Source organism: Shinella sp. BE166 (assembly GCF_051201095.1).
GTDB classification, from domain to species: domain Bacteria; phylum Pseudomonadota; class Alphaproteobacteria; order Rhizobiales; family Rhizobiaceae; genus Shinella; species Shinella lacus.
Window position 1 is genome coordinate 109,056 of sequence record NZ_JBPEHL010000006.1, and the last position, 55,623, is coordinate 164,678.

The 55,623-nt window shown below is 63.5% G+C and carries 54 protein-coding genes (2 of these 54 running past the window's edge); 37 read left to right on the forward strand and 17 right to left on the reverse strand.

Annotation, left to right across the window (positions count from 1 at the left end; all coding sequences use genetic code 11):
* Positions 1-587: the 5' portion of a helix-turn-helix domain-containing protein gene (locus J2Y63_RS16910; protein WP_435267032.1), read on the reverse strand. It extends 169 nt beyond the left edge of the window; the window shows 587 of its 756 coding nt (coding positions 1-587); the start codon lies at positions 585-587; the stop codon falls past the left edge of the window.
* A gap of 120 nt (positions 588-707) precedes the next feature.
* On the opposite strand from J2Y63_RS16910, the gene ccoG reads away from it, so the two are divergent.
* The 6 genes from ccoG to J2Y63_RS16940 all read left to right on the forward strand — a co-directional run bounded on the left by ccoG (position 708) and on the right by J2Y63_RS16940 (position 7,983).
* Positions 708-2,279 carry a cytochrome c oxidase accessory protein CcoG gene (gene ccoG / locus J2Y63_RS16915; RefSeq protein WP_435267033.1) on the forward strand — a complete coding sequence of 524 codons (1,572 nt, stop codon included), beginning with the start codon at positions 708-710 and terminating at the stop codon, positions 2,277-2,279.
* A complete protein-coding gene (locus tag J2Y63_RS16920) occupies positions 2,279-2,773 on the forward strand; it encodes a FixH family protein (protein WP_435267034.1) in 495 nt (164 codons plus the stop codon). The genes ccoG and J2Y63_RS16920 overlap by 1 nt, the downstream gene beginning before the upstream one ends.
* A complete protein-coding gene (locus J2Y63_RS16925; RefSeq protein ID WP_435267035.1) occupies positions 2,770-5,058 on the forward strand; it encodes a cation-translocating P-type ATPase in 2,289 nt (762 codons plus the stop codon). The genes J2Y63_RS16920 and J2Y63_RS16925 overlap by 4 nt, the downstream gene beginning before the upstream one ends.
* On the forward strand, positions 5,055-5,210 hold the full coding sequence (ccoS, locus tag J2Y63_RS16930) for a cbb3-type cytochrome oxidase assembly protein CcoS (protein ID WP_256115522.1): 156 nt from the start codon (positions 5,055-5,057) through the stop codon (positions 5,208-5,210). The genes J2Y63_RS16925 and ccoS overlap by 4 nt, the downstream gene beginning before the upstream one ends.
* A gap of 168 nt (positions 5,211-5,378) precedes the next feature.
* Positions 5,379-6,809: an NADP-dependent phosphogluconate dehydrogenase gene (gene gndA / locus J2Y63_RS16935; RefSeq protein ID WP_435267036.1), complete on the forward strand. Its 1,431-nt coding sequence runs from the start codon at positions 5,379-5,381 to the stop codon at positions 6,807-6,809.
* Between the two features lie 187 nt (positions 6,810-6,996).
* The gene (locus J2Y63_RS16940) at positions 6,997-7,983 is read left to right on the forward strand and encodes a class I SAM-dependent methyltransferase (RefSeq protein ID WP_435267204.1); all 987 of its coding nucleotides are present in this window, start codon (positions 6,997-6,999) and stop codon (positions 7,981-7,983) included.
* Positions 7,984-7,993: 10 nt separating this feature from the next.
* Here the strand turns inward: J2Y63_RS16940 and J2Y63_RS16945 are convergent, their stop codons facing one another.
* The gene (locus tag J2Y63_RS16945) at positions 7,994-9,019 is read right to left on the reverse strand and encodes a LacI family transcriptional regulator (protein ID WP_435267037.1); all 1,026 of its coding nucleotides are present in this window, start codon (positions 9,017-9,019) and stop codon (positions 7,994-7,996) included.
* A gap of 436 nt (positions 9,020-9,455) precedes the next feature.
* Here J2Y63_RS16945 and J2Y63_RS16950 point away from each other — a divergent pair, with 436 nt between their 5' ends.
* The 8 genes from J2Y63_RS16950 (at position 9,456) to mgrA (ending at position 19,500) form a co-directional block, all read left to right on the forward strand.
* Complete coding sequence (locus tag J2Y63_RS16950; RefSeq protein WP_435267038.1) at positions 9,456-10,691, forward strand: ABC transporter substrate-binding protein; 1,236 nt, start codon at positions 9,456-9,458, stop codon at positions 10,689-10,691.
* A gap of 77 nt (positions 10,692-10,768) precedes the next feature.
* On the forward strand, positions 10,769-11,671 hold the full coding sequence (locus tag J2Y63_RS16955) for a carbohydrate ABC transporter permease (protein WP_435267039.1): 903 nt from the start codon (positions 10,769-10,771) through the stop codon (positions 11,669-11,671).
* 52 nt (positions 11,672-11,723) lie between these two features.
* On the forward strand, positions 11,724-12,602 hold the full coding sequence (locus J2Y63_RS16960; protein WP_435267205.1) for a carbohydrate ABC transporter permease: 879 nt from the start codon (positions 11,724-11,726) through the stop codon (positions 12,600-12,602).
* 3 nt (positions 12,603-12,605) lie between these two features.
* On the forward strand, positions 12,606-13,694 hold the full coding sequence (locus tag J2Y63_RS16965; RefSeq protein ID WP_435267040.1) for an ABC transporter ATP-binding protein: 1,089 nt from the start codon (positions 12,606-12,608) through the stop codon (positions 13,692-13,694).
* 114 nt (positions 13,695-13,808) lie between these two features.
* Positions 13,809-16,268, forward strand: a complete 2,460-nt coding sequence (locus J2Y63_RS16970; RefSeq protein WP_435267041.1) for a beta-mannosidase — start codon at positions 13,809-13,811, stop codon at positions 16,266-16,268.
* A gap of 15 nt (positions 16,269-16,283) precedes the next feature.
* Positions 16,284-17,045 carry a sugar phosphate isomerase/epimerase family protein gene (locus J2Y63_RS16975; RefSeq protein WP_435267042.1) on the forward strand — a complete coding sequence of 254 codons (762 nt, stop codon included), beginning with the start codon at positions 16,284-16,286 and terminating at the stop codon, positions 17,043-17,045.
* Between the two features lie 11 nt (positions 17,046-17,056).
* On the forward strand, positions 17,057-18,190 hold the full coding sequence (locus tag J2Y63_RS16980) for a Gfo/Idh/MocA family protein (RefSeq protein WP_435267043.1): 1,134 nt from the start codon (positions 17,057-17,059) through the stop codon (positions 18,188-18,190).
* A 278-nt stretch (positions 18,191-18,468) separates the two neighbouring features.
* Positions 18,469-19,500 (forward strand): L-glyceraldehyde 3-phosphate reductase, encoded by a 1,032-nt coding sequence (mgrA, locus tag J2Y63_RS16985; RefSeq protein WP_435267044.1) that lies wholly within the window; start codon positions 18,469-18,471, stop codon positions 19,498-19,500.
* A 14-nt stretch (positions 19,501-19,514) separates the two neighbouring features.
* Here the strand turns inward: mgrA and zigA are convergent, their stop codons facing one another.
* Positions 19,515-20,720 (reverse strand): zinc metallochaperone GTPase ZigA, encoded by a 1,206-nt coding sequence (gene zigA / locus J2Y63_RS16990; protein ID WP_435267045.1) that lies wholly within the window; start codon positions 20,718-20,720, stop codon positions 19,515-19,517.
* A 296-nt stretch (positions 20,721-21,016) separates the two neighbouring features.
* Positions 21,017-22,033, reverse strand: coding sequence for a zinc ABC transporter substrate-binding protein ZnuA (gene znuA, locus J2Y63_RS16995; protein WP_435267046.1), 1,017 nt, complete (start codon positions 22,031-22,033; stop codon positions 21,017-21,019).
* 101 nt (positions 22,034-22,134) lie between these two features.
* Here znuA and J2Y63_RS17000 point away from each other — a divergent pair, with 101 nt between their 5' ends.
* Genes J2Y63_RS17000 through J2Y63_RS17010 form a run of 3 tightly spaced genes read left to right on the forward strand, consistent with a single transcriptional unit; the run spans position 22,135 to position 24,297 of the window.
* A complete protein-coding gene (locus J2Y63_RS17000; protein ID WP_435267047.1) occupies positions 22,135-23,067 on the forward strand; it encodes an ATP-binding cassette domain-containing protein in 933 nt (310 codons plus the stop codon).
* On the forward strand, positions 23,060-23,890 hold the full coding sequence (locus tag J2Y63_RS17005) for a metal ABC transporter permease (RefSeq protein WP_256115537.1): 831 nt from the start codon (positions 23,060-23,062) through the stop codon (positions 23,888-23,890). Before J2Y63_RS17000 ends, J2Y63_RS17005 begins: the two co-directional genes overlap by 8 nt.
* An 11-nt stretch (positions 23,891-23,901) precedes the next feature.
* A complete protein-coding gene (locus J2Y63_RS17010; protein WP_305110887.1) occupies positions 23,902-24,297 on the forward strand; it encodes a Fur family transcriptional regulator in 396 nt (131 codons plus the stop codon).
* Positions 24,298-24,306: 9 nt separating this feature from the next.
* Here J2Y63_RS17010 and mltG read toward each other — a convergent pair whose 3' ends face one another.
* Together mltG and J2Y63_RS17020 are read right to left on the reverse strand one after the other, a co-directional pair.
* The gene (gene mltG, locus J2Y63_RS17015) at positions 24,307-25,929 is read right to left on the reverse strand and encodes an endolytic transglycosylase MltG (RefSeq protein WP_435267048.1); all 1,623 of its coding nucleotides are present in this window, start codon (positions 25,927-25,929) and stop codon (positions 24,307-24,309) included.
* 68 nt (positions 25,930-25,997) lie between these two features.
* A complete protein-coding gene (locus J2Y63_RS17020) occupies positions 25,998-26,528 on the reverse strand; it encodes a gamma carbonic anhydrase family protein (protein ID WP_435267049.1) in 531 nt (176 codons plus the stop codon).
* Between the two features lie 106 nt (positions 26,529-26,634).
* On the opposite strand from J2Y63_RS17020, the gene dusA reads away from it, so the two are divergent.
* The 7 genes from dusA to J2Y63_RS17055 all read left to right on the forward strand — a co-directional run bounded on the left by dusA (position 26,635) and on the right by J2Y63_RS17055 (position 31,857).
* Positions 26,635-27,726 (forward strand): tRNA dihydrouridine(20/20a) synthase DusA, encoded by a 1,092-nt coding sequence (dusA, locus tag J2Y63_RS17025; protein ID WP_435267050.1) that lies wholly within the window; start codon positions 26,635-26,637, stop codon positions 27,724-27,726.
* A gap of 156 nt (positions 27,727-27,882) precedes the next feature.
* Positions 27,883-28,458, forward strand: coding sequence for a J domain-containing protein (locus J2Y63_RS17030; RefSeq protein WP_435267206.1), 576 nt, complete (start codon positions 27,883-27,885; stop codon positions 28,456-28,458).
* 293 nt (positions 28,459-28,751) lie between these two features.
* Positions 28,752-28,961, forward strand: coding sequence for a cold-shock protein (locus J2Y63_RS17035; RefSeq protein WP_256115546.1), 210 nt, complete (start codon positions 28,752-28,754; stop codon positions 28,959-28,961).
* Positions 28,962-29,092: 131 nt separating this feature from the next.
* Positions 29,093-29,380, forward strand: coding sequence for a cold-shock protein (locus J2Y63_RS17040; protein ID WP_256115547.1), 288 nt, complete (start codon positions 29,093-29,095; stop codon positions 29,378-29,380).
* Between the two features lie 45 nt (positions 29,381-29,425).
* Positions 29,426-29,680, forward strand: coding sequence for a 30S ribosomal protein S21 (gene rpsU / locus J2Y63_RS17045; RefSeq protein WP_256115548.1), 255 nt, complete (start codon positions 29,426-29,428; stop codon positions 29,678-29,680).
* Positions 29,681-29,717: 37 nt separating this feature from the next.
* Positions 29,718-29,921 (forward strand): hypothetical protein, encoded by a 204-nt coding sequence (locus J2Y63_RS17050; RefSeq protein ID WP_256115549.1) that lies wholly within the window; start codon positions 29,718-29,720, stop codon positions 29,919-29,921.
* Between the two features lie 475 nt (positions 29,922-30,396).
* Positions 30,397-31,857 carry a hypothetical protein gene (locus tag J2Y63_RS17055; protein ID WP_435267051.1) on the forward strand — a complete coding sequence of 487 codons (1,461 nt, stop codon included), beginning with the start codon at positions 30,397-30,399 and terminating at the stop codon, positions 31,855-31,857.
* 49 nt (positions 31,858-31,906) lie between these two features.
* Here J2Y63_RS17055 and uvrB read toward each other — a convergent pair whose 3' ends face one another.
* A complete protein-coding gene (uvrB, locus tag J2Y63_RS17060; RefSeq protein WP_435267052.1) occupies positions 31,907-34,894 on the reverse strand; it encodes an excinuclease ABC subunit UvrB in 2,988 nt (995 codons plus the stop codon).
* A gap of 112 nt (positions 34,895-35,006) precedes the next feature.
* Here uvrB and J2Y63_RS17065 point away from each other — a divergent pair, with 112 nt between their 5' ends.
* Entirely contained in the window at positions 35,007-35,951 is a 945-nt protein-coding gene (locus J2Y63_RS17065; RefSeq protein WP_435267053.1) for a DUF3137 domain-containing protein, read from the forward strand.
* Between the two features lie 52 nt (positions 35,952-36,003).
* On the opposite strand, the gene J2Y63_RS17070 is transcribed toward J2Y63_RS17065, so the two are convergent.
* Positions 36,004-36,636, reverse strand: a complete 633-nt coding sequence (locus J2Y63_RS17070) for a hypothetical protein (protein ID WP_435267054.1) — start codon at positions 36,634-36,636, stop codon at positions 36,004-36,006.
* A gap of 204 nt (positions 36,637-36,840) precedes the next feature.
* Between J2Y63_RS17070 and J2Y63_RS17075 the strand changes: the two genes are divergently transcribed.
* A complete protein-coding gene (locus J2Y63_RS17075; protein ID WP_435267055.1) occupies positions 36,841-37,932 on the forward strand; it encodes a sensor histidine kinase in 1,092 nt (363 codons plus the stop codon).
* Positions 37,929-38,705, forward strand: a complete 777-nt coding sequence (locus J2Y63_RS17080) for a LytR/AlgR family response regulator transcription factor (protein ID WP_435267056.1) — start codon at positions 37,929-37,931, stop codon at positions 38,703-38,705. Before J2Y63_RS17075 ends, J2Y63_RS17080 begins: the two co-directional genes overlap by 4 nt.
* 9 nt (positions 38,706-38,714) lie before the next feature.
* Here the strand turns inward: J2Y63_RS17080 and J2Y63_RS17085 are convergent, their stop codons facing one another.
* Positions 38,715-39,620, reverse strand: coding sequence for a LysR family transcriptional regulator (locus J2Y63_RS17085; RefSeq protein WP_435267057.1), 906 nt, complete (start codon positions 39,618-39,620; stop codon positions 38,715-38,717).
* Positions 39,621-39,707: 87 nt separating this feature from the next.
* Here J2Y63_RS17085 and J2Y63_RS17090 point away from each other — a divergent pair, with 87 nt between their 5' ends.
* Positions 39,708-40,295, forward strand: a complete 588-nt coding sequence (locus J2Y63_RS17090) for an NAD(P)H-dependent oxidoreductase (protein ID WP_435267058.1) — start codon at positions 39,708-39,710, stop codon at positions 40,293-40,295.
* A gap of 3 nt (positions 40,296-40,298) precedes the next feature.
* Entirely contained in the window at positions 40,299-40,712 is a 414-nt protein-coding gene (locus J2Y63_RS17095; protein ID WP_435267059.1) for a DUF6220 domain-containing protein, read from the forward strand.
* A 4-nt stretch (positions 40,713-40,716) separates the two neighbouring features.
* Here J2Y63_RS17095 and J2Y63_RS17100 read toward each other — a convergent pair whose 3' ends face one another.
* A complete protein-coding gene (locus tag J2Y63_RS17100; RefSeq protein WP_435267060.1) occupies positions 40,717-42,714 on the reverse strand; it encodes a putative bifunctional diguanylate cyclase/phosphodiesterase in 1,998 nt (665 codons plus the stop codon).
* 275 nt (positions 42,715-42,989) lie between these two features.
* On the opposite strand from J2Y63_RS17100, the gene J2Y63_RS17105 reads away from it, so the two are divergent.
* The 3 genes from J2Y63_RS17105 (at position 42,990) to J2Y63_RS17115 (ending at position 46,064) form a co-directional block, all read left to right on the forward strand.
* A complete protein-coding gene (locus J2Y63_RS17105) occupies positions 42,990-43,343 on the forward strand; it encodes a DMT family protein (RefSeq protein WP_435267061.1) in 354 nt (117 codons plus the stop codon).
* A 65-nt stretch (positions 43,344-43,408) separates the two neighbouring features.
* Positions 43,409-44,881, forward strand: a complete 1,473-nt coding sequence (locus J2Y63_RS17110) for a DUF1800 domain-containing protein (RefSeq protein ID WP_435267062.1) — start codon at positions 43,409-43,411, stop codon at positions 44,879-44,881.
* 10 nt (positions 44,882-44,891) lie between these two features.
* Positions 44,892-46,064 carry a DUF1501 domain-containing protein gene (locus J2Y63_RS17115; RefSeq protein WP_435267063.1) on the forward strand — a complete coding sequence of 391 codons (1,173 nt, stop codon included), beginning with the start codon at positions 44,892-44,894 and terminating at the stop codon, positions 46,062-46,064.
* A gap of 1 nt (position 46,065) precedes the next feature.
* Here the strand turns inward: J2Y63_RS17115 and J2Y63_RS17120 are convergent, their stop codons facing one another.
* Positions 46,066-46,656 (reverse strand): hypothetical protein, encoded by a 591-nt coding sequence (locus J2Y63_RS17120; protein ID WP_435267064.1) that lies wholly within the window; start codon positions 46,654-46,656, stop codon positions 46,066-46,068.
* A gap of 20 nt (positions 46,657-46,676) precedes the next feature.
* Positions 46,677-47,057 (reverse strand): acyl-CoA thioesterase, encoded by a 381-nt coding sequence (locus tag J2Y63_RS17125; RefSeq protein WP_256115568.1) that lies wholly within the window; start codon positions 47,055-47,057, stop codon positions 46,677-46,679.
* A gap of 203 nt (positions 47,058-47,260) precedes the next feature.
* Here J2Y63_RS17125 and J2Y63_RS17130 point away from each other — a divergent pair, with 203 nt between their 5' ends.
* Positions 47,261-49,081 carry a methyl-accepting chemotaxis protein gene (locus J2Y63_RS17130; protein ID WP_435267065.1) on the forward strand — a complete coding sequence of 607 codons (1,821 nt, stop codon included), beginning with the start codon at positions 47,261-47,263 and terminating at the stop codon, positions 49,079-49,081.
* Between the two features lie 277 nt (positions 49,082-49,358).
* Entirely contained in the window at positions 49,359-50,582 is a 1,224-nt protein-coding gene (locus tag J2Y63_RS17135) for an extensin-like domain-containing protein (protein ID WP_435267207.1), read from the forward strand.
* On the opposite strand, the gene J2Y63_RS17140 is transcribed toward J2Y63_RS17135, so the two are convergent.
* The gene (locus J2Y63_RS17140) at positions 50,541-50,930 is read right to left on the reverse strand and encodes a VOC family protein (protein ID WP_435267066.1); all 390 of its coding nucleotides are present in this window, start codon (positions 50,928-50,930) and stop codon (positions 50,541-50,543) included. The genes J2Y63_RS17135 and J2Y63_RS17140 overlap by 42 nt on opposite strands.
* Positions 50,931-51,546: 616 nt before the next feature.
* Between J2Y63_RS17140 and J2Y63_RS17145 the strand changes: the two genes are divergently transcribed.
* From J2Y63_RS17145 to J2Y63_RS17155, 3 genes are read left to right on the forward strand one after another with little or no spacing between them, the layout of a single operon-like run.
* Positions 51,547-52,473, forward strand: coding sequence for an ABC transporter ATP-binding protein (locus J2Y63_RS17145; protein ID WP_435267067.1), 927 nt, complete (start codon positions 51,547-51,549; stop codon positions 52,471-52,473).
* Complete coding sequence (locus J2Y63_RS17150; RefSeq protein WP_435267068.1) at positions 52,470-53,231, forward strand: ABC transporter permease; 762 nt, start codon at positions 52,470-52,472, stop codon at positions 53,229-53,231. Before J2Y63_RS17145 ends, J2Y63_RS17150 begins: the two co-directional genes overlap by 4 nt.
* 16 nt (positions 53,232-53,247) lie before the next feature.
* Positions 53,248-53,631, forward strand: a complete 384-nt coding sequence (locus J2Y63_RS17155; RefSeq protein ID WP_435267069.1) for an ACT domain-containing protein — start codon at positions 53,248-53,250, stop codon at positions 53,629-53,631.
* 43 nt (positions 53,632-53,674) lie between these two features.
* Here J2Y63_RS17155 and J2Y63_RS17160 read toward each other — a convergent pair whose 3' ends face one another.
* The 4 genes in view from J2Y63_RS17160 to J2Y63_RS17175 are tightly spaced (at most 37 nt apart) and all read right to left on the reverse strand, a layout consistent with a single transcriptional unit that may run on beyond the window.
* Entirely contained in the window at positions 53,675-54,154 is a 480-nt protein-coding gene (locus J2Y63_RS17160) for an SRPBCC family protein (RefSeq protein ID WP_435267070.1), read from the reverse strand.
* A 21-nt stretch (positions 54,155-54,175) separates the two neighbouring features.
* The gene (locus tag J2Y63_RS17165) at positions 54,176-54,874 is read right to left on the reverse strand and encodes a TIGR02281 family clan AA aspartic protease (RefSeq protein ID WP_435267071.1); all 699 of its coding nucleotides are present in this window, start codon (positions 54,872-54,874) and stop codon (positions 54,176-54,178) included.
* Positions 54,871-55,092 (reverse strand): DUF1289 domain-containing protein, encoded by a 222-nt coding sequence (locus J2Y63_RS17170; protein ID WP_256115577.1) that lies wholly within the window; start codon positions 55,090-55,092, stop codon positions 54,871-54,873. Before J2Y63_RS17170 ends, J2Y63_RS17165 begins: the two co-directional genes overlap by 4 nt.
* A gap of 37 nt (positions 55,093-55,129) precedes the next feature.
* Positions 55,130-55,623, reverse strand: partial view of an adenosylcobinamide-GDP ribazoletransferase gene (locus J2Y63_RS17175; RefSeq protein WP_435267072.1) — the 3' portion only. The gene runs 289 nt beyond the window's last position; 494 of the gene's 783 nt are visible here — the last part of the coding sequence; the start codon falls outside the window, past its right edge; the stop codon is at positions 55,130-55,132.

Consider the following 55,623-nt stretch of genomic DNA (forward strand, 5'->3'; position numbering starts at 1 on the left):
GCGAGCGTCTTCGGGCCATAGCCGAATTCCGCCACGCTCAGCCGCCGCAAGGTGCGTTCCGTCACGCCGATTTCGGCGGCGATCGATTCTGCCGGCAATCGCGTGCTCAGCGCGTGAAGCGCCGCGGCATCGGGCCGCATGGCGGGCAGGTCCCGCATCTCCGAGGCGAAAACCGCTTGCAGCAGGCGGAGCCTTTTCAGCGGCTCGCCGGCCGCGAGCAGTCGTTCATGATGCTCGCTCAATCCGCCCGGGCGGATATCGTCGAAGGGCACGACCTGGCCGGTCAGGGCATCGAGATCGCAGCGCAGGAGGTGGCGCGCAATGCCCGGCCGGAAGCGCAGGCCCAGGATCGTTTCACCCGACCGCAGCCTTGGAAAGGCGGCTGTCCGGTCCGGCCCAGCGATGAGGAAGCTGTGTTCCGTCCACAGCAGATCGACGCAGCCATCCGGCACGACGGCGACGCGCGGGGCCGGTTTTCCCTCCGGCGCCCGGTGCATCCAGGCGCAACGAAGCACGGCCGAAAGCGCGCCCGCGGCGGCATATTCGCGGTAGTCGCCGTAGCGTTTCGCCAGGATCGTGTCCGTCATCGCGTCCTTTCTGTGCGGCAACCCGCCACGCCATGCCACGCCGCAAACTTGACTTACATCAACGATGGCGGCGGTTGTTGGCGTCATTGTGGTGGCACAACGACAGGTGCCGCAGAAGCCATGCAACAGAATACCACCACGATCTACAATTCCGTCGAGCGCCACGACGCGGAACCCGTCAATTCGGCGAAGGTGCGCAAGCCGCTTTACGAAAAGCGCAAGAAGATCTTCCCGAAGCGCGCGGAGGGGCGCTTCCGGCAGTTCAAATGGCTGGTCATGCTGGTGACGCTCGGCATTTACTACTTGACGCCGTGGATCCGCTGGGACCGCGGCCCGCATGCGCCGGACCAGGCCGTGCTCGTCGATCTCGCCGGCCGGCGCTTCTACGTTTTCTTCATCGAGATCTGGCCGCAGGAATTCTTCTTCGTGGCGGGGCTGCTCGTCATGGCGGGCTTCGGGCTCTTCCTCGTCACCTCCGCCGTCGGGCGGGCCTGGTGCGGTTATGCCTGTCCGCAGACCGTCTGGGTCGATCTCTTCCTCGTCGTGGAACGGGCAATCGAAGGGGACCGCAATGCGCGCATCAAGCTCGATGCCGGGCCGTGGACACTGGACAAGGTCTGGAAGCGCCTCAGCAAACATGCCATCTGGCTGGTCATCGCGGTCGCGACGGGCGGCGCGTGGATCTTCTATTTCGCCGATGCGCCGACCCTGCTCGTCAATTTCGCGACGCTTCAGGCGCCGCCCGTCGCCTACATGACCGTCGCCATCCTGGCGGCCACCACCTACATTTTCGGCGGGCTGATGCGCGAGCAGGTCTGCACTTACATGTGTCCCTGGCCGCGCATCCAGGCGGCGATGCTCGATGAAAGCTCGCTGGTCGTCACCTACAACGACTGGCGCGGCGAGCCGCGCACGCGCCATGCCAAGAAGGCGATCGCGGCCGGCGAGAGCGTCGGCGACTGCGTCGATTGCAACGCCTGCGTCGTCGTCTGTCCCATGGGCATCGACATCCGCGACGGCCAGCAGATGGAGTGCATCACCTGCGCGCTCTGCATCGATGCCTGCGACAACGTGATGGACAAGCTCGGCCGGGAACGCGGCCTGATCGCCTATGCCACGCTGTCGGACTATTCGAGCAACATGGCGCTCGCCACCGCGGGCGGCACGACGGCGATCGATCCCAGGCGGGTACGCGACGCCAAAGGGCGGTTCAGCGACAAGATCCGCCATTTCGACTGGCGCATCATCTTTCGCCCCCGCACGCTGCTCTATTTCGGAATCTGGTCGCTCGCCGGCCTCGCGCTGGTCTTCGCGCTGCTGTCGCGCGACCGGCTGGATCTCAACGTCATCCACGACCGCAATCCGCAATTCGTGCTCGAATCGGACGGCTCGGTGCGCAACGGCTATGCCGTGAAACTGCTCAACATGATCCCCGAGCCGCGCGTCATCACCGTATCGATCGAGGGCATGCCGGGCGCCACCATGAAGGTCGCGGGCCATGACAGCGCCGATAGCAGGAGCGTCGATATCCCCGCCGATCCGGACAAGGTCACGGCCGTCCGGGTCTTCGTAACGCTGCCGAAGGATCGCCTCGCGGAGGCGGCCAATGGGTTCCGCATCATCGCCGAGGACCGGCAGGGCCACGAACGCGACGTCTATTCCGCCAATTTCAACACGCCGGGAGCGAAATGATGGCACCGCAACACAAGCAAGGTTTCGTCTTCACCGGCTGGCACATGCTCGGCGTCATGGTGCTGTTCTTCGGCACCATCATCACCGTCAACCTGATCATGGCCTGGAACGCCTCGCATAGCTGGAGTGGCCTCGTCGTGCCGAACACATATGTCGCCAGCCAGCAGTTCAATGGAAAGGTGGCGGAAGCCAAGGCGCTTGCGGCAAGCGGCATCGAGGGCAGCCTGGCGATCGAGGGCAACCGCATCACCTACAAGGTCCTCGATTCCAAGGGTGCGCCGATCGTCGCCGACGACGTCCTGGCCGTCTTCAAGCGGCCGGTCGATGAACGCAAGGACTTTTCGGTCGATCTTCAGCCGGGCGGGCAGGGGCTTTTCGTGGCGGAATATGCCGTGCCGGCCGGCCAATGGATCGTCGATATCAGCACGAAGCGGGACGGCGCGAAGGTCTTCCATCAGACGCTCCGCACTGTTGCCGGAGGGGGCGTGCAATGAGCTGCTGCGCACCCGGCACGGAAGGCGCCGTCGAGGCGGCGCGTGCGGCTTTGCCGTCCTCGGAGGAGTTGTTGCTCGCCAGCCGCCCGGTCGGCGAGGGGCTGCGCCAGAGCGATCTCAGCGTGCCCGGCGTGTTTTGCGGCGCCTGCATCACGACCATCGAGGGCGCGCTGAATGCGCTGCCGGAAGTGGAGCGCGCGCGCGTCAACCTGTCCACGCGCCGTGTTTCCGTGGTCTGGAAAGAGGAGGTCGAGGGGCGGCGGACCGATCCGCAAGCGATCGCCGCCGCGATCAAGGCTACCGGCTATGATGCGCATCTCTTCTCGCTTGCCGCCGAGGGCGATGACCACCTGCGCAACCAGCTGATCCGCGCCGTCGCCGTCGCCGGCTTCGCCGCGACGAACATCATGCTGCTCTCGGTCTCCGTCTGGTCGGGGGCGGAAGCCGCGACGCGCGATCTGTTCCACTGGATTTCCGCCTTCATCGCCGGCCCGACGCTGATCTATGCCGGCCGCTTCTTCTATCAGTCGGCGTGGAAGGCGCTGCGCCACGGCCGCACCAACATGGATGTGCCGATCGCGCTCGCCATCACGCTCTCCTACGTGGTCTCGCTGTGGGAAACGCTGCACAGCGCGGAACATGCCTGGTTCGATGCAACGGTGAGCCTGCTGTTCTTCCTGCTCATCGGCCGCACGCTCGACCATGTCATGCGCGACCGTGCGCGCTCGGCGATCACCGGGCTGGCGCGTCTCTCGCCGCGCGGTGCCATGGTTGTGCGGGCGGATGGCACACGCGACTATCGGCCGGTCGAGGAGATCGCCATCGGCAAACATCTTTCGATTGCCGCCGGCGAGCGCATCCCCGTCGATTGCCGCGTGCTGTCCGGTGCCAGCGATGTCGACCGCTCGATCGTCAACGGCGAGAGCGATCCGCTCGCCGCCACGCCCGGCACGCGGCTTGAAGCCGGCGCGATGAACCTCACGGGCTCGCTCACCGTCGAGGCGGTCGCCACGGCGCGCAATTCGTTCCTGTCGGAGGTCATCGGCCTCATGGAGGCCGCCGAAGGGGGCAGGGCGCGTTATCGCCGCATCGCGGATCGTGCGGCGCAGATCTATTCCCCGGCGGTGCATCTGCTCGCACTCACCGCCTTCCTTGGCTGGGGCCTTTACGATGGCGACTGGAAACACGCCATGCTCGTCGCCATTGCGGTGCTGATCATCACCTGCCCCTGCGCGCTTGGCCTTGCGGTGCCCGTCGTGCAGGTCGTCGCGGCGGGCCGGCTCTTTGCCGGTGGCGTCATGGTGAAGGACGGTTCGGCCATGGAGCGCCTCGCGGAAATCGACACCGCCGTCTTCGACAAGACCGGCACGCTGACGCTCGGCAAGCCGCGCCTCGTCGACCGTGACAAGGTCAACCGCAGCCATCTGGCGCTTGCCGCCGCGCTCGCCGCCCATTCACGCCATCCGCTTTCGATGGCGCTCGCGGGTGTCAATGCCGGCCCGATTCCCGTTATTGACGGGGTAACGGAGGTTGCCGGCGGCGGTCTGGAAGCCACGACACCACAGGGCCTGCTCCGCCTCGGCAACCGCGCCTTCGCCTGCGGCAAGGCGATGACGGGCGTGGAGGAACATGGACTATCCGAGGTCGTGCTGTCGCGCGACGGCGCGGAGCTCGAAACCTTCCTCTTCGAGGATGCCTTGCGCGCCGGTGCCGCCGAGACCATTCACGTCCTGAAGCGGGGCGGAATCGAGATGGCCATCCTCTCGGGCGACCGCACGCCCGCCGTCGCCCGCATTGCCGATGTGCTCGGCGTCGGCCGGTGGCGTGCCGCCCTTTCGCCGCGGGAAAAGACGCAAGCCGTGGCCGAACGCGCGGCCGATGGCCACCGCGTGCTGATGGTCGGCGACGGCATCAACGATGCGCCGGCGCTGGCTGCCGCCCACGTCTCCATGGCGCCCGCGACGGCGGCGGATGTCGGCCGGCAGGCGGCGGATTTCGTCTTCCTGCACGAAAGCCTTGAGGCCGTGCCTTTCGCCCTTGAAACTGCCCGCCGCGCCGGCCGTCTGATCCGGCAGAATTTCGCGCTCGCCATCGGTTACAATGTCATTGCCGTACCGGTCGCGATTCTTGGCCATGCCACGCCGCTGATCGCCGCCATCGCCATGTCCACGTCGTCGATCATCGTGGTGGTGAACTCGCTGCGGCTGCGCGGAAAGATGCCGGCCTTCGCGGCACGGGCGGCCGGCGAGGCGCGCCCGGCCGAGCCCATGGTGCAAGCCGCATGAACACGCTGGTCTTCCTCATTCCCATCGCGCTCTTCCTCGGCGGGCTCGGCCTTGCCGCCTTTCTCTGGTCGCTGAAGAGCGGGCAATACGATGACGTGGAGGGCGCCGCCTGGCGTGTTCTCGACGACGGCGACGACCGGCCTGCGGGCTAGTTTCAACTGGTTCTAAAAGCGTTGCTTCACCAAACATTTGCTTGTCGTAAATCGATTTGAATGCCAAAACACGTCGGCTGGAGCGGAGCTCCAAAATCTCTTTCTGCGCGGCGTTTCCGGCTGGGTCCGGACCAATCCCACGCCGCGCCATCCTACGGAGGTATGAACGTGGCACAGGCGGAAATCGGGCTTATCGGCCTCGGTGTGATGGGGTCGAACCTCGCGCTCAACATTGCCGAAAAGGGCAACAAGATCGCGGTTTTCAACCGCACGGTGGCGCGCACGAAGGAATTCTACGAGGAGGCCGGCGACCTCCAGGGCCAGATCGTGCCTTGCGACACGATCGAGGAATTTGTCGCCGCCATTCGCCCGCCGCGCCCGATCATCATCATGATCCAGGCGGGTGCCGCGGTCGACCAGCAGATGGAGCTGCTGCGCCCCTACCTCGAAAAGAACGACATCATGATCGATGCCGGCAACGCGAATTTTCGCGATACGATGCGCCGCTTCGATGCGCTGAAGGATTCTGGCCTCACCTTCATCGGCATGGGCGTTTCCGGCGGTGAAGAGGGCGCGCGCCACGGCCCGTCCATCATGGTCGGCGGCACGGAAGATTCGTGGAAGCGCGTCGAGAAGGTGCTGACCTCGATTGCCGCAAAGTACAACGACGACCCGTGCGTCGCCTGGCTCGGCGAAAACGGCGCCGGCCATTTCGTGAAGACCATCCACAACGGCATCGAATATGCCGACATGCAGATGATCGCTGAAATCTACGGCATCCTGCGCGACGGCCTGAAGATGAGTGCGCCCGAGATTGCCGACGTCTTTGCCGCGTGGAACAAGGGCCGCCTCGAATCCTACCTCATCGAGATTTCGGCAAAGGTGCTGGCCGCCAAGGACCCGATCAGCGGCAACCCGATCGTCGACATGATCCTCGACAAGGCCGGCCAGAAGGGCACCGGCAAGTGGTCCGCCATCGAGGCGCAGAACATGGGCGTGCCGGCAACCGGCATCGAGGCCGCCGTCGCCGCCCGCTCCATCTCCTCGTTCAAGACCGAGCGTGAAGCCGCCGAAAAAATCCTCGGCCTGCCGGATGTGCCTGCGCTCACCGTCGCCGACAAGGCCGCCTTCCTCAAGGACCTCGAAAGCGCGCTGCTCGCCGGCAAGATCGGCGCCTATGCGCAGGGTTTTGCGGTGATGTCCGCCGCCTCGAAGGAATATAGCTGGAACCTGCCGATGCCGACGATCGCCAAGATCTGGCGCGCCGGCTGCATCATCCGCTCGCAGTTCCTTGACGAGATCACCAGCGCCTTCACCAAGGCACCGGATGCCGCCAACCTCATCGTCACCCCGGCCTTCGCGACGATGGTCAAGGACACCGACGGCGCCCTGCGCCGCGTCGTCTCCGCCGCCGCTCTCCATGGCCTGCCGGCGCCCGCACTCGCCTCCGCCCTCGGCTACTTCGACAGCTACCGCCGGGGCCGCGGCACGGCAAACGTCATCCAAGCCCAGCGCGACTTCTTCGGCGCCCACGGCTTCGACCGCACCGACGGCGCGGACAGCCATCACGGCCCATGGGGCAGTGGCCTCAACGGCTGATTTCGAGCCTGTTCAAAGAACCGCCCGCGAAAGAACCTTCGCGGGCGGTTTTTCTTTGGCGGTTCAGAACGGTCGGTATTTGCCGTCTGTTTGAACTCGCCCTATCATCTCTATGCCTAGGAAGCTAAATGATTGCGCGACAAATACAGGTTGTGTAGAACGTGTAAAAATCAACTGAGTGACCTTCATGTTCCCAGAATTTCAGTCTTTTCTCGCCAACCGTCGTCAAGAGATTGCTCATAACGAGCAGGGGGAATTCAGAGAGACCTCGGAGCCGGATACCTCTCTGGCAAGCGCCAAGATCATGGAACAGCTTGGCATTGCCCGGCAACCCGGCATCACGGCGCATGATCAATTGAGCAAATGGCTGCTCGCAGCGAGTCAGGCAGAGCGCGAGGAGGCCGGTCTCGGTTTACCAATTCCAGCATCGCCGGTCCATTTCATACCGGGCCAATACAATATCTACTACGACTTCAAGAACACCGACATCGCGCTTGATGAATTGCAGAAGGCAGGAGTCGATATCAAGGGCACGTTGCTCGACTTTGGCTGTAGTTCCGGCCGCAATCTCGCGGTGCTTCAGAAAGCTTTTGGCGAGCAGTTGGAACTGTTCGGTGTCGATCCCGCCACGGCGTCCATCGAATGGGTCAACAAGCATATTCCCGGGGTCGTCGCGAAGGTAAGCCAGCAGGAGCCACCGCTACCCTTTGATGATGGCATGTTCGATCTCATCATTGCGAAGAGCATTTGGACGCACTTTTCGGAGGCGGCCGGCAAACGATGGTTTTCCGAAATGCGGCGCGTCATGAAGAAGGGCGGTCATTTTCTCTTCTCGGTGCACGGACCGCACGACATTGCATCCCGTATCATCAAGGACGTCCCGCTGCCGAAGTACGAGCGTTTCGCCGGTCATGAGAAGTGGACCCGGGACACATTCCTGCTAGATCTCGTGAAGACCTACGAGCGCGACGGCTTCTATTTTCAGCCATTCAAGCAGGTCGGCAACCAAGGCGATCTGAGATTGATCGAGGATGCCGTCACGGACGATTGGGGGCTCACGTTCATATCGCCCGAATATCTGCGTTCGATGTTGCCCGACGACATTTCGATCATACAGCGCTCGATCGGCCGCACCGGCAACCGGCATGATGTCTACGTCGTGAGGCGCGACTAGCCTCCCGTCATCATTCGGTCGGGATCGGATAGCTCAGCGTCTGGAGCTCGGCCGGTGGTTTGCCTTCGATGCGGGCGATCACGGCTTTTGCCAGTTCGCGGCCGGCGAGGCGGATGTCCTCGCGCATGGTCACGACCTCGGGCCGCAGCCATTGCAGCAGCATGTGCGATTCCTTGGAGACGAGGTCGATGTCGTGGCCGAGCTTGCGGCCGCTCGCCTCCAGCGCTGCGACCAGCGCCACCGCACCGGAGCCGCTGCCCGAGACGATGCCATCCGGCGCGTCCGGGCCGTCGAGCATCGTCTCGGCCGCTTTGCGGATGTCGACGAGGCTGGTGTCGAGGTTCACCTGGCTGAACGGCAGCGCAGTCGCGCCGAAATCGCGAATGCCCTTTTCGAAACCGGCGCGCATGTGGAGGTAGAAGGTCAGGTATGGCGGGGGTTGCAGCAGCACGAGCCGCTTGCGCCCGCGCTCCACGAGTTTTCGCACCGCCTCGTAGGCGAAGCGCTCATTGTCGAAGTCGTGGTAGGGGTGGGTCAGCCCCATTTCCGTGCGGCCATGGGTGGCGAAGGGAAAGTTGCGCTCCATCATCAGCGCGACGCGCGGGTCCTTCGGCTCGGTGCGCGAGATGATCACGCCATCCGCCGCACCCGTCTCCAGCACGTAGCGCACGGGATCCAGAGCATTGCCCTGCGCACGGTAGGGCGTCACCACGAGATGGTACTGCGTGGTCGCGAGGATTTCCGAGATGCCGATGACCATCGGGCTCGACAGGCCCATGATCTCCTCTTCCAGGCTGAGGATCAGGCTGATGACATTGGTCTTGCCGGTGCGAAGCCGCACGCCCGCGCGGTTCGGCTGATAGCCGATCTGGCGGGCGACGAGGCGCACACGCTCCTTCGTCTCGGCGCTGATATCGGGCGCATCCTTGAGCGCGCGTGACACGGTGGTGATGCCGAGGCCGGTCATGAAGGCGATCGTCTTCAGCGTCGGCCGTTCGTTCGGTGGCGGAAGCGCTGTCGCCTGGCCCTCGCTCATCGTCTGTCCATCCCCTGCCTGCCACGCCTGTGCCCCGTGGGCCGGTTATACATTTTTTAACCCGCCCCGCCACTCCTTACCGGGAGTGCCTGTAAAACTGTAACGATACAGGTCTTTTGTCGAGCGGATTTTTTCGACGGGCTGCCGGCAACCCGCGCTTGAGTCCGCGTTGCGCCGCAAAGCGATAATTTATGCGGTTGCGAAATTGCGTTCCTGGGCAGAGTCTTTATTTTCGGAATTAGTTAAATAAAAACCGATAGTTGATCTGGCCTTGATGCTTTGCGATGCGGCGGTTTGTGCAGAGCAAAATGATGCTCTTCGGAGTCAAAAATCCCTGCTTCACAAGAAACCTTGTTTTTGTGATCGCTGCCCGGTTGCGCGATTAAATCGATTGGGTTACGTTTTTACTGCAACGTTTCAGTGAGGGAGGAGACTCATGAAAATCCGTTCTTTGGCTGCCATGCTGGCAGCGACCGTGATCCTGCCGTTCGCCGCAGCCCATGCGACCGATCTGGAAGTGACCCATTGGTGGACGTCCGGCGGGGAAGCCGCGGCGGTCGCCGAATTCGCCAAGGCCTTCGATGCCACGGGCAATAAATGGGTCGATGGCGCCATCGCCGGCGCCGGCGGCACGGCCCGTCCGATCATGGTGAGCCGCATCACCGGCGGCGACCCGATGGCCGCAACGCAGTTCAACCATGGCCGCCAGGCCGAGGAGCTGGTGGAAGCCGGCCTGATGCGTGACCTGACCGACGTCGCGACGCGCGAGAACTGGAAGGACATCATCAAGCCGGCGGGCCTGCTCGACAGCTGCACGATCGACGGCAAGATCTATTGCGTGCCCGTCAACATCCATTCCTGGCAGTGGCTGTGGCTGTCCAATGGCGCTTTCGAGGCGGCTGGCGTCGCCGTTCCGAAGAACTGGGACGAGTTCGTCGCGGCCGGGCCGGCGCTTGAGAAGGCCGGCATCGTTCCGCTCGCCGTCGGCGGCCAGGCATGGCAGGCGGCCGGCGCCTTCGACGTGCTGATGCTGGCGCTCGGCGGCAAGGACACCTTCTACAAGGTCTACAAGGACAAGGACGCCGAGGTGGCGGCCGGTGCGGATGTCGCCAAAGTCTTCAAGGCGGCCGACGACGCTCGCCGCCTGTCGAAGGGCACGAATGTGCAGGACTGGAACCAGGCGACCAACATGGTGATCACCGGCAAGGCCGGCGGGCAGATCATGGGCGACTGGGCGCAGGGCGAGTTCGCGCTTGCGGGCAAGGTTGCCGGCAAGGATTATTCCTGCCTTCCGGGCCTTGGCGTGAACGAGGTGATCGCGACGGGTGGCGATGCCTTCTATTTCCCGGTCCTTGAGGACGAGGAGAAATCGAAGGCGCAGGAGGTGCTCGCCTCCACGCTCGTCAGCCCGACGGCGCAGGTCGCCTTCAACCTGAAGAAGGGCTCGCTGCCGGTGCGCGGCGACGTCGATCTCGCCGCCGCCAACGACTGCATGAAGAAGGGTCTCGACATCCTTGCCAAGGGCAATGTGGTCGAATGGGTCGACCAGCTGCTTTCGGCCGACAGCCAGAAACAGAAGGAAGACCTCTTCTCCGAATTCTTCGCCAATGCATCGATGACGCCGGAAGACGCCCAGAAGCGTTTTGCCGACATCATCGCTTCGGCGGATTGACCAGGGTCGCGTGATGCCGGCGCCTGCTGTTGGCAGGCGTCGTTCACCCCTGATCGAAGACCAAGGAGGAGTGACCCATGACGGGCCAGGTACACACCGGTCGACCCAGTAAATTGCTGCGCAATCTCAGTGCCAAGATTGCTTCCATTCCCATGGTGCTCACCGCCGTCGTCATCTTTCTCGGCGGCACCGTGTGGACGGTCGTCTATTCGTTCACAAATTCGAAGCTGCTGCCGCGGGCGAATTTCGTCGGCCTCGACCAGTACGAGCGCCTGTGGGATGCGCCGCGCTGGATCATGTCGATCCAGAATCTCGCGATCTACGGCGTCCTGACGCTCATCTTCAGCTTGGTGATGGGCTTTCTGCTCGCCGCGCTGATGGACCAGAAGATCCGCTTCGAAAACACTTTTCGTACGATCTTCCTCTATCCCTTCGCGCTGTCCTTCATCGTCACCGGCCTCGTCTGGCAGTGGATTTTGAACCCGGAATTCGGCGTGCAATCGGTCGTGCGTTCGCTCGGTTGGGAGACGTTTGCGTTCGATCCGCTCTATAATTCCGACATCGTCATCTATGGCGTGCTGATCGCCGGCTTGTGGCAGGGCACGGGGCTCGTCATGTGCCTGCTGCTCGCGGGTCTTCGCGGCATCGACGAGGATATCTGGAAGGCGTCGCGCGTCGACGGCATCCCGATGTGGAAGACCTATCTCTTCATCATTATCCCGATGATGCGCCCGGTCTTCATCACCACGCTCGTCATCATCGCGAGCGGCATCGTCAAGGTCTACGACCTCGTGGTGGCACAGACGAGCGGCGGCCCGGGTATCTCGTCGGAAGTGCCGGCAAAATACGTCTACGACTACATGTTCCAGGCGCAGAACCTGGGGCAGGGCTTTGCCGCCTCCACCATGATGCTCGTCACGGTCGCCATCATCATCGTGCCCTGGGCCTATCTCGAATTCGGAGGGCGCAAGCGTGTCTGACAGCGTTGTTCTCAAGGCCGGCCCGGCGCTTGCCGCCGCCACCAAGGCCGGTATCGAACCCTATGGGGCAAAACCCCGCCGCGTGCTCTCGGGCCGCAACATCATGCTCTACGGCACGCTCACCCTTGCAGCGCTCTATTACCTGCTGCCGCTCTACGTGATGGTCGTCACGTCGATGAAGGGCATGCCGGAAATCCGCCTGGGCAATATCTTTTCGCCGCCGCTGGAAATCACCTTCGAACCCTGGGCGAAGGCCTGGGCGAGCGCCTGCACCGGCCTCAACTGCGACGGCCTCTCGCGCGGCTTCTGGAATTCGGTGCGCATCACTATCCCGTCGACGCTGATCTCGATCCTCGTCGCCTCGGTCAACGGCTATGCGCTCGCCAACTGGAAGTTCAAGGGCGCGGATGTCTTCTTCACCATCCTCATCGTCGGCGCCTTCATTCCCTATCAGGTGATGATCTACCCAATCGTCATCGTGCTGCGCGAAATGGGCATCTACGGCACGCTGACCGGCCTCGTCATCGTGCACACGATCTTCGGCATGCCGATCCTGACGCTGCTCTTCCGCAACTATTTCTCGTCGCTGCCGGAGGAGCTGTTCAAGGCGGCGCGTATCGACGGCGCCGGGTTCTGGCAGATCTATTTCCGCATCATGCTGCCCATGTCGCTGCCGATCTTCGTCGTGGCGATGATCCTGCAGATCACCGGCATCTGGAACGACTTCCTCTTCGGCGTCGTGTTCACCCGGCCGGAATATTACCCGATGACCGTGCAGCTCAACAACATCGTCAACTCCGTCCAGGGGGTGAAAGAATACAACGTCAACATGGCCGCAACGCTGCTTACCGGCGCGGTTCCGCTCATCGTTTATTTCGTGTCGGGACGGCTCTTCGTCCGCGGCATCGCCGCCGGCGCAGTCAAGGGTTAAGCCATGCAGAAATCAGTCTCCATCAAGGACCTGTCTTTGAGTTTTGGCGCGGTCAACGTGCTGGAAAACCTCAATCTCGATATCGGCGACGGCGAGTTCCTCGTGCTGCTTGGCTCGTCAGGCTGCGGGAAATCGACCCTGCTCAACTGCATCGCCGGCCTGCTGGAGCCGACCGGCGGGCAGATCTTCATCAAGAACAAGAACGTCACCTGGGAGGAGCCGAAGGACCGCGGCATCGGCATGGTGTTCCAGTCCTACGCGCTCTATCCGCAGATGACGGTGGAGAAGAACCTGTCCTTCGGCCTCCAGGTCGCCAAGATGCCGAAGCCGGAGATTGAGAAGCGCATCGCTCGCACCGCCGAAATCCTCCAGATCGGCCCGCTCCTCAAGCGCAAGCCCTCGGAGCTTTCCGGCGGCCAGCGCCAGCGCGTGGCGATCGGGCGTGCATTGGTGCGCGACGTCGATGTCTTCCTGTTCGACGAGCCGCTCTCCAACCTCGATGCGAAGCTGCGCTCGGAGCTGCGTGTCGAGATCAAGCGGCTGCACCAGTCGCTAAAGAACACGATGATCTACGTCACCCATGACCAGATCGAGGCCCTGACGCTCGCCGACCGCATCGCCATCATGAAGAGCGGCGTCATCCAGCAGCTTGCCGATCCGAACACGATCTACAACGAGCCGCGCAACATGTTCGTCGCCGGCTTCATCGGTTCGCCGTCGATGAATTTTCTGCGCGGCGAGATCGCGGAGCGGGGGGGCAAGCCGGTGTTCCTGGTGAACGGCGTCGACTTCTCGCTCGATGGCTACAAGGCGGGCGAGCCGCTCCGGCCGGGCCGCAAGGTCGTGCTCGGTGTACGGCCGGAGCATGTGAAGGTCAACGAGGAGGCCGCCGGTGTCGCGACCCATCAGGCGACGGTGGACATCGAGGAGCCGATGGGCGCCGACAACCTGCTCTGGCTGAAACATGCCGGCCACACGATGTCCGTCCGCGTCGGCGGGGCGCGGCGCTTTGCGCCGGGCACGGCGGTGACGCTGTCCTTCGACATGGGACTGGCGTCGCTGTTCGATGCGGGGACGGAGGAGCGAATCTAGGGCGTTGCGTTTGGTGCTCCCCCCTCTGGCCTGCCGGCCATCTCCCCCTCAAGTGGGAGATGGCCGGCAGGCCAGAGGGGGGAGCACCCCGAAGACAGACATTAGAGACACATGATGACCCAAGCATCCGACATCACCGCGATCGACCTTTCCGGCACCTGGCAACTCGCCAGCACCGGCGCCGTACACGCTGCCCCCATGCGTGTCCCCGGCGACGTGCATAGCGCGCTTCTGGCCGCCGGCCTCATCCCCGATCCCTATGCCGGCCGCAACGAGCGGGACGTGCAGTGGGTGGCGGAGAAGGACTGGGCGATCGAGCGCAGCTTCGACGCCGCGCCCGAAATGCTGGAGGGCGACTGGTATCTCGATATCGGCAGCATCGACACGGTCGCCTCCGTCTACGTCAACGGCGTGCTGGTGCAGGACACCGACAATTGCTTCCGCCGCTACCGGCCAGACGTAACCGATGCGTTGAAAGCCGGCGAGAACAGGCTGAAGGTGGTCATCCATTCAAGCATCGCCGCGGGTGCTGCCCGGCAGGCGGAGCAGCCGTTCTTCATTCCCTGGTCGACCGGCAATTCGCCGATCCCGAACGGCAACATGCTGCGCAAGCCGCAAAGCCATTTCGGCTGGGACTGGAACATCGCGATTGCGCCGCTCGGCATCTATGGCGAGATTGTTTTACGCAAGCTGGAAGTGGCGCGCATCGAGCATGTCACGACGCGGCAGTTCCATCATGCCGGTGGCGCCGTCGATCTCTACGTGACCACCACGTTCCATGCCGAGGAACCGGGCATCTTGCCGGTGCATTTCGCGCTCGGCGAGGAGCGCGTCCGCCTCGATATCGGCATCGGCGCCGGCGAGACGCAGCTCACCCACATGTTCCGCATCGAGAAGCCGGCACTCTGGTGGCCCGCGGGCCACGGCGAGCAGGCGCTCTATGGCGTGCGCGTCGAGACGCCCACCGAGACCGTGGTGCGCCGCGTCGGCCTGCGTCAGGTCGAGCTGATCACGGACAAGGATGAGGCCGGCAGCCGCTTCGCGCTGAAGGTCAACGGCCGCGAGATCTTCTGCCGCGGCGCCAACTGGATACCCGCCGACGCTCTACCGTCGCGTATCACGCCCGCCGGCGTGCGCGACCTCTTACAATCCGCCGTCGATGCCAACATGAACATGCTGCGCGTCTGGGGCGGCGGGTTCTACGAGCCGGACTGGTTCTACGACCTGTGCGACGAAATGGGCCTGATGGTCTGGCAGGACTTCATGTTCGCCTGCAACCTCTACCCCTCGACCATCGATTTCCTCGACAATGTCACCGCCGAGGTGGATTACCAGGTCAAGCGGCTCGCCTCTCATCCCTCCATCGTGCTCTGGTGCGGCGATAATGAACTGGTCGGCGCGCTCACCTGGTTCGACGTCAGCCGCGAGAACCGCGACCGTTACCTCGTCTCCTACGATCGCCTCAACCGCACCATCGAAGTGGCGATGAAGAAGGCCGCGCCCGGCGCCCTCTGGTGGCCGTCGAGCCCGGCGTCGGGCTATCTCGACTTCGGCGATGCCTGGCATGCCGACGGTTCCGGCGATATGCACTACTGGTCCGTCTGGCACGAGAATAAATCGTTCGACAATTACCGCACCGTGCGTCCGCGCTTCTGCTCGGAATTCGGCTTCCAGTCCTACACGTCCATGCCCGTCATGAGGACCTTCGCGGAGCCCAAGGACATGAACATCGCCTCGCCGGTGATGGAGAGCCACCAGAAGAATGCTGGCGGCAACGAGCGCATCGCGGGAACCATGTTCCGCTACTTCCGCTTCCCGAAGGATTTTGCGAGCTTCGTCTATCTGAGCCAGATCCAGCAGGGCCTCGCCATCCGCACCGCCGTCGAATACTGGCGCTCGCTGAAGCCCCATTGCATGGGCACGCTCTACTGGCAGCTCAACGACACCTGGCCGGTCGCCTCCTGGTCGAGCCTCGATTACGGCGGCAGCTGGAAGGCCATGCACTATATGGTGCGCCGCTTCTTCCAGCCCGTCGCGGTCGCCGCGATCCCGTCCAGGGACGGCGAGACCATCGGCTTCTCCGTCGTCAACGACACCGCGGAGCCGGTAACGGTGACGCTCGATACCTGGCTCGTTTCACTTTCTGGCGAGCGCCGGCCCTATCGCGGCGCTGAAGGCACATGCGGACCGGACAAGGCAGAAATGCTGTTCTCCGTCTTCGCCGCCGACCTGCCGGAAGACACGCTGCTCTTCTGGTCCTTCACGGCCTCGAACGGCATGACGGGCGAGGGGCATCACGTAGCGGTCAACTACAAGGCGCTCGATCTCGAAGCCTCCGGCCTGACGCTCGATGTCTCGCCGCGCGACGACGGCCGCTTCGCCGTCACCGCAGCGGCGAGCGGCCTTGCGCTGCACATCATGATCGAGGCGGACGTCGCCGGCCGCTGGTCCGACAATGCCTTCGACCTCACGGCCGGCGAACAGAAGACCGTGATCTTCACTCCGGCGACAAGCGGTTCGGCCCCACAATTCCACTGGCTCGATCTTCATTCCTGCCAGACCCATCAAGCCTAATACGAGGAGACATTCATGCAGACGGTCAGTTTCCAGCTCTACAGCGCCCGCAATTTCCAGCCCTTCGCCGAAGTGTTCCGCATTCTCGGCGATGCCGGCTACAAGGAAGTCGAGGGTTACAGCGCCCTCTATGCCGAGCTCGACGATGCCGCGATCCAGCGGGTGAAGGCCGATCTCGACCGCAACGGCCTCACCATGCCGACGGCCCATTTCAGCCTCGACATGCTGGAGGCGGAGCCCGGCCGCGTGCTGGAGATCTGCCGCACGCTCGGCATCGAGGCGGTCTATTGCCCCTATCTCCTGCCGGAGCACCGCCCGACGGACGCCGCGGGCTGGCGCGCCCTGGGGGAACGCCTGCAGGCGGCCGGCGAGCCGATCCGCAAGGCGGGGCTTACCTTCGGCTGGCACAACCACGATTTCGAGTTCTTCGCACTCGAAGACGGCACCGTGCCGCAGGATCACCTCTTTGCCGGCGGGCCGGACCTCACCTGGGAAGCGGATATCGCCTGGATCATCCGCGGCGGTGCCGATCCCTTCGCCTGGATCCAGAAATACGGCGACCGCATCACCGCCGTGCACGTCAAGGACATCGCGCCGAAGGGCGAGAATGCCGACGAGGACGGCTGGGCGGATGTCGGCCACGGCACCGTTGCCTGGACCGATCTCGCCAAGGCGCTCGCCGGCACGCCGGCCAAGCATTTCATCGTCGAGCATGACAATCCGAAGGACATTACCCGGCTTGCCACCCGCTCGATCGCCACCATCAAGGCATTCTGAGGACTGATCATATGATAAAGGAATACGGAGTCGGCATCATCGGCTGCGGCAACATTTCGGGCGCCTATTTCAAGCTGATCCCGACCTTCAGGAACCTGAAGCTCGTCGCCTGCGCCGATATCAACCCGGCCGCGTCCAAGGCGCGCTCGGAGGAGTTCGGTGTCCCGGCGCAGGAGATCGACGCACTCCTCGCCAATCCCGCCGTCGACGTCGTCGTCAACCTGACGGTGCCGGAGGCGCATTATCCGGTGTCGAAAAAGACGCTCGAAGCCGGCAAACATGTCTATTCGGAAAAGCCCTTCGTGCTGTCGCTCGAACAGGGCGAGGACCTGCGCCGCATCGCCGATGCCAAGGGCCTCAAGGTCGGTTCCGCGCCGGATACCTATCTCGGTGGCTCGCATCAATTCGTGCGCCACCTCATCGATAGCGGCAAGGTCGGCAAGATCATGTCCGGCACGGCGCATGTGCTGGGGCCTGGCATGGAGAGCTGGCATCCGAACCCGGATTTCTTCTTCGCGCCGGGCGGCGGGCCGATCCTCGACATGGGGCCGTATTACGTCAACAACCTCGTCAATCTCGTCGGGCCGGTGAAGCGCGTCGTGGCACTCGCCAACAGGGCGCGCGAGGAACGCATCATCGGAAATGGCCCGCGTCTGGGCGAGGCGTTGCCGGTGGTCGTCGCGACGAACATCCACGCCATCCTGGAATTCGTCAGCGGGGCGCAGATCTCGCTCATGTCGAGCTGGGATGTCTGGGCGCACCGCCATCAGAACATGGAGCTCTACGGCACCGACGGCGCCGTCTTCGTGCCGGACCCGAATTTCTTCGGCGGCACGGTGGAGGTGGCGGGCAACGACCGTGAGCCGAAGGAAGTGGAGGTCTGGGATCACCCGCTGACCGCGCAGAACTACCAGTTCGACTGGGGCACACAGGCCAACTACCGCGGCATCGGCCTTGCCGACATGATGGAAGCGGTGACGACCGGCCGCGACTATCGCTGCTCGCTCGACCGCTCACTGCACACGATCGACGTGCTGACGGCAATCCTGCGCTCGGCCGACGAGGGCAGGGCGGTGGACATCGTGACGACCTGCACGCAGCCGGAGGCGCTGGGTATTGAAGAGGCGCGGGCGTTGCTTCGGTAGACGGAGGTTTTTTGTCCGTCCCGCTTGCTCCCGTTGATCTCCCCCCTTGAGGGGGAGATGTCGCGAAGCGACAGAGGGGAGTGGCGACGGCGCGGCATAGTTGGGGCACCGGCGGCATTTGCCGAAACGTTACCCCCCTCTGCCCTGCCGGGCATCTCCCCCTCAAGGGGGGAGATCGATGGGGGCACCGTCTGGGGGAAATGGGGACCTTGCCTCTTGTGAACGCGCCCCGGCCAGGGGTACGACACACATCTCAATTCATGCAAAGGAACGTAACCATGGCCTGGCAGCCTGCGGACAACCGCTACGATACGATGACCTACAACCGCGTCGGGCGCTCCGGCCTCAAGCTGCCGGCGATTTCTCTGGGGTTGTGGCACAATTTCGGCGACGACACGCCGCATGACCGCAAGGTCGATATGTGCCGCACGGCCTTCGACCTCGGCATCACCCATTTCGACCTTGCCAACAATTACGGCCCGCCGGCCGGTACGGCGGAGACCGCCTTTGGCGAGATTCTGCGCACCGACTTCGCGCATCTGCGCGACGAGCTGATCATCTCCTCCAAGGCCGGCTACAATATGTGGCCGGGTCCCTATGGCGAGTGGGGCAGCCGCAAGTACCTGATCGCGTCGTGCGACCAGAGCCTGAAGCGCATGGGCCTCGACTATGTCGACATCTTCTATTCGCACCGCTTCGATCCCGATACACCGCTGGAGGAGACCTGCGGTGCGCTCGACCATATCGTGCGCTCCGGCCGCGCGCTTTACGTGGGCATCTCCTCCTACAATTCGCAGCGCACCCGCGAGGCGGCGGCGATCCTGAAGGCGCTCGGCACGCCCTGCATCATCCACCAGCCGAGCTATTCCATGCTCAACCGCTGGGTCGAGGACGATGGGTTGGTGGACACGCTGGAAGAGCTCGGCATCGGCTCGATCGTCTTCTCGCCGCTGGCCCAGGGCATGCTGACGACGAAATATCTCGGTGGCATTCCGGGCGACAGCCGCGCGGCGCTGAACCACTTTCTCAAGAAGGATTTCATCCGTCCCGAGATCATCGACAATATCCGCAAGCTCAACGAGATCGCCGAGCGGCGCGGCCAGACGCTGGCGCAGATGGCGCTTGCCTGGGTGCTGCGCGGCGGGCGCATCACCTCCGCGCTGATCGGCGCCAGCCGCTCGTCGCAGATCGTCGATTGCGTCAAGGCGCTGGAAAATCGAGATTTCACGGCCGAGGAACTGGCCGAGATCGACGTCCATGCCCGGGAGGCGGACGTCAATCTCTGGGCAAGGTCGGCCGAACGGGACTGAGCGCGGCCGCCTGATCAGCCGGCCTGCCGGAGCCACAACGGGAAGGGGTCCGGCAGGTTCGCCCAGCGCGCCGGCTCGAATGTTTCCGCCTCGACGAGACAGGCGTCGAGCCTGCGGCGAAGTGCGGCTTCGTCCATCGGGTCGGCGCCGATGAAGACGAGTTCCTGCCGGCGGTCGCCCCAGACCGGATCGCTGGCGCGGGCGATGCCCTCGCGTGCGGCCTGGTCCTGCGGCCAGTGCTGTGGCGGCACGGCAGCCCACCAGAGGCCGAGGCGGCCGCTGCGCACCAGGGCGCCCGCCTGGCTCATCTCGCCGACATGGTGCGGGCGTGTCGCCAGCCAGAAAAAGCCCTTGGCGCGGATGACGCCGGGCCAGCTTTCATCGAGGAAGGTCTTGAAGCGGGCCGGATGGAACGGTTTTTTCGCGCGGTAGACGAAGGAGCGGATGCCGTATTCCTCCGTCTCCGGCACATGGTCCTTGAAACCGTGCAGTTCCTTGAACCAGAGCGGATGTTCGCTTGCCTTCTCGAAATCGAAGCGGCCGGTGCCGAGGATGTCGGCAAGCTCGACGCGGCCGAAATCCGTCTCGATGACGCGGGCCGACGAATTGAGGCCGCCGACGATCTGGCGGGCGGCGAGCAGGGTGTCGAGTTTCGCCGCCCCGGCCTTGTTGAGCACGACGACATCGGCGAATTCGATCTGCTCGACCAGCAGTTCCACCAGCGTGCGCGTGTCGCCTTCGCCGGCCGTCTCGCCGCGCTGCGCCAGAAAATCCTGCGAGGCATAGTCCTTGAGCAGGTTTGCCGCATCGACGACCGTGACCATGGTATCGAGCCGCGCGACGTCGGACAGGCTACGGCCGTTCTCGTCGCGGAAATCGAAGGTGGTGGCGACGGGCAGCGGCTCGGAAATGCCGCTCGATTCGATCAGCAGGTAGTCGAAGCGGTTCATCTCGGCGAGGCGGCGCACCTCGTTCAGCAGGTCATCGCGCAGCGTGCAACAGATGCAGCCATTGGTCATCTCGACAAGCTGTTCGCCGGTGCGCGACAGGTCCGCCCCGCCATCGCGGATGAGGGCGGCGTCGATGTTGACCTCGCTCATGTCGTTGACGATGACCGCGACGCGCAGGCCGCTGCGGTTGGTGAGCACATGGTTGAGAAGCGTCGTCTTGCCGGCGCCGAGGAAGCCGGAAAGCACGGTGACGGGGAGGCGATTGTCCATGCGATTTGCCTTTTATGTTATACTATTACATTTGGTGCGCTGAAAAAGGCGGGGTGATCCCGCCTGGTTTTGTGTTTGTCGTTTGCCGACTCGCGAATGAAAGGCGGAACCGGCGGCCTTACTCTACCTCCCCCTTGAGGGGGGAGGTCGCCGCGAAGCGGCGGGTGGGGGTGACCCGCATCCGCACAGGCATCACTGGTGGAGAGGTCGCGCCACCCCACCCCGGAGCCTCGCTCCGACCCTCCCCCTCAAGGGGAGGGTGGCCTTCGGCCGGCGTTCGACAGGTTTGTCTTTTCTCAGCTAGCCTGACCGAGGCAATCGCGCAGAGACGTGGCGATGCTCCTCATCAGGGTGAAATAGAGGTCCGGGCCGGGTTCCAGCGTCGCGGCTTCCGGGTCGAGCGTGCCGGACTTTGCCGGTGTGCCCTCGATCACCACGTTGACCAGCTTCGGCTCGAACTGCGGCTCGGCGAAGACGCAGGTTGCGCCCAGCGTCTTCACCTTGTCGCGGATCTGCGTCAGGCGCTCGGCGCCGGGCAGGGTTTCCGGGCTGACGGTGATGGAGCCGGCGGCGTGCACGCCGTAGTGGTGCTCGAAATACTGGTAGGCGTCGTGGAAGACGATGAAGGGCTTGTCCTTCACCGGTGCCACGGTCTCGGCGACCTCCTTGTCGAGGGCGGCGAGCTTGTCGTTCAGGCTCGCGAGGTTCGCCTTGTAGGCCTCGGCATTGGCCGGGTCCTTTTCGGAAAGCACCTTTGCCGTCTCCGCGGCGATGGCGCGGGCATTGTCCGGGCTCAGCCAGAGATGCATGTCGAATTCGCCATGTTCATGGCCCTCGTGCCCGGCTTCCTCGCCATGGGCATGGGCCTCTTCGGCCTCCTTGCCATGGTCGTGGCCTTCCGCGGCGTGCTCGTGCCCTTCCTCGCCCTCGTCCTCATGCGCCTCGAATGGTCCGCCTTCGCGGAAATGCAGCTTTTCGAGGCCCGGTGCATCCTCCAGCTCGACGACGGTCGCGTTGCCGCCGAGCGCTTCCAGTGGCTTTTCCAGGAAGGCCTCCAGCCCGTGACCGACCCAGAAGACCACGTCCGCATCCTGCAAGGCCGCCGCATTGGAGGGTTTCAGCGAATAGGTATGCGGCGAAGCCGCGCCCTCGACGATCAGGTCCGGCTCGCCGACCCCCTGCATGATCGCGGCGACGAGCGAATGGATCGGCTTGATGGACACGACCACATTCGGCACCTCCGCCCGCGCGGCAAGGGGGCCGGCGGCGAGGAGCGCGGTCGAGAGGAAGAGGGCGCGAACGGCCTTTTGCATGGGGATCTCCGTCTTGATTGTGAATGTAATGTTATTACATCAATTGCGTTATGCTATAACGTGTGCCATATCCGGTGGCAACAGGCCTTTGGAAAAAAGTGATGCTGCAGACCCCAACCAAGACCGTCCCGCCGCTCGTCTCGCTTGGCGGCGTCGGCGTGCGCCGCCAGGGCCGCTGGCTCGTGCGCGGCGTGGAATTTTCCATAGCACCCGGCGAGATCGTCACGCTGATCGGCCCCAACGGCTCCGGCAAGTCGACGACCGCCAAGGCGGCGATCGGCGTTTTGAAGGCCGACGAGGGCAGGGTGGAACGCAAGGCCGGCCTGAAGGTCGGCTACGTGCCGCAGAAGCTCGCGATCGACTGGACCATGCCGCTCACCGTCGACCGGCTGATGACGCTGACCTCGCCGCTGAAGGGCGCCGAGATCGACGCAGCGCTTTCCGCCACCGGCATCCGCCATCTCGCGCGCGCCGAGGTGCAGCACCTCTCCGGCGGCGAATTCCAGCGCGCGCTGCTCGCCCGCGCGATCGCCCGCAAGCCCGACCTGCTGGTGCTCGACGAGCCGGTGCAGGGCGTCGACTTTTCCGGCGAGATTGCGCTTTACGACCTCATCAAGACGATCCGCAACACGACCGGCTGCGGCATCCTGCTGATCTCGCACGACCTGCATGTCGTGATGGCCGAGACGGATACCGTTATCTGCCTGAACGGCCATGTCTGTTGCCGCGGCACGCCGGAGGCCGTCAGCCAGAGCCCGGAATATCTGCGCCTCTTCGGCGCCCGCGCCGGCCAGACGCTCGCCTTCTACAATCACGACCACGACCATACGCACCTGCCGGATGGCCGCGTGCAGCATGCCGACGGCTCGATCACCGACGATTGCCGGCCGGGCGACGGGCATCACACGCAAGTTCTGCCGAGCGGCAAGGCGGGGCCGATGCGCATCGTGCACACGCACGGGCCGAATTGCGGCTGCGGCCATGACAACGGCCCGGCGCCGGCTGGCCAGGCCGGGGAGGCCCGCGATGCTTGACGACTTCTTTGTGCGCGCGCTGGTCGCGGGCGTAGGGCTTGCCATCACCGCCGGGCCGCTCGGCTGTTTCGTCGTCTGGCGGCGCATGGCCTATTTCGGCGATACGATGGCGCACTCGGCGCTGCTCGGCGTCGCGCTGTCGCTGCTGATGGATTTCAACCTGCTGATCAGCGTCTTCCTCGTCGCCGCGGCCGTGTCGCTGCTGATGCTGCTGTTGCAGAAGCGCGGCACGCTCTCCACCGATGCGCTGCTCGGCATCCTGTCGCATGCGACGCTGGCGATCGGCCTTGTCCTGGTCTCCTTCATGACCTGGGTGCGCATCGATCTCGTCGGCTTCCTGTTCGGTGACATCCTGGCCGTGACCCGCGCCGACGTGGACCTCGTCTGGGGCGGCGGCATTCTCGTCCTTTTCGCCATCGTCTGGATGTGGCGCCCGCTGATCGCCTCGACGGTCAACCCGGAACTGGCGGAGGCCGAGGGCCTGCAGCCGGAACGGGCGCGGCTCGCCTTCATGCTGCTGATGGCGCTCGTCATCGCCATCGCCATGAAGATCGTCGGCATCCTGCTGATCACTTCGCTGCTGATCATCCCGGCCGCCACCGCCCGGCGCTTTTCCACCAGCCCGGAAATCATGGCCGTGCTCGCCTCCGTCATCGGGGCGCTTGCGGTCGTCGGCGGGCTGTTCGGCTCCCTGAAATTCGATACGCCCTCTGGCCCCTCGATCGTCGTCGCAGCGCTCGGCCTGTTCGTCCTGAGCCTGCTGACGAAGCCCAGGACGGGCACAACCCAACAGCCGGCCATGGGCCAGGGAGGTCAGGCATGACCACGCAACACATGACCACGCAACAACTGACGCGCAACCAGGGCCTGGTCTTCGACGTGCTCTCGCATTCCGGCAGCCCGCTCAGCGCCTATTCGATCCTCGACAAGCTGCGCGACAGCGGTTTTCGCGCGCCCTTGCAGGTCTATCGCGCGCTCGACAAGCTCTTGGAATTCGGCCTCGTGCACCGCCTTGAAAGCATCAATGCCTTCGTCGCCTGCGCGCATCCGGAAGACGGCTGCCACGCCCACGGCCTCACCGCCTTCACCATCTGCGAGACCTGCGGCAAGGTCGACGAATTCCACGACCATGTGATCGAGGACCGGCTGAAGGGTTTTGCCAAGGACCGCAACTTCAAGACCGGCAAGACGACGATCGAGATCCGCGGCACCTGCGCCGGCTGCGCGTGAACCTCCGGTTCATTCAGCCTTTACCCGCGTTTCCGCGGCGAGCTTGCGCCAACGGCGGACATTGACGTTGTGCTCCGCCAGTGTGGCCGCAAAAGCATGGCCACCATTGCCATCCGGCACGAAATAAAGATCGTCCGTCGCTGCGGGATGTGCCGCCGCCTCAAGCGAGGCCTGCCCGGGAAGCGCGATCGGCGTCGGCGGCAGGCCGGGAATCTGGTAGGTGTTGTAGGGCGTCTTCATTTCCAGGTCCGCCCGGAGGATCGCCCGGCCGACGGGCTTTCCGTCGCCGCCGAAGAGACCATAGATCATCGTCGCGTCGGATTGCAGCCGCATGCCCTTCTTGAGGCGGTTGACGAAGACCGCGGCGAGTTTCGGCATGTCGGCCGGCAGGCCGGTTTCCCGCTCGATAATCGAGGCGAGGATGACGAGCTGTTCGGGATTTTCAAGCGGCAGGTCCTTCTGCCGACCCGCCCATATCCGGCCGATGAGCTCGGCCTGCGCCACCTGCATCTGCTGCACCACGTCGACGCGCGTCGCGCCGCGCGCCAGCGCATAGGTGCCGGGCATCAGGGCGCCCTCCGCCGGCAGTTCGGCCGGCAGGTCGCCGTCGAGCCGGGCATCCTGCGCCAGTTGCTCGAAGGCCTGTTTCACGGTCAGACCGGCCGCAATGGATATGCTTTCAGTCGTTGCCTGCTCTGCGCTGGATTTCAGCAACTCCTCGATCTCCACCTTTGCCAGCGATGCGAACGCGCAGGAGGGAAACAGCCGGACATGCTCTTCCAGCAAGGCAATATTGCCGCGTGAACTGACCGCCTGCCAATGCACCGCGGCGTCGCGGCAGGGATCGACGGCCGCGGGCGCCTCTTCGGCCTCACGACCGAGGATCACCGTTTCGAAGAGCGAGCCCGTGATGTACGGGCGCTGCTTGCCCTTGGTCGCTTCGAACACGTCCTTGGCCACGGACCGCAACACCACTTCGACCTCTCGCCCCGGCGTGACGAGATGGCGGGCAAGCGCGCTTGCATAGGGGCTGCTGTCCCCCTCGCCATCGAGCGCGATTTCGCCGGGCGAGGTGGCAAAGCCGATGAGGAGGTTGCTCTGCGTGCTCTCGATCCGGGCAAGGCCCTTCGTCGCGCCGCCGCGCGTCAGGGGACGTTTCATCTTGCTGAACAGCGGATTGTCGCGGCAGGCATCCACGAGCACGAGCTTGAATTTCTTGACGCCGGAAAGGGCATCGACGAGCTTGCCGAGCGCCACCGTCTCATATTCCACGTCGACATCGGATTCGAGCGTCGCATCGACGGGCATGAGAAAGTTCTCGCCGTTCATTTCGATGCCGTGACCGGAATAATAAATGAGGCCGATCTCCGCCTCAGCGGCGGTTGTCGAGAATTCGGACAGCGCCCGCGACATGGCGGCCCGCCCCGCATTCTCCACCACGGTCACCTCGAAATCCGCCGCTTCCAGCACGCTTTTGAGCGCGGCGACGTCGTTTGGCGGATTGCGAAGGGCAGATGCACTCTCGGCATAGGCGGCATTGCCGATGAGCAGCGCGACCTTGACCGCCGCCTGTGCCGGCGCCAGCAGAAGGACCGCAAGGACGAAAACGACGGCGCGCAGAAGCATGTCCATGCTCCCCTGAAAACCCGGAGGCCTACCCTATCATGCTGCACATCTGACGGGCGGGGAAGGCGGATTATTCAGCCGACCGGCTTCAGCCCCTTCTTGAAGCGCTGCCAGTTGCGCACATAGCCGTCGGCGGAGCGCTTCAGGCCGGCAAGCGCCGCCTCGTCCAGCGTGCGGATCGCCTTGGCGGGCGCGCCGACGATCAGCGAATTGTCCGGAAAGACCTTGCCCTCCGTCACCAGCGCATTGGCGCCGACGAGGCAGTTGTTGCCGATCACCGCGCCGTTCAGCACGGTCGCCCCCATGCCGATCAACGAATTGTCGCCGATGGTGCAGCCGTGGATGATGGCGCTGTGGCCGATCGTGCAGCCTTCACCGATCGTCACCGGCTTGCCGGGATCGGTGTGCACGACGACGCCCTCCTGGATGTTCGAGCGCGCGCCCACCGTGATCGGCTCGTTGTCGCCGCGCAGCGTCGCGCCGAACCAGATGCCGACATCCTCGCCGAGCACGACCCTGCCGATGACATTGGCATCCGGCGCCACCCAGTAGCGGCCGTCCGCGGGCAGCGTCGGCTGGTCGTCGTCCAGGGCATAGAGCGGCATCGGCATTCTCCTCCAAGATGATTCCCGGCGATACTGCACCCGCCCGGCCGCGCAGGCAAAGGGCCGAGGGTGGTTTTTCCGTCGCGTTTGGAGTATGAGCCCGGCCATGACACAGAGAGCCAGCGCCAGCACGATGTACCACCAGGCCGTCAGCACGGGGACGAAGATTTTCGCCACCGCGCCTATGATCGACTGGAGTGATCGTCGCTACCGCGTCTTCGCGCGGCAGATGACGAAGAATGCGCTGCTCTTCACCGAAATGATCGTCGCCGACGCGATCCTGCGCGGCAATCGCGACCGGCTGCTCGGCTTCGATGCACAAGAACATCCCGTCGCCCTCCAACTCGGTGGCAACGATCCGCAAAAGCTTGCCGAGGCGGCGCGGATCGGCGAGGGGTTCGGTTATGCCGAGATCAACCTCAATGTCGGCTGCCCCTCGGACCGGGTGCAATCAGGCACGTTCGGCGCCTGCCTGATGCGCGAGCCGCAGCTCGTCGCCGATTGCGTGGCGGCGATGAAGGCGGCGGTGTCGATCTCCGTCACCGTCAAGTGCCGCATCGGCGTCGACGACCAGGACCCGGAGGTGGCGCTGCGCGACCTCGTTTCGCGCATCCAGGACGCCGGCACGGATGCCGTCTGGGTCCATGCGCGAAAAGCCTGGTTGCAGGGCCTGTCGCCGAAGGAGAACCGCGATATTCCGCCACTCGACTATGGTCTCGTGCACCGGCTGAAGGCGGAAAATCCGCATCTTTTCATCGGGCTCAACGGCGGGCTTCACACATTGAATCAAGCCGCCGAGGAGATGCAAAACCTCGATGGCGTCATGCTCGGCCGCGCTGCCTATCAGGACAGCGGTGTCCTGACGGGCGTGGACGGGCTTTTCCCGCATCCGCTGTCTCCGGCAGGCCACCAGCCCTCTGAAACGATTGTCAGCCCGCAGGACCTCCCGGCGGAATACTGGGAAGCCCTGCGCGATGCGATGATGGCCTATGCGGCGCGGGTCGTGGCGGATGGCGGGCGGGTGGCGCATGTGACGCGCCATATGGTCGGCCTGTTCCAGGGCTTTCCGGGCGTGCGGCGCTACCGGCAGATCCTTTCCACCGATGCGACGAAGCCGGGCGCGGGGCCGGAGGTGATTTCGGCGGCCTTTGCCGCGGTTCTCGCCGCCCGCGCGACGACGGCCGCGGCGGCGGAATAGCGCTTTCTGTGCATCGCCCCGGCGCGACCACAATTTCGTCCCCTCGGGGTCGGAAACTTCCCCCGCTTCGCCCTTGATGGCCGAGGGATGCGGGACTAGGACAGACGACGTAATGCTAAGAGACGGACAGGTGGCCGCGTGATCGATCCCTACGCCATGCTCGGTATAGAGCGCGATGCCGACGACAATGCGGTCAAGACCGCTTATCGCAAGGCCGCCAAGGGCGTGCACCCGGATTCCGGCGGCGATGCCGACCAGTTCTCCCGCCTCCAGGCCTGCTACGACCTGCTGCGCGATCCCGTGCGCCGCAAGGTTTTCGACGATACCGGCTTCGACCCGCAGCTTGCCGACCCGCGTGACTTGAAGGGCCTGATGCTCCTGGAACCGCTCGTCAACGACGTCATTCTCGACGAGCGCGAACCCGGCAGCTTCGATCCGCTGGCCGCCATGCGGCGCAAGCTCTCCGACGACATCGTCAAGAGCCGCTTCCACATCCTGGAACTCGAACGCCACCGCAACCGCGTGCGCCAGCATATTGACCGGCTTGGCCGCAAGGCCGGCACGGATTTCCTCGGCTCCATGCTGCGCGCCCGCTCGCAATCGATCGCCGAGGCGATTCGCAATGCCGAGGGCCAGATCGCGGCCATCGAGCAGGCCTATGCCATGCTGGAAGGCTATTCCTACGAACTCGCGACCGCCGTGGAGGCGCTCAAGGGGGAGGCGGCCGAGTAGCGTGATCGTGGCCGGAACGGCGGTTGCGGCCGACGCTTTACCCGCACTCCGTGCCCATGATTTCGATGCCTATCTCCCTGATTAAACGAGGGATTATCAAATATTTTCCGTGCTTTGCCCGGTTAAACGGATAAAATTCCCTTGCGAAAGGCAGAATAAAAGCCTACATCCCACATATCGAACTTTGCTTGTGACCTTTGTCTCTCGCCTCTTGGCACGGTCAGATCTCCTCTCATCGTCGATTTACATGCGACTGTTTTGTCGCTTTCTCCAACGATTGAAAGGATATCGTTATGAATTCAGGCACTGTGAAGTGGTTCAACAGCACCAAGGGTTTTGGCTTTATCGCTCCTGATGATGGCGCCAACGACGTGTTCGTTCACATTTCCGCCGTCGAACGTGCGGGCCTGCGCTCGCTCGCCGAAGGCCAGAAGGTCAGCTACGACATCGTTCAGGACCGCAAGTCGGGCAAGAGCTCGGCCGACAACCTGCGCGCCGCATAAGAATTGTCGTTCCTCTTGGCTGACCACGGATGTACCGGCAGTCGAGACGGCGAGCGACAGGAAGAGGTCGGGGTAAAGCCCGGCCTTTTTGTTTCGAATGCACGCCTTTGATCACGTTCGGGGAGTTGTCCATGAGCCGGAAACGATTTGCGATCGGCGACACGGTCACCCTCAAGGCCGATCTCTTTCGATCGGCCGACAGCGAACGGGTCTGCCGGGTGGTCGGGGTCTTGCCGTCCGACCACGGCGAGGCACAATATCGTGTGCGTCTCGGCAACGAGACGTGTGAACGCCGGATCGTCGCGAGCGACATCGAAGCGACGGATACGGTGGAAATACGCAGTGGCGGCAGTGCGTCCGCTTCCTCCAAGGGAAGCGAACCCTGGTTCAAGCCATCCAGCATTCGCGTCAACAAATAATCACAATCAGCGGCGGCCGCACGGCCGCGATGGAAAGGATATGTTTTGCAGGTACTCGTCCGCGACAACAACATCGAACAGGCCATCCGCGTTCTGAAGAAGAAGCTGCAGCGCGAAGGCGTCTTCCGCGAAATGAAGGCCCGCAGCGCCTATGAAAAGCCGTCTGAAAAGCGCGCCCGCGAAAAGGCCGAAGCCGTTCGGCGCGCCCGCAAGCTCGCCCGCAAGAAGGCCCAGCGCGAAGGCCTCATCCCTGGTCCCAAGCGCAAGCCGCTCCCGGGTCCGGGCCGCGTAGCCGGTTGATCGGCACGACGTCACGATGACGGCAGAGGAGCAAGCGATGACAGCGACCCGACAACAGTTTTTCAAGCCGACGAAGGTCAGCGCTGCGACGAAGGCCGCGGAAACCGATTCCGCCGCCAAGACCATCGTGGCGCAGGAAGCCGCCGCCCGCGACAAGAAGACGGAAAAGTTGCGGGCGATGCGCATCGCCCAGGAGGCGGCCCAACCCGCCCCCCTGCCGACGACCAAAAAGCGCAAGTAACAGCCCCCGTCGAACAGGGCTTTGACCCTATACGACGCCTATCGGACAAGCAGCCCGGCCCAAAAGCCGGGCTCTTGCCGTTTTTTTGCTTGGAAATGCTCGCGGTGCCGCCTGCGTTTTTTAACCAAGTGACTGTTTCTAGGTCAGCGCAAAGCAGTGCATAAAGCGATTTGTGCTCGCCTTGATATTTGCGAATGAAAATTATCTTGCACGGTTATTGCATAGGCTTCGAGCGGCACTGCCGCCTTGCCGCTAAAGCCTTGTAGCGTATCCGCAGCGGGATGAGATTAACTACGTCGTGTTGGATAGGGCAGGAAAAAATACGCCAAACGGGAGTGCGGCACACGATAAAATTACACGAAAATCATTCTCGTAACGACGGAGGCTTGTACCCTAATACAATTTACGGTGGGCTGAGGCACTTGACAAATTTACAGTCAGGAGATGCAAATGTGAGAAATTGGAGCGGGATGACATGGCCAGCGTGAAAGAGCAGAATTTTTTTATATGTGTATACTTGGATTCTGAAAAGAGCCCGCTCGGGCACTCCGTTTCTCAAAGTAACGACTTTCCTCCAGAAATGGAATCTGAAGCAGGTCCTGCAAAAGACGATGATGAGCACGAAGATAAGATATCTTCTTTCTCTGAAATATTTCAAAGATTTAAGGATTCTATGTTTGCATATATCGATATTCTTCCAGTGATGGCCGGTGCAGCGCCGTTCGCAACTTGGATGATCAGATCAAAAAATTTGATTGATCTTCTTAATTCCGAGTGCGTTGTGAAACATGAGGAAGAAAATCGAATAGTATATGAGCTAAAAGAAGAATTTTATTCAACATTCAAAGAGCTGAATGAGGCCGCAAATTCTCTGTCTCTTATTGGTAAGCAGGTTCCTAAGATGCTTATTATTGGTATAGTGAGTAGTTATGAATATTATAGCAGTATATTGATTCGCGAGATATACAAGAGTAACGCTGGGATGATCGAGGGTAGTGACAAGTCTGTCTCTATAAAGGACATTTTTCTAAGCAAAAACATTGAAGAATTCAAGGAACTCCTTATTGATAAGGAGGTTGAGGACGTTATGCGTCGATCTTTTGCCGATCAGATAAAATGGTTTGAATCTAATCTTGGTTTGAAGCGATCTATATCTGATGAGTATTCTAAATGGGGAGGCTTAATCGAAATCTTTGAGCGAAGAAACCTATTTGCTCATGCAAATGGCATTGTTGGTAAAAGATATTTAGATAAAACTAAAAATCTTGGTAATAGGCAGAGAGAGCCGAGTAGGGGTCAAGAATTATATGCTGGACCGAAGTATTTTAAAAAATCTATTGAAAATATTACGGAGTTCGGCTTGAAGCTTATTCAAGTTGTATGGAGAAAATTGTATCCGGCAGAATCGGATAAGGCGTATTCTTCTGCTTCGGATTTTGCCTTTGAGTTAATTGCTAAGGGGGAGTATTTTCTTTCCTCGGAGATATATCTGTTTCTTGATAGCCTAAACGGCAAAAAGGATGGGGAGCAGCAACTCATAAATACTGTAAATCTCGCTAATTGTTATGCTTTGCTAAAAGATGATAAAAAGAGAGATGATATCCTGGCGCAGCATGAATGGTCTGCCATAAATGATAGATTTTCCGTTTCAATTGCTGCTGTAAAAAAATATATCAAGCAAGTAATACAGTTTATGAATAAACTAAAGTACGACTATGAATGGAATGAAACAAATTATGAGGAGTGGCCCGTATTTTTCCAGATAAGGAATGATGAAGATTTTATAAAATGCTTTGAAGAGCTATATGGAAGGCCATTTTCGCCTAAGCCGGAGATGAGGAATTCTATAAAATCGCTAGAAGCTCATTTTTTAAGTATGAGAAAAAAAATTGCAAATAGTGCAGAAGTTGAACATGATGGGAAGTCTCTTCATTAATTCTTAGCGAAATGCTGAGGATCAGGCGGGCATTTCGCATTAAATTTGCTCACCGCCCCGGCCGCCCCGTCTTCCCCTTCGTGCGCCCCTTGCGCTTCTCTTCACCCGGATCCTCATAACTCCCCGCACCAATCTTCCCACGACGAACGGGCTTGGCATCCTCCGCGCTGCTGACGCGTTCCGGTTGGCCTTCCAGCAAGGGGCCGGTGCGTTTCTTGCTGGCGAGGGTTTCGTCCGGGCGGGCGGGGGTGCTGCCGGCGATGGGTTTTTCGGTGCGGCCGACGGTCATTTCGTCGAGGCTGTTCTTGCGGAACAGCGATTTTCCGGCGGGTTCGGCGATGTCGCGGCCCATTTCATTCAGCTCGGGCTTGCGGAAGAGCGGGCGTTCGGTGTCGGTGCCCGGGCCCATGTCGTCGAGCGAGGGTTTTTGGAAGAGGCTGCCGGCGGCGGCGTCCTTGGTCTTGGATGCGCGTGTGGAGGCCGAGGATGATGGGGTTTTTGCCCCGCCTTTTTCCTGGGCCTTCGCCTCTTCGCGCGCCATCGGGTCGTCCATGACGGCCAGTTCGGCGGCCTTGAGGCGCTTGATCTCGTCGCGCAGGCGCGCGGCCTTTTCGAAGTCGAGATCGGCGGCGGCGTCGCGCATGGCTTTTTCCAGCGCGTTGAGATGGGCCTGGAGGTTGTTGCCGACGAGGTTGCCGCCATCCGCAAAACCCTTGCCGGAGACGCCAGAAATGTCGGCGCGGACGTGGTCGCGCTCGTAGACCGAGTCGAGGATGTCGGAGATCTTTGCCTTCACCGATTCCGGCGTGATGCCGTGGGCCTCGTTGTAGGCGACCTGCTTTTCGCGGCGGCGGGTCGTCTCTTCCATGGCGCGCTGCATGGAGCCGGTGATTTGGTCGGCATAGAGGATGACCTTGCCGTCGACGTTACGCGCCGCGCGGCCGATGGTCTGCACGAGGGAGGTTTCGGAGCGCAAAAAGCCTTCCTTGTCGGCGTCGAGGATGGCGACGAAGCCGCATTCCGGAATGTCGAGGCCTTCGCGCAGCAGGTTGATCCCGACCAGCACGTCGAAAGCGCCCAGACGAAGATCGCGGATGATTTCGATGCGTTCCAGCGTGTCGATATCCGAGTGCATATAGCGCACGCGAACACCCTGTTCGTGCAGGTATTCGGTCAGGTCCTCCGCCATGCGCTTGGTGAGCACGGTGACGAGCGTGCGGTAGCCGGCCTGGCTGGTCTCGCGGATTTCGCCCAGCACGTCGTCCACCTGGCTTTTCGCCGGGCGCACCTCGACCGGCGGGTCGATGAGGCCGGTCGGGCGGATGACCTGTTCGGCGAAGACGCCGCCGGACTGGTCCATTTCCCAGCCGCCCGGCGTGGCGGACACGGCGATCGTGTCGGGGCGCATGGCGTCCCATTCCTCGAAGCGCAGCGGGCGGTTGTCCATGCAGGAGGGCAGGCGGAAGCCGTATTCGGCCAGCGTCGCCTTGCGCCGAAAGTCGCCGCGATACATGCCGCCGATCTGCGGGATGGTGACGTGGCTTTCGTCGATGAAGATCAGCGCGTTGTCTGGGATATATTCGAAGAGCGTCGGCGGTGGCTCGCCGGGCTTGCGGCCCGTGAGATAGCGCGAATAGTTCTCGATGCCGGCGCAGGAGCCGGTGGCCTCCAGCATCTCGATATCGTAGCGGGTGCGCTGTTCGAGGCGCTGCGCTTCCAGCAGGCGGCCGGCCTTTTCCAGTTCGACGAGGCGGTGCTTCAGCTCCTCCTTGATCGCCTTGATGGCGCCGTTCAGCGTGGGGCGGGGGGTGACGTAGTGCGAATTGGCGTAGATCTTCACAGACTTCAGGTCGCCGGTCTTCTGGCCGGTCAACGGATCGAACTCTGTGATCGCGTCGATCTCGTCGCCGAACATCGAGACGCGCCAGGCGGCATCTTCCAGGTGGGCGGGAAAAATCTCGATCGTGTCGCCGCGGACGCGAAAACTGCCGCGCTGAAAATCCATCTCGCGGCGCTTGTATTGCTGGGCGACGAGGTCGGCGAGCAGCTGGCGCTGGTCGAGCCGGTCGCCGACCTGCATCTGGAAGGTCATCGCCGTATAGGTCTCGACCGAGCCGATACCATAGATGCAGGAGACGGAGGCGACGATGATGCAGTCGTCGCGCTCGATCAGCGAGCGGGTGGCCGAGTGGCGCATGCGGTCGATCTGCTCGTTGATCGAGGATTCCTTCTCGATGAACGTATCCGAGCGCGGCACATAGGCTTCCGGCTGGTAATAATCGTAGTAGGAGACGAAATATTCGACCGCGTTTTCCGGGAAGAAGTTCTTGAACTCGGAATAGAGCTGCGCAGCGAGCGTCTTGTTCGGCGCGAGGATGACGGCGGGGCGCTGCGTCGCCTCGATCACCTTGGCCATGGTGAAGGTTTTGCCGGAGCCGGTGACGCCGAGCAGCACCTGGCTGCGCTCGCCGGAATCGAGGCCTTCGACGAGGTCGCGGATCGCCGTCGGCTGGTCGCCGGCGGGCTGGTATTCGCTGATCATGCGAATGGGGATGCCGCCCTCAGACTTTTCCGGCCGGGCCGGACGGTGCGGCGTCCACAGCTTGCCGTCCTTGAACAGCGGGTTGCCGCTCTCGATGAGTGCCGAGAGCGCTTCCACCGTCGCGGTGACGGCCGTGCCGGCATTGGAGGAGACGGCGTCCTCCAGCGAGGTGTCCATGCCAGAGACCGGATTGAGGCCGGCGGCGGCGCGCGTCTTTGGATCAGACGAGCCGCCGACCGACACACCGCGGGAGGTTTTGGAGACCGTGACATTTTCCGTGTGGCGGCGCGCGGCGTTTTCCACCGTCTTGCGGTGTTTGCCGGCCTTGGAGGCGACCTCGCGCCGGCTCTCGATGCTGGCGGCTTCCGCCTCGGCTTCGAGCTGCTTTACCCAATCGGAGACGCTGCCCGAAAGGGGCTTTCCCTCGAAAGGCGATTGCGGGGCTTCCTCGAAACCGGGGTTCGAGGGCGAGGGTTTCTTCGGTGATCTGGCCATGCGGGGAATATGGAGAGAGTCATCCGGAAAGAAAAGAGGGCGTGAGTACAAAAGGGAAACGAATTTGCAGCCATCCCCGTGCGTTATCTTCCAGGGTTGGCGGGGGGCGATCATGGACAGGGTGGATGAAGCGGCACTGATGCCGAAGGAAGCGGCGCTGGAGGATCTGCGCGCGGCGGTGGCGAGCTACAATGCCTCGCGGGGCGGGGTGACCCACCACATGTACATTCGCGTGGTGCTGATTTTCGGCGGCTTCCTGGTGTTTGCGGGCTTTGCCAGCTATCTGGCCGTGACGGAGATCGAGTCGGATGTCGTCGGCATCGTGCTCGGGCTGCTGTTCGTGGCGGGCGGCTTCGTCTGGCGTTTCGCCCTCGCGCCGGCCCGGGAATTCCAGCAGAACCTGCGCGACCGCATGCTGCCGATCGTCTTCGGCTTCGTCGATGAGGTGCAGTATGTGCACGGCGCGACGCCGCGTTTCCTCTCCGGCATGCCGGACAAGGATTTCGTCAGGCGCAGCCGCAGCGAACATGGCGACATGATTGCAGGAAAACATGACGGGCTCGCCTTCACGCTGTCGGAAACCGAGCTGAGCACCGGCAGCGGGAAGAGCCGCGAGACGACGTTCAAGGGCGTGATCTTCCACTTCGAGCGCGAGGATGCGTTTCCCGGCCTGCTGCTGGCGGCGCGCAAGCCGAACGCGGTGCACCGCTTCATGCGAAACCTTTTCGGCGGCACCGCGCTCGCGCTCGTCACGAGCGGCAACCCGGAGGTGGACGCCTCGCACGAATTCCGCACCGACCGGCCCGAGGCCGCCACGCCCCTTGTGCAGGGCACGCTCGCCAAGGCGCTGGACTATCTCGCCAGCGAGTGGCGGGACGATGTGGTGCGCATCGCCCTCAACCAGAGGCAATGTTACCTGCTGGTGCCGACGAAGAAGGACTTTTTCGAATTGCCGTCCGTGGATACGCCCATCGACTTCGACCGGCATATCCGGCCGATGATCCGCGATCTCGTGCTGTTGCTGGCGACGGCGCAGCTGGTGCGCAAGATCGGGTAGGGCGGGAAACGCCGGCAGGGGCCGGCGCTTCGTGTCAGTCCTGGGAGGATGGTTAGAGGATGAAATCGCCCTTGTAGAGGTCACTCAACGTGTCGACCTGGAGGACGAAATCCGCCTTTCCGTCACCGTTGACGTCGCCTTTGATGAGTGTGGCGTGACGACCGTTGCTCATCTCTTCCAAGCCCCAGATCAGTTCGCCCTTCTTGCCCGAAAACGCTGCGCCTTCCTTGGCAACAAACGTGAAGGCATCGTTCTTTGCCGTGCCGGTCTTTGCATCGATCGCCGAGAGATCGATCTTGTCCCGGCCATCGAAATTGCCGAATTTGAAATCTTCGATGACGTCGCGGCGGCCTTCGGACTTGCCGATTTCAGCGACGCTTTTGAAGACGAAGCGGTCGCCGCCGTCGCGGCCCCAAAGGTGATCTGCACCGGTGCCGCCGGTGATGACGTCGCGGCCGTTGCCGCCATAAATCCGATCATTGCCGGCGCCGCCGTTGACCGTGTTCCTGAAGTCGCCACCATAGACGACGTCGTTGCCACTTCCGGCGTCGATGATGTTGTGGGCGCTTTGGTGCGCGAAAATCTGGTCGTTACCACCGTAACCATAAAACTTGTAGACGGAATCGCCGTTCAGCGGATCGGCCATCAGGAAGTTGTTCTTGTTGTCACCTTTAAGGGTAGCCATAGAATGTCTCCGGTATCATGAAATAAGCGGTGGTCCTGCGACCAGCCGGTTCGCATCAATGGTCGCGCGCGCCATGATCTGTGAAGCACGGGCGCGATGAAGCGGCTTTAAGGGCCGGCAAACTGCTGCTCTTTCGACGAACCGCCGGTTTTCGTCGCCGAACGGCACTCGACAACCTCAAAGGGAAAACGGATTATCGATGGGATGACCATCGCGCCGAGCCTCCCCTATATCCCCCGCACCGAGCGCCCTGATTCGGACCTGCAACGGGCAACCGTGCGGTTCGGTGGGCTCTATCTGGTTGCGGTGTTCCTGAGTTCCAGCCTGCTCTGGGGGCTGGCGGGCACGGACCCGATCGAATCGGCAATCGGCAAGGTTTTTCTGCTTGCGGCGGCCGCGCTGCTGGCGGCGCTGCTGACGGCGCTGCTGATCCGGCTTCAGGCGCTCGCCTTGCCGGTCAAATCGGCGCTCTGCTTCGTGCTGTCGCTCGTCGGCGGCGTGCTTTACTGTCTCATCGACTATGTCATCTACATCGTCTGCGTCTATCCGGAGCCGGCCATCTGGGACAACCAGATCGCCGCCTATGTGATGATCCACGGGACATCGCTGTTCTTCGGCTGGAGCTGCCTGTTTCTCGCGCTTTCCTACAGTTTCGAGCTGCGCGACCGCGAGCGGCGGCTGGCGCAGATGCGGGAGGAGGCGATGGCGGCGCAGATGCGGGCGCTGCGCTACCAGCTCAACCCGCATTTCCTGTTCAACACGCTCAATTCCATGGCCGGGCTGATCGAGGAGGGCGAGCGCGACGACGCGCGCGACATGGTGCTGTCGCTGTCGGCCTATCTGCGCACGACGCTTGCGCTTGATCCGTTGCAGGACCTGCTGCTGGAGGAAGAGATCGCGTTGCAGGCCGGTTATCTCGCCATCGAGCGGCGGCGCTTTTCCGATCGCATGCGGGTGGAGATCGACGTGCCGGAGGCGTTGCGCGAGGTGCTGGTGCCGAGCCTCATCCTCCAGCCGCTGGTGGAAAATGCCGTCAAGCACGGCGCCGGCCGCAAGACGGGTAGCGTGGCGATCGTCATCCGCGCCAGGGCGGAGGCGGACCGACTAAGGCTCGACGTCGAGAACGACATGGCGGGCGGCGATCCGCTGCCGGGCAACGAGAGCTTCGGCATCGGCTTGAAGAATGTCGGAGAGCGGCTGTCGCGGCGCTTTCCGGGCGTCAGCGGCCTGGATTATGGCCGCACCGACGACGGCCGCTTCCGCGTCACGTTGACAATGCCTTTCAGGACCGCATGACCGAAATTTCCGTTCTTATCATCGATGACGAACCCATCGCGCGCCGTCGCATGGCCCGCATGCTTGCAACTATCGACGGCGTGATCCCTGCCGGCGAGGCGGGCGACGTGCCGCAGGCGATCGCGCAGATCGCGGCGCTTTCGCCGGATGTGCTGCTGCTCGACATCCAGATGCCCGGCGGCAGCGGTTTCGACGTGCTGGAGCAGATGGCGCCGCAGACGCCGCTGCCGATCTTCGTCACCGCCTTCGACCATCACGCCATCCGCGCCTTCGAATGCAATGCGGTGGACTATCTGACCAAGCCGGTGACGCCGGAGCGGCTGCGCCAGGCGCTTGGCCGCGCACAGGCGGCGATCGCGGCGCGCGAGAACCGGGACACGGTGGAGGAGCTGCGCGAAACCGTGGCGGCGCTTCGCAAGGCGCTGCGCGAGCAATCCGCGCGGCCGACGCAGTTCTGGGTGAAGTCACGGCGCGAGACGATCCGTATTCCGGCGGAAAAGGTGACGCGGTTCCAGGCGGATGGCGATTATGTGCAGTTGCACGCGGAGCAGGGCACGTTCCTCTACAATGAGAGCCTCGCCGGGCTGGAGCGGCGTTTGCCCGCCGAGGATTTTCTGCGCGTCAGCCGCAGCGCGATCGTGCGGCGGGATCAGGTGACGCGGGTGAAGCGCGGGCCGCTCGGCGTGCTGCATGTGGTGCTGCGCGACGAAAGCGAGGTCAAGGTCGGCCGCACCTATCTGCGCGTGGTGCGCGACGGCCTGATCCAGGAATGAGGCCGCTGTTCAGACGGCGCTGGTGAGAATATCGCGCAGGTGATCGGCGACGTGCTGCACGGCGCGATCCTTGTCCCGGCGGCGATGCCAGGCGAGGTGCAGCGGAAAGCCGGGCACTGGAATGGGCGGCTCCACGATGTGGAAGCGGCTTGCGGCATCCGGCGGCAGGCAATGGCGCGGCATCATGACGATAAGGTCGCTCTCCTCCAGCAACGGCGGCACCATCAGGAAGCTCGGGACGACGATGCCGACGCGGCGGAATTTTCCAAGCGCGGCAAGCTGGTCGTCGAGCCCGCTGCGCGTCTCGCCGCGGCCCGACACGATGATGTGCGGATAGTCGAGCCAGCGGTCGAGCGAGAAGCCGGCGGCGGCCGGATGGTCTTTGCGCATGGCCACGACATAGTCTTCGTCGAGCAGCGTCTCGCAGTGAAAGGCGGTCTCGTCCAGGCTCGGGAAGACCGAGACCGCGATGTCGCTCGCGCCGCGCGCCAGCGATTCGAGCGCCGCCGGCGCGCCGTGCCAAGGCTGAATGACGATATCGATGCCCGGGGCCGAACGGGCGAGAGCCCGGTGCAGCGGACCGGTGATGAGGATGCCGGGGTGATCCGCCGTGACGACGCGCACGCATTGCCGGATCTCGTGCAACGGCTCTTCCGGCGCATCGACGACGGCGGCGATGCCGACGAGCAGGTTTTTCAACGGGTCGCGCAGCGCCTCCGCCTTCGGCGTCAACCGCATGCCGCCCTTGCCGCGCTCCAGCAGGGGATCGCCGAAGAGGTGGCGGCAGCGCTCCAGCGCGCTGGAGGTCGCCGGCTGCGAGAGGTTCAGCTTGGCGGCGGCGCGTGAGACATGCGCCTCGTCCAGCAGCGCGTCGAGCACGACGAGAAGGTTGAGGTCGATCGATCTTAAATTCATGCCACAGATAATAGCATATACAAATCATCCATTGGAGTGATTTCTTTGTTCGCGGCATTCTGTGGGCGTCAACACGGAGATGCCGCCATGAGCAAGACATTGATCCTTCTTTTCCATCCCGATCTCGGCCGTTCGCGCGCCAATGCCGCGCTTGCCGGCGCTGCCCTGCGCCTGCCGGAAGTCGAGGTCATCGACCTCTATTCGCTCTATCCGGATGGCGAGATCGATGCCGACCAGGAAGTGGCCCGACTGCTTTCGGCCGACCGCATCGTCTTCCAGTTTCCGATCCAGTGGTATTCCACGCCGCCGTTGCTGAAGGCCTGGCAGGATGCCGTGCTGACCCGCATGTTTTACATGGCCTACGAGACCGAAGGCCGCCTCATGGAAGGCAAGCCGCTGCTCGTGGTCGCGACGGCCGGGAATGTGCCGGAAGCCTATGCCCCAACCGGCGCCAACAAATTCACCATGGCCGAATTGCTACGCCCGCTGGAGGCGACGGCGCACCGCTGCGGCCTGCCGTGGCAGCCGCCGCACCTCACCTACCGGGCGGACAAGCTCGACGACCTGTCGCTGCGCAGGGCCGGGCTGCAATACATGGCGCTGCTCGAAGAATGGCGCAAAGCGAGCGAGCCGCAGGAAGATCCCCGCCGTTATCTCGTGGAAGCGTGGGGGTGAGCCATGACGACGATCGCTTTAGCGCCGACGCCGCGGCCCGTCGTGCCGTTCTGGTTCCTGCAGGCGGCGCGCGCCGTGCCGGCCGGCATTCTCGTTCAATACCTGCTGGCAGGGCTGGCGCTCTTCCAGGATGGCCTGTTCTGGGCGTGGCATGGCGGGCTCGGCCTTACCATCTTCCTGCCGATTGCCGCGATGGCTTTGGCGGCATGGCTTGCACGCCCGGCGCGGGCCTTGCGCTGGTGGGCGGGGCTGCTGGTGGTGCTTTATGTCCTCCAGGTCGTCCTGATCGTCAGCGGCCAGAATTTTGGCTCCGGCCTGTTGCAGGCGCTGCATCCGTTCAATGGCGGCCTGATGCTCGTCGCCTCGCTCGTCCTCGTGGCGAAGGTCGAGCGCAACCGGGCGCGGGCGGTGCGATGAAACCTTACGGCGCGCCGGCCGTGCTGCGACCGAAGCGCACGGCATGCTGGTCCAGCCAGCGCGGAATTTCCGCCGCCGGCATGGGGCGGGCGAAATGATAGCCCTGGGCATGGCGGCAGCCGAGCATGCGCAGGACCTCGGCTTCCTCTTCCTCCTCCACGCCTTCCACCACGATATCGATGGAAAGTGCGCGGCCGATGCCGATGAGGGCGGCGATCAGCGCCTGGTTCTCCCGGCTGGTGGCGATGCCCTTGACGAAGCTGCGGTCGATCTTCAGCCGGTCGATATGCAGGCTGACGAGATAGGCGAGCGAGGAATGGCCCATGCCGAAATCGTCGACCGCAAGGCGGAAGCCGGCGGCCTCCAGCCGGGCGAGCTCGGCGCCTGCCGCCTGCGTGTCGAGCGTCGCTTCCTCGGTGATCTCGATCTCCATCAGCGCCGGAGAGACTTCGTGTTCGCTGGCGATGGCGATCAGCAGGCGCGACAGCGTGTCGCCCGAAAATTCACGCGGAGAGACATTCACCGCGACCGCCGCCTCCGGCAGGCCGAGTCGGGGCAGGGTGCGCAGCAGCTCGGCAGCGCGTGTCGCGACATAGCCGGTCAGCGACGATGAAATATGCAAGGCGTGGGCCGCGCGCACGATATCCGGCGGGCTGACCGGTCCGAGTTCCGGATGCGCCCAGCGCAGCAGCGCCTCGAAACCAGTGACGCGGCCGGTGGCAAGCTCCACCTGCGGCTGGAAGACCACCATCAATTGCCGCTTGTCGATCGCCTCGGTCAGCGTCGCCTCGATCAGGCGCTGCCGCTCGATGCGCGCCTTCAGCTCGGGATTGAACAGGCCGAGCCGGCGGCGCCCGCCTTCCTTGGCGGCGTAGAGCGCGATATCGGCGCTGGCGAAAAGATGGTCGGCCGTTTCGCCGTGCTGCGGATGGAGCGCCAGGCCCGCGCTGGCGCCGACGGTGACGGGCCGGTCGTCGATATGGATCGGATCGCCGGCAAGCCGCACGATGCCTTCGCCGATCTCCCGGCCGCGCATTTCCGCCTCTTCCCCCTCGATGATGACGGCGAATTCGTCGCCGCCGAGGCGCACGACCGTGTCGGTCGGGCCGGTGAGCCCGGTCAGCCGCCCGGCGATCTCGACGAGCACGGCGTCGCCCGCACCGTGGCCCATCGTGTCGTTGATCGCCTTGAAGCGGTCGAGGTCGATGGCAAGGAGGGCGAGCGTGCCCGAGGGCACGCCGCTGTCGAGCAGGTCGCGCAGGCGCTGGTTGAAGAGCGCGCGGTTGCCCAGCCCGGTCAGCGGGTCGCGGTTCGCGAGAGACGCGAGCTGGTGGTAGGACTGGCGGATTTCCGCATTGGCATCGGAGAGCGAGGAGGCGAGCGCGACGGCCTTCAGCCGGTCGATCTGGCTGCGGATGAAGCCCGCTTCGCTGAGCTGGCTGGCGCGCACCATCATCACGGCAAGCAGCAGCGCATCGGCGGCGATGACGAGCGCTTCCGTCGTGCCGGACACCAGCAGCGAGATGAAGGCGGAGGCAAGCGGCGGGCCGGCGAAGAACAGCGCCGTGCGGGAATAGGCGGTGCTCTGCATGAGCGATCCCGCGCAGATGCCGCCGATGATGAAGATGAGATAGGGGTTGAGGCCGTTCGCCCCATGCACGGCGCCGATGAAGGGCGGCAGGCTCCAGGCGATGCCGCCGCCCAGCGCCCCGAGCGACAGCACCTTCAGCGCGCGCTGCGGCCGTTCGATCGCGCAGTTCAGCCGCTTGACGATGCGCACGCCGACATAACGCGCCAGGTTGATCGCCAGCACGGCGGCGAGCCAGAGCAGGATTTCGACGCTCGGCCCGTCGAGCCAGAGCACGGCCGCCGTCGTTGCGGCGAGAAAGCTGTTGGCGGAGAGCGACAGCACGATGCTGTCCAGCACGGACAGGGCCTGTGCGGACATGATCTGGCGTCTTGTCGGTTCATCCACCGGCATCAACCGGGTCGCATCCGTCATTTGGGTTCCCGGTTTTAAAACTTTGCCGTCCGAGCGGCTGGGGCGGATGGTGTGGTGGTGGGCATAAGATTGTCTTAACAGGGGATCGCGAGAATCCATGACGTCGCGGACTTGACGGCGGCAGCGGCTCGGTTATGCCGGTCGCAGATCTCCCTAGAACATTTCCGGTGAACTTTGATTCACCGGAAATGGTCTAGATTTTTGTTTGGCCGCATTGTCCAACGCCGAAGCAATGTCGCTTCGGCTGGAAATGCTCTCGGTTTCAGGATTCGCCGATGCCCTTCAGCCTCACCCCCGCGGCCGTCTGGCCGATCGTGCTGCTCTGCCTCTCCAACGTCTTCATGACCTTCGCCTGGTACGGCCACCTGAAGTTCAAGTCGGCGCCGCTGTTCATCGCGATCCTGGCAAGCTGGGGCATCGCCTTCTTCGAATATTGCCTGGCGGTGCCGGCGAACCGCTTCGGCTCCGCGGTCTATTCCGCCGCGCAGTTGAAGACGATGCAGGAGGTGATTACGCTGATCGTCTTCGCCGGCTTCTCGGTGTTCTGGCTGAAGGAAAGCCTCACCTGGAACCACGCCATCGGCTTCGTGCTGATCGCCGCGGGCGCGGCTTTCGTGTTCAAGGGATAGAGCCGACGTTCCCAAAACGGTCGCAATCGGGCGCAAGCATGGAAGACGGATAAGATGAGGTTCGCGTGACGACATCTTTCTCTACCATGGCCGCCATACGTTTCGGTTACGGCCGGCGGCCGGGCGAGACGCCGCCGGAGAGCGTCGAGACGCTGATCCGGCAGGTCGAGCGCGGAACCGGCGAGACCTGTCTTTTCCCCTTCGAGGGCATTGTCGGGCGCCGGGCGCGCTTTTCCGCCTACCGCAAGGTTCAGCAGGCCTATAATGCGGCGCGCGACGCCAACATGCTCGTGATGGTCGGCGAGCAGAGCGTCAATCCCTACAACATCGTCATGGCCAACGCCTTCCGGCGCGACCAGCACCTGAAGGTCCGCCAGGCGGTCTTTTCGCCGAACGGTTTTTTCGAGCGGCTGGCGGCATTCTGGTGCGATCATTTCGCGATCGATGCGCGCAAGGGCGGTGCCATGCGCATTCTCGCAGGCCTGCACGAGGCGGAGGCCATCAGGCCGAATCTCGGCGGATCCTTTTCGGACCTGCTGAAGGCTGCGGTGCTGCATCCGGCCATGCTTGCCTATCTCGACCAGACCCGTTCCATCGGCCCGAATTCACCGGTCGGCCTGAATTCGGGGCGCGGGCTCAACGAGAACCTGGCGCGCGAACTCATCGAACTGCACACGATGGGGGCGGGGAGCGGCTACAGCCAGAAGGACGTGCGCTCGACGGCCTTCGTGTTGACGGGGCTCTGGTTCCGCAACCCGGTCTACGAGACCGTCTATCGCACGCGCTCGGCCGAACCCGGCAGCTATCGGGTGCTTGGGAAAAGTTACGGCGGGCGGGCGCGGCAGATCGAGCAGGTCTACGCCCTGCTTGACGACCTCGCCGACCGCAAGGAGACCCGCCGGCATATCTGTCGCAAGCTCGTCGTGCATTTCATCGCCGACGATCCGCCGCAGCCGGTGGTGGACGCGATGGTGAAGGCCTGGGGCAGAAGCGGCGGGCAACTGGTCGACGTCTACCGGGCGATGCTGGAGCATCCGCTGAGTTTCGAAGAGGGGGGCCGGAAGGCGCGGCAGCCGTTCGATTTCGTCGTTGCTGCGCTTCGAGCACTGAACGTGCCGGCGGAGGAGCTTGATCCGGGCGAGGGGGCGAAGAAGGCGGGGGTGCGGCCTGCGACCGACGTAGCGGCATTGCAGGATGTTGCGATGATGACTGCGGCGGGCAAGCCGGCGCTTGGGGCCAATCCGCTCTCTGTTGGCATCATCGACCGGCTTGGCCAGCCGATCTGGTCGGCGCCGAGCCCGGCAGGCTGGGAGGAAAACCTTTCGGCCTGGGTCACCGGAAGCCAGCTCACCGAGCGCATCGCCTGGGCGCGCCGGCTTGTCACGCGTTTTGGCGGGACCGACGATCCGCGTATGCTGCTGGAAGCGACCATGGCGGATGCGGCGCGGGCGGACACGATCGAGACCGTTTCGCGCGCGCCGAACCGCGCGGTGGGGTTGGCAATGGTGCTGGCCTCTCCCGAATTTAACCGGCGTTAGGAGGAGCGCGATGACGAGCGACATCAACCGCCGTGCTTTCCTCTCAGGCGCCTGCTGCCTCGCCGCCTCGCCGCTCGTGACGCCCGTCAGCTTTGCCGCCATGCCAGGCGAAAACCGGCTGGTGACGATAGTGCTGCGCGGTGCGATGGACGGGCTGGCGCTGGTGCAGCCCTATGGCGACCCGGCGCTGCGGCTTTTGCGGCCCAAGCTGGCGCTGACGCCGGAGGACGGCCTTATCGATCTCGATGGCTTCTTCGGCCTTCATCCGCTTGCGGGGGATCTGATGCCGCTTTGGACAGCCGGCGAACTCGGTTTTGTGCATGCGACCTCGACGCCCTACCGTGCCGGCCGCAGCCATTTCGACGGACAGGACATGCTGGAAAGCGGCGGGGCCGCGGTGAAGGATGAGCGTACGGGTTGGCTCAACCGCGCCATTGCCAGCATCCCGCGGGCTGCCGACCGCAAGGCAATCGACATCACCACGACTGCCGAGCTCATCCTTTCGGGCACGAACCCCGTCGATGTCTGGTCGACGCGCGCCGATCTGGCGCTGGCCGAGGACGAGCAGGCCTTCTTCGTGCGGCTTTATCGCAACGATCCGGCCTTCGCGGCGGCGATGCGGGAGGCGGCGGAGACGGACATGCTGTCGGACACGATCCACGGCCCGGAAAAGAAGCGCAACGCGGGCATCCAGTCCGTCGCGAAGCTGACCGCGGGTATGCTGTCGGCCGACCATCGCATTGCCAGTTTCTCCATCAACGGATGGGACACGCATCTCAGCCAGGCACGGACCTTCAAGCGGCCCGTCACGGACCTAGCAACGGCGATCACGACGCTGAAGGCGAACCTGTCTCCGGCGATCTGGCGCAGGACAGCGATCCTCGCGATCACCGAATTCGGACGGACGGCGCGCGAAAACGGCTCCGAAGGCACGGACCATGGCACGGGCGGCGTCGCCATTCTTGCCGGTGGTGTAGTTGCGGGCGGCAAGGTCTATCGCAACTGGCCGTCGCTTTCCGACGGCGACCTGCTGGACGGCCGCGACCTCAAGCCGACCGTGGATCTTCGCCAGCTTGCGGCCGCCATGCTGCGCCAGCAGTTCGGCGTGTCCACCCGCGACCTGGAAAGCGCGGTTTTTCCGGGCCTGTCGTTCGACAAATCCGCGGCCTACTTGCGCGGATAGCTCATTCCAGCACATCGAACGCGCGAAAGATCCAGCTTAGTTGATAGATGATGCCGAGGCTAACGAAGGTCGTGTGGAAGGTGCGGTTGCGCGTTCCGGCGGCGATGAGGCAGAGGGCGATGAAGGTGATGTTGCGGATTGGGTATTCGTAGCCGAAGGAGCCGAAATAGGCTTCGCCCTTCAGCGCCGTGTCGAGCAGGTCGACGGCGAAGACCAGGGCCAGCACGCCGAAGAACCATTTCCGGCGAGAGTAAAAGTAGTCCTCGTAGCCGGTATAGTCGTCGAGCGTTGTGGGAAACAGCAGCACGGCCAGCATGAAGAACAGGCAGCAATAGCTGATCAGGAAGAGATAGACGCCGAAGCCGATCGTCGTCAGCGCCTGCAGGCGGAACTCCCACCACCAGAAATGCAGGAGGAAGATCAGCAGGAAGCCGGCCCAGGCGAGGTGGACCGGGTAGACCTTCATCTTGCCGGGATGCTGGATGAAGAGGGCGACGCCCGTCAGCACGCGGGCAAGGCTGAGGCTGACCACCATGCCGATGACGACGCGCACATGGCTGAAGATGGCGGGATCCGGGGTCGTGTGCTCCATGCTCAGCCTCCGGGCCGTGTTTATTCGACGGGAACGGGCGTCGGATGGCCGTCCTTGTCGAGCGCGACCATGACGAAGGTGGCGCCTGTCACCTTTTCGAGCGTCGTGGTGAGGTAGCGCTGTGCCCAGGCTTCCACCGACAGCGTGATGGAAGTGCGGCCGACGCGGGCGATATGCGTGTAGATGCTGAGCGTGTCACCGATCTTCACCGGCAGGTCGAAGGCCATTTCCTTGACGGCGGCGGTGACGACGCGGCCCTGCGCGCGCTCGGCGGCGCGGATGCCCGAGGCCAAGTCCATCTGCGCCATGACCCAGCCGCCGAAAATATCGCCCGCTGCATTGGCGTCGCCGGGCATGGCGAGCGTGCGAAGGGTGAGCTGTCCGTTCGGCGTCAGGGTCATCGCGTCTTCTCCACTTTCCTCCGGTCTAGCCGAATGCGCGCGAGGGAGAAAGAGGGGCGCACGTCGCGGCGGCGCGGGGAAAGCGCATTTTCGAGTATGCTCAGACTCTAAGAATTGATGATTGCAATTTTAGATGATTTTAAAGGGTTTCCCGGACTTTCGGTATGAGGAGCATTGCGCCCTGGAATGTCGAGGAGAGCCCGGTGAAGAATTTCAGAATATCCACGCGTCTTTCATTGCTTGTCGGTCTTGCCTTGACCATCTTCGCGGCGGCGCTCGTCTACAGTCTTTATCACTATCAGGATGCGATGGTCGTTGAGCGCAAGTCGAAACTTGCGGCGATGGACCAGAGCATGCTGACGCTGTTCAAGCACTACCACGAGCTTGAGACGGCCGGCACGCTGACGCGCGAAGAGGCGCAGACCCGGGCGAAGGACGCCGTGCGCGCGCTTCGCTACGAAGACAGCGGCTACTTCTGGATCAACGACATGAACGCCGTGATCGTCATGCATCCGATCAAGCCGGCGCTTGACGGCACCGACCAGACCGGTATGGCCGACCCGACGGGCAAGCACATCTTCACCGAATTCGTGAAGGCGGTGAAGTCGAGCCCGACCGGCCAGGATTTCGTCGACTATTACTGGCCGAAGCCTGGCTTCGAGGAGCCGGTGCTGAAATATTCGCATGTCGCAGGCTTTGCGCCCTGGGGCTGGATCGTCGGCACGGGCGTCTATGCCGACGACCTTGCCGCCATGTTCCGCCGCAACGCGATCGAAACGGCGATGATCCTCGGCATCGGCGGCCTCGTCATCATGCTAGCGGCCTATGGCATCGTGAAGAGCGTGACGAACCCCGTGCGTCGCCTCCAGGCATCGATGCAGGCGATTGCCGACGAGGATGTTTCCGGCGAGGTGCCGGAAACCGACCGCAAGGATGAGATCGGCGAGATGGCGAAGGTGGTTTCGGTGCTGCGCCAGTCGGTGGTCGAGCGCGCGCAGCTTCGGGTTCGCGAGGGCGAGCAGCAGGTTCGCCTCGACGAGGAGCGGAGCGAAGGCGAGCGCCGCCAGCGCCAGGTGAGCCAGAGCCAGGCGGATGCCATGCATGTCGTCGGCGGTGCACTGGAACGCCTTGCCAATGGCGACCTAACTGTCTCCATCGGCGCGATCGCGCCGGAATATGCGAAGCTGCGCGACGACTTCAACCGCGCCGTCGATGCGCTGTCCAGCGTCATCAATGCCATCGCGCATTCCACCGAGATCGTGCACGGCAGCGCCGGCGGCATTGCGGAGGCGGCCAACAATCTCTCGCATCGCACGGAACAGCAGGCGGCCTCGCTGGAGGAAACCGCGGCGGCGCTCGACGAAATTACCGCGACGGTGCGCAATGCCTCCGAGCGTGCGGCCGAGGCCAGCCGCATGGTGGCCGAGACCAAGCAGTCGACCGGCCGCTCCGGCACGATCGTGCGCGACGCCGTCGCCGCGATGAGCCGTATCGAGGACGCCTCCAGCCGCATCAGCCAGATCATCGGCGTGATCGACGAGATCGCCTTCCAGACTAATCTTCTGGCGCTGAATGCCGGCGTCGAGGCGGCGCGTGCAGGCGAGGCGGGGCGTGGCTTTGCGGTCGTGGCGCAAGAGGTGCGCGAACTCGCGCAGCGCTCGGCCAATGCGGCCAAGGAGATCAAGGGCCTTATCAGCAACTCGGCCACGGAAGTCGGCACCGGCGTGGCGCTGGTGCGCTCGACGGGCGATGCGCTGACGGAGATCGAGGTGCTCGTCAACAAGGTGAACGACCAGGTGACGTCGATTGCGACCGCCGCCCGCGAGCAGGCCACCGGCCTTGCCGAGGTCAACACGGCGGTCAACCAGATGGACCAGATGACCCAGCAGAATGCCGCGATGGTGGAGGAAACCAACGCCGCCGGCCAGACGCTGACCCAGGAAAGCGAGCAGCTGAAGACGCTGCTTGGAAACTTCCGGCTGAACCCGGCCGGAGCGGCAGACCACAGGCGCCGCGCTGCATAAAGCAAAAGACGATCTCCGGACGACCTTGCCCCGGCGCCACAAGCGCCGGGGTTTTTCGTCGCACCCGTTAATGTCGCGGGTCGGCTGACAACGGTTCCTTTACCCTGTTACGACAAAATTGCCTGGAAATGCAGGCGGATCGGCCTGCGCGTCCGGTTTGAGGCCCTGTCGTCCGGAATGCGGACAAAAGCGGCCTGCACCATCACCGGACAAAGGTGTGCGCAACCGGGACTTCGCGATAGGGCGAGGCGGCTGCCAGGCGGAAGTGACAATGGGTATTGCGTTTGTAGCTCGTCTTCGCAGACCACTTGGCCTGCTCCTCATCCCGGCCATGCTCGCCGCCTGTTCGGGCGGCCTGACCCCGCCCGACGATATCGACGGTGCCGGCGTCAGCGCGATCATGCCGGCGGACAATGGCAACCGGCGCCCGGCCCGGGAAATGGGCGATACCGGCAACGACGTCTCTTCCTATCCGGCCGACGATTTTGGCGCGGCCGATACGGCCATGCCGGAACCGGTCGCCGAGAAGAAGCGCCTGCCGATGATCGACAGCGACGAGGCCATGGGCATCAACGAGCCCGTGCAGGCCTCTTCGGGCGTGCTGACGGTTCCCGAAGGCGGCGTCAACATGGACGAGGGGCTCGGCGTCCAGCGCGTCGAGGGGCTGGCGGAAGCGCAGGCCAACGAGATCGCCGAGGGCAATGCCACGCAGGTGGTCGTCGACGGCATCGGCACGGACACGCCGCAGCAGCTCGGCGAGCCGGAGACGCTGCCCATGTCGGAAGCGGGCATGGAGCTCGGCACGCCGGCCGAGAGCGGCGATTATGTGCGCGTGCCGGCCAAGGGCTCGACGCGCCGCATGCCGGCGGTCGAGGAGGAGCAGCAGGTCGCCTTCCTGCCGCGGCTGAACAATCCGATGCAGATACCGGAAACCATGGGCGGCATGCCGGCCTCGGAAAAGGCTTGCCGGCAGCGGCTGCAAAAGCTCGGCGTGAAGTTTCGTGACGTGCCGCGGATTTCCAAGGGCCGTTCGTGCGGCATCGCGTGGCCGGTCGAGCTTTCCGGCCTGTCCGGCGGCATTCAGATCAAGCCGGCGGCGAACGTCAATTGCCAGATCACCGAGGCCTTTGCGCGCTGGGTGAAGCAGGAACTCGTCCCGTCGTCGCGCACGCGCTACCTCTCGGGCGTCGCGGCCATCCACCAGATGTCGTCCTATTCCTGCCGCACGATGAACTCACAGCGCGGTGCGGCCATGTCAGAACATTCCAAGGGCAATGCTATCGACGTCGGCAAGATCGTGCTGAAGAATGGCAAAGCGATTGCCATCGAGAAGAAGGGCTTCTTCGCCTTCCGCGAAAAGGGGCTGCTGAAATCAGTGCGCAGCGACAGCTGCAAGTATTTCTCCACCGTGCTCGGCCCGGGCAGCGACCGCTACCACAAGGACCATTTCCACTTCGACCTACGGGCCCGCAAATCCGGCTACCGGCATTGCAGCCTCTGATTCCGGCTGCGCGGTCTCCTGGGCAAGCACGACGAGATTTCCATCGGGGTCCTTGAGGCGGATCAGCTTGACGTAGCTGGCGGCCTCCACGTCGCCCGGTGAGAGGCCGGCGCCGTCCAGCCGCTCCCGCTCTGCCTCCAGTTCGCCCACGATCAGGGTGAGGGTGCCGTGGCCGGCATCCTTGGCATTCTGGAAGAGTTGGAAACCGGCTGTCTCGTGATGGTGCCATTCGGCAAGCCCCTCCATCGGGCGGGCATCCGGTCCGCGGTTGAAGATGGCGGAGAACCAGCGGATGCTCTGGTCGAGATCCGAACAGCTCAGATGGGCATAGACCTTGCGCAACGTCATCGTCTCATCTCCCGGGTTGGTTGGCCTTGCGGGACGAAATGGGTGCGGCGCGGACAAGTTCCCGAAGAACGCCTTCCGATGACGAGCGGGCGGACAAAAAAAGACCGGCGGGGCGCCGGTCGAAAAGGGGCGGCAGCACGCTTGGAGGGCGCCTGCCTGGAACGTCACATTCCATCACCCGCACCGGTGCGTCGGCGAGGATGCATGCGGGGCTTCCGCGGGGGAAGCGGGCGGATGGGGACCGCCGATGGGGCTCCCTCAGGGTCCGGGAGCAAGGCCGCTGCCAGGGGCAGTGGGAACGTTGGGGTGAGCGGGGTGCAGGATCGTCCCCGTCGGCCTCGCGCAGACGATGGTTGAAATGGGTCACGGTTTGATGACAGTCGGGCACCCGTCCCAAGCGAAATTTTCGCCTGCTGCCGCCCCATGGTGGTCGCCTTCAGAGCCTGACATGCCGTCCATTGCGGTCTTGTCCCGTTCGCGTTGGCGCTCTCTGCCGTGCTTCCTGGTCAGCATTGACGGCTAAGCGAATTTTTTGCGCTGCACGGGTGAAACTTGGCAAGGGACACGCCATATAGGGTGTCCTTCCGCATGAATTTCCTCCATTCCGGACCATCTCATGGCGCCCATCGTTTCCATTCGCAATCTCACCAAGAGCTACGCATCGGGGTTCAAGGCGCTGAAAGGCGTCGATCTCGATATCGAGGAGGGCGAGATCCTCGCGCTGCTCGGGCCGAACGGCGCCGGCAAGACGACGATGATCTCGATCATCTGCGGCATCGTCACGCCGAGCGGCGGCACCGTCACCGTCGCCGGCCACGATATCCTGCGCGACTACCGCCAGACCCGCTCGATCATCGGCCTCGTGCCGCAGGAGTTGACGCTCGACGCCTTCGAGACGGTGTGGAACACCGTCGCCTTCTCGCGCGGCCTGCACGGCTGTGCGCCGGACCCCGCGCTGATCGAGCGCATCCTGCGCGACCTGTCGCTGTTCGACAAGAAGGACACGATGCTGCGTCACCTCTCCGGCGGCATGCGGCGGCGCGTGCTGATCGCCAAGGCGCTGTCCTACGAGCCGAAGGTGCTGTTCCTCGACGAACCGACGGCGGGCGTCGACGTGAATCTCCGCAAAGACATGTGGCTGCTCGTGGAAAAGCTGCGCGCAGCCGGCGTCACCATTATCCTGACGACGCATTATATCGAGGAGGCGGAAGAGATCGCCGACCGCATCGGCGTCATCAACCACGGGGAAATCCTGCTGGTCGAGGATAAGAAGGCGCTGATGGCCAAGCTCGGGCGCAAGCAGCTCACCGTGGAGCTCGGCGAACCTGTCGGCGCCATTCCCGACACGCTTTCGCCCTTCGGGCTGACGCTCGGCGAGGCGGGCACGCGGCTTACTTATGAATTCAACACATCCGGCGAGCGCACGGGCATTTCCTCGCTGCTCTCCGCGCTGTCGCAGGCCGGCCTTCGGGTCAAGGACATCTCCACCGAGCAGAGTTCGCTGGAAGACATATTCGTGGAACTGGTGGGGGCAAGCAAATGAACTTCGAGGCGATCAAATCCATCTATGCCTTCGAGATGGCGCGCACGCGCCGCACGCTTTTGCAGAGTGTTGTCTCGCCGGTCATCACCACCTCGCTCTATTTCATCGTCTTCGGTGCCGCGATCGGCTCGCGCATGCAGGAGGTCGAGGGTGTACCCTACGGTGCCTTCATCGCACCTGGCCTTATCATGTTGACGCTGCTCAACCAATGTATCGGCAACGGTTCCTTCGGCATCTATTTCCCCAAATTCACCGGCACGATCTACGAAATCCTCTCCGCGCCCGTCTCGATGATCGAGATCGTCATCGGCTATGTCGGGGCAGCGGCGACCAAGGGGCTGATCGTAGGCACGATCATCCTCATCACCGCCTCGCTCTTCGTCGACATATCGATCAAGCACCCGTTGATGATGATCCTGTTCTTCGTGCTGACCGCCGTGAGCTTCAGCCTGTTCGGCTTCATGATCGGCATCTGGGCGAAGGATTTCGAGCAGCTGAACCTGTTCCCGATGCTCATCGTGCCGCCGCTCGTCTTCCTCGGCGGCAGCTTCTACTCGATCGACATGCTGCCGCCCTTCTGGCAGACGGTCAGCCATTTCAACCCGGTGCTCTACCTCGTCTCCGGCTTCCGATGGAGCTTTTACGAGATCGCCGACGTGAACCCGGTCGTCAGCCTCGTCACGGTGCTGGGCTTCCTCGTCGTCTGCCTGGGGATCACGGCTTGGATCTTCAAGACGGGCTACAAGCTTAAGAACTGAGAAGGGTCCTGCTGCCATGGCTGCACGCGTAAAACTCAAGGGCCTGGACGGCGCCTATTGCGTGGCGCGGCTTGGCGCGTCCGATGCCATTCCGGCCTGGGCGGATGGCCCCGGCTTCGTCAGCATCAGCCGGACGGATGACGAGCTTTCCATCGTCTGCCGCGAGGAGCGCGTGCCGCACGGTGTGCTCAAGGACGGCGACTGGTCCTGCTTCAAACTCGTCGGGCCGTTCGCCTTCGATGAGACCGGGATCGTGCTCTCCGTGATCGCACCGCTTTCCGAGAACAGGATGGGGATTTTCGTCGTCTCCACCTTCGACGGGGATCACCTGCTGGTGAAGTCGGCCGATCTCGAGAAGGCGCGCGATCTGCTGACGGCGGCCGGCCACACGCTGCTGTAAGGGCTGTTGCGATCAAGTGCCTCCTGAGGAGACGTGCCGATTGTCACATGCCTTCCAGGTAATATGCCTTCTGCGACGGGTAATAATCGTCGAATGACGGCAGTGCCTTGCCTTCGCGCGAGGCCACCAGCATGTCGAGATAGTATTCCCAGCCCGGCCCTACGTCGCCCGCGAGTTTCCTGTCGCTGAGGCGTTGTACAAAATGCAGCTCGGTCATGTCGTCCGTCTGCGTCAATGTCAGCTCGATGCGCCAATCGCCGAACTCATCCTTCATCGTGACGACCAGCCGGTTGGGCGCGTCGCATTCTTCGATCATCAGGTTCGTCCAAGGCTGGCCCTTCTCATGGAGAAGTTGCAGCCGCACGATCTTGCCCGGGCCGGCATCTCCTTCCCAACTGCCGAACCAGAGCGCGGTGCTCTCGGACTTCGTCACGCTCGTCCAGACGTCATCGACGGGCGCGCGGAACGTGCGCGTGAGGATCAGGTCATTGCCACGAACGTGGCCGGTTGGCTTGGGGCTCATGCCGTCTCCTTTTCTTGCCGTTTAGTCCCTCAGCCGAAGCTCGTCGCGCGCGATCTCGATCGAGCCCAGCGTTTCCAGGAAACTCATGCCGAGCAGGCTCTGGTCGAGGCGGCCCTGTTCGGTGACCATGCCGCGGATGGTGCCGCGCAGGATGGGGCCGATCGCGACTTCGCGCAGCGTCACGGGGGCGGCGAGCGCGCGGCCGTTGGCGGTGGAGACGTCGATCGAGAAGACCAGGTTGTCCGGATTGATGCCGAGGCGCATGGCATCCTCGTAGGAGAGCACGACCGAGCTTGCGCCGGTATCGACGAGCATGCGCAGCGGCGTGCCGTCGATCGACACGTCGGCCTCGAAATGGCCGGAGACGCCCTTGTGGATCACCATGATCTGTTCGCCGCTGGCGCTCGTCGTCAGGATGGCGCGGCCGGGGATGAGGCCGGCGGTCAGGCGGTTGCCGAATTCCTGCAGGTCGAAGCGATAGAGATAACCGGCGACGAGCATGAGGATGATCAGCAGCCAGATGCCGGCCTGGCGCACGCTTTCGCCGATCTGCCGCCGGCCGGCCAGAATGCCCGCCGCCATCATCGTGGCGATGGCCGACAATGTGACGAGGCGGCCGAAATCGTTGTTGTCCATGCCCATCGTGCGGCCGCTGTCATGGTTGAGAATCAGGAAGGCGAGGCCGACGGCGAGGATGGCGAGAAGAAAATAGAACCTCATGCGTCGCCGCGCTCCCTGGCCATGCGGGTGCGGCGCGTCTCGCGCCGGGGTTTGCGTTCGACGGTGGCAAGCCGCGCCGGCAGCGCCGCCATGATGGCGCGCCGCTCCTCCGCGCTATAGAGCGTCCAGGCGCCGATCTCGTCACGCGTGCGGCCGCAGCCGAAACAGTAGCCGGTCACCATATCGATCGAACAGACGAGAATGCAGGGCGATTCCATCGCGTCTCCGGGTGTTTGCCCCTCCTATATCGGTGGGTCAGAGCGTGAGGGCAAGAGCGAAGAGCACTGACATTTCCGCGAGCTGCTCGGTCGCGCCGATCGTGTCGCCCGTATGCCCGCCGATCTTGCGCATCGCGATGCGGTTGAACACGAGAACGGCGGCGGCGGCGGCGATGAGGGTGAGGACGAGCGAGAGCAGTGTGCCGTGCGGCAGGAGCAGCAGGGCGGCGAGCAGGATGCCGCTGGCGAGCGCCATCGTCGTCGCACCCTTGTCCGGCTCCCCAACCGAGGCGGCGACGCCGTCGCGGCGGGCGGGCGGCAGGAGCGACCAGTGCCAGACCATGGCGGTGCGGCTGGCGGCGGCCACGGCAAGCAGCACCATGCCGAGGCCGGAGGGCGTGAGCACGGCGGCAAGGGCCGCGATCGCCGCGGCGCGCAGCCCGAAGGAGAGCACGAGGGCCACGGCGCCGTAAGAGCCGACGCGGCTGTCCTTCATGATGGCAAGCGCACTTTCCCGGTCCCGCCCGCCGC

Excerpts from the sequence above, each read along its gene's own strand:
- J2Y63_RS17075 (WP_435267055.1), top strand. The coding sequence starts at position 36,841 with ATGACCATCGCGCCGAGCCTCCCCTATATCCCCCGCACCGAGCGCCCT.
- J2Y63_RS17120 (WP_435267064.1), bottom strand. The coding sequence starts at position 46,656 with ATGGAGCACACGACCCCGGATCCCGCCATCTTCAGCCATGTGCGCGTC.
- J2Y63_RS16970 (WP_435267041.1), top strand. The coding sequence starts at position 13,809 with ATGACCCAAGCATCCGACATCACCGCGATCGACCTTTCCGGCACCTGG.
- mltG (WP_435267048.1), bottom strand. The coding sequence starts at position 25,929 with ATGGACATGCTTCTGCGCGCCGTCGTTTTCGTCCTTGCGGTCCTTCTG.
- J2Y63_RS17050 (WP_256115549.1), top strand. The coding sequence starts at position 29,718 with ATGACAGCGACCCGACAACAGTTTTTCAAGCCGACGAAGGTCAGCGCT.
- J2Y63_RS17005 (WP_256115537.1), top strand. The coding sequence starts at position 23,060 with ATGCTTGACGACTTCTTTGTGCGCGCGCTGGTCGCGGGCGTAGGGCTT.
- J2Y63_RS17100 (WP_435267060.1), bottom strand. The coding sequence starts at position 42,714 with ATGACGGATGCGACCCGGTTGATGCCGGTGGATGAACCGACAAGACGC.
- J2Y63_RS17080 (WP_435267056.1), top strand. The coding sequence starts at position 37,929 with ATGACCGAAATTTCCGTTCTTATCATCGATGACGAACCCATCGCGCGC.
- J2Y63_RS17040 (WP_256115547.1), top strand. The coding sequence starts at position 29,093 with ATGAGCCGGAAACGATTTGCGATCGGCGACACGGTCACCCTCAAGGCC.
- J2Y63_RS17150 (WP_435267068.1), top strand. The coding sequence starts at position 52,470 with ATGAACTTCGAGGCGATCAAATCCATCTATGCCTTCGAGATGGCGCGC.
- J2Y63_RS16925 (WP_435267035.1), top strand. The coding sequence starts at position 2,770 with ATGAGCTGCTGCGCACCCGGCACGGAAGGCGCCGTCGAGGCGGCGCGT.
- J2Y63_RS17020 (WP_435267049.1), bottom strand. The coding sequence starts at position 26,528 with ATGCCGCTCTATGCCCTGGACGACGACCAGCCGACGCTGCCCGCGGAC.
- znuA (WP_435267046.1), bottom strand. The coding sequence starts at position 22,033 with ATGCAAAAGGCCGTTCGCGCCCTCTTCCTCTCGACCGCGCTCCTCGCC.
- J2Y63_RS17145 (WP_435267067.1), top strand. The coding sequence starts at position 51,547 with ATGGCGCCCATCGTTTCCATTCGCAATCTCACCAAGAGCTACGCATCG.
- J2Y63_RS17155 (WP_435267069.1), top strand. The coding sequence starts at position 53,248 with ATGGCTGCACGCGTAAAACTCAAGGGCCTGGACGGCGCCTATTGCGTG.
- J2Y63_RS16965 (WP_435267040.1), top strand. The coding sequence starts at position 12,606 with ATGCAGAAATCAGTCTCCATCAAGGACCTGTCTTTGAGTTTTGGCGCG.
- J2Y63_RS17030 (WP_435267206.1), top strand. The coding sequence starts at position 27,883 with ATGCTCGGTATAGAGCGCGATGCCGACGACAATGCGGTCAAGACCGCT.
- J2Y63_RS17000 (WP_435267047.1), top strand. The coding sequence starts at position 22,135 with ATGCTGCAGACCCCAACCAAGACCGTCCCGCCGCTCGTCTCGCTTGGC.
- mgrA (WP_435267044.1), top strand. The coding sequence starts at position 18,469 with ATGGCCTGGCAGCCTGCGGACAACCGCTACGATACGATGACCTACAAC.
- zigA (WP_435267045.1), bottom strand. The coding sequence starts at position 20,720 with ATGGACAATCGCCTCCCCGTCACCGTGCTTTCCGGCTTCCTCGGCGCC.
- J2Y63_RS16950 (WP_435267038.1), top strand. The coding sequence starts at position 9,456 with ATGAAAATCCGTTCTTTGGCTGCCATGCTGGCAGCGACCGTGATCCTG.
- J2Y63_RS17090 (WP_435267058.1), top strand. The coding sequence starts at position 39,708 with ATGAGCAAGACATTGATCCTTCTTTTCCATCCCGATCTCGGCCGTTCG.
- J2Y63_RS17035 (WP_256115546.1), top strand. The coding sequence starts at position 28,752 with ATGAATTCAGGCACTGTGAAGTGGTTCAACAGCACCAAGGGTTTTGGC.
- J2Y63_RS17105 (WP_435267061.1), top strand. The coding sequence starts at position 42,990 with ATGCCCTTCAGCCTCACCCCCGCGGCCGTCTGGCCGATCGTGCTGCTC.
- J2Y63_RS17140 (WP_435267066.1), bottom strand. The coding sequence starts at position 50,930 with ATGACGTTGCGCAAGGTCTATGCCCATCTGAGCTGTTCGGATCTCGAC.
- J2Y63_RS17085 (WP_435267057.1), bottom strand. The coding sequence starts at position 39,620 with ATGAATTTAAGATCGATCGACCTCAACCTTCTCGTCGTGCTCGACGCG.
- J2Y63_RS17115 (WP_435267063.1), top strand. The coding sequence starts at position 44,892 with ATGACGAGCGACATCAACCGCCGTGCTTTCCTCTCAGGCGCCTGCTGC.
- J2Y63_RS16975 (WP_435267042.1), top strand. The coding sequence starts at position 16,284 with ATGCAGACGGTCAGTTTCCAGCTCTACAGCGCCCGCAATTTCCAGCCC.
- ccoS (WP_256115522.1), top strand. The coding sequence starts at position 5,055 with ATGAACACGCTGGTCTTCCTCATTCCCATCGCGCTCTTCCTCGGCGGG.
- dusA (WP_435267050.1), top strand. The coding sequence starts at position 26,635 with ATGACACAGAGAGCCAGCGCCAGCACGATGTACCACCAGGCCGTCAGC.
- J2Y63_RS16980 (WP_435267043.1), top strand. The coding sequence starts at position 17,057 with ATGATAAAGGAATACGGAGTCGGCATCATCGGCTGCGGCAACATTTCG.
- uvrB (WP_435267052.1), bottom strand. The coding sequence starts at position 34,894 with ATGGCCAGATCACCGAAGAAACCCTCGCCCTCGAACCCCGGTTTCGAG.
- J2Y63_RS16955 (WP_435267039.1), top strand. The coding sequence starts at position 10,769 with ATGACGGGCCAGGTACACACCGGTCGACCCAGTAAATTGCTGCGCAAT.
- J2Y63_RS16940 (WP_435267204.1), top strand. The coding sequence starts at position 6,997 with ATGTTCCCAGAATTTCAGTCTTTTCTCGCCAACCGTCGTCAAGAGATT.
- J2Y63_RS17065 (WP_435267053.1), top strand. The coding sequence starts at position 35,007 with ATGGACAGGGTGGATGAAGCGGCACTGATGCCGAAGGAAGCGGCGCTG.
- J2Y63_RS17010 (WP_305110887.1), top strand. The coding sequence starts at position 23,902 with ATGACCACGCAACAACTGACGCGCAACCAGGGCCTGGTCTTCGACGTG.
- J2Y63_RS16920 (WP_435267034.1), top strand. The coding sequence starts at position 2,279 with ATGGCACCGCAACACAAGCAAGGTTTCGTCTTCACCGGCTGGCACATG.
- ccoG (WP_435267033.1), top strand. The coding sequence starts at position 708 with ATGCAACAGAATACCACCACGATCTACAATTCCGTCGAGCGCCACGAC.
- J2Y63_RS17160 (WP_435267070.1), bottom strand. The coding sequence starts at position 54,154 with ATGAGCCCCAAGCCAACCGGCCACGTTCGTGGCAATGACCTGATCCTC.
- J2Y63_RS17125 (WP_256115568.1), bottom strand. The coding sequence starts at position 47,057 with ATGACCCTGACGCCGAACGGACAGCTCACCCTTCGCACGCTCGCCATG.
- J2Y63_RS17095 (WP_435267059.1), top strand. The coding sequence starts at position 40,299 with ATGACGACGATCGCTTTAGCGCCGACGCCGCGGCCCGTCGTGCCGTTC.
- J2Y63_RS17165 (WP_435267071.1), bottom strand. The coding sequence starts at position 54,874 with ATGAGGTTCTATTTTCTTCTCGCCATCCTCGCCGTCGGCCTCGCCTTC.
- J2Y63_RS17170 (WP_256115577.1), bottom strand. The coding sequence starts at position 55,092 with ATGGAATCGCCCTGCATTCTCGTCTGTTCGATCGATATGGTGACCGGC.
- J2Y63_RS16945 (WP_435267037.1), bottom strand. The coding sequence starts at position 9,019 with ATGAGCGAGGGCCAGGCGACAGCGCTTCCGCCACCGAACGAACGGCCG.
- J2Y63_RS17055 (WP_435267051.1), top strand. The coding sequence starts at position 30,397 with ATGGCCAGCGTGAAAGAGCAGAATTTTTTTATATGTGTATACTTGGAT.
- J2Y63_RS17070 (WP_435267054.1), bottom strand. The coding sequence starts at position 36,636 with ATGGCTACCCTTAAAGGTGACAACAAGAACAACTTCCTGATGGCCGAT.